Origin of the sequence: Pseudomonas sp. MWU12-3088, assembly GCF_023242405.1 — a bacterium.
Classification (GTDB): Bacteria; Pseudomonadota; Gammaproteobacteria; order Pseudomonadales; family Pseudomonadaceae; genus Aquipseudomonas; species Aquipseudomonas kribbensis.
Window position 1 is genome coordinate 57,672 of record NZ_JALJEA010000016.1, and the last position, 44,171, is coordinate 101,842.

A 44,171-nucleotide genomic window follows, 5' to 3' on the forward strand; every position below is an offset into this window, starting at 1 on the left:
TTTGCGCCTGGGCGTTGTTGAGCAGCCAGGTGCCGTTGAGCGGGTTGCCGCCGAACGACGGGTTGACCGGCGTGTAGACCAGTTCAGTGGCCTGGACGGCAGCGGCGCTGGCAAGCCCGATCAACAACCCCGGAATCCAGAATCCGCGGCGCCGTGAGAACGTTGTCGTGTTCATAGTTCGTCCTTCTCAAGGTCGGTGGTGTCCTGCAACAAGGCTTCCAGCTTGCGCCGGACGACCTCCAGTCGAACCGAGTCGGCGGCCTCGTAGGCCTCGTCCTTCAGTTCTACGGTGTTCGGCGGCAGGAAGCGCCGATACACCAGGCGTTGCTGATATTCCACGGTCACCAGGCTGCCCCAGCGCGCGTCGGGGCGCTCGCGCACCACCAGGTTGAAATCCATCGGGCTGGTGTCGCGCAGGCGTTCACTGAACGAGTAGTAAAAGTCGTGGCCGATGTGCGAGATCGTGTCGTCGACGATGAAGCCCATCATTTCGTCTTCCTCGGCGGCGCTGGCGAAAGACGCCACGGCTGCGAGGATCAATGCGCACCACCATTGCCGGCTCATGGCTGCAATGCCTGCGGCAGGGCCGACTGGCCTTTGACCGGGGTTCCATTGCCAGGGCCGGTGCCATCGAGGAAGGCCTTTTCAGCCACGAACTGCCAGTCCGAATAACGCTGCATGCCTTCGAAATCCGACCATTGCGACGGGAAGTCCGCCTGCTTCAACGGCACCTCGGTGGACGGGCTGTTGAGACCAGTGATGCGCCCGTCGAAGCCCCGTTGCAGTGCCCATTCGCCACCGCCAATCGGGTCCGGATAGAGCTGGCGCAGGTGATGCCGGGGTTCCGGAAAACGTTCGTCCTGCAGCAGGTCAGCCAGGTCTTTCGGGTACTGCGCCAACCCCGGCGAACTGCGGTAGTAGCTGCGCAGCGCCTGGGCGTACTGGGTGCCGACCCACAGCAGTTGCTTCTCGCGATCACGGCGCGAAACCGTCGACCACAACTCGCCGGCACTGGCCAGGCCCATGCCCATGATCACGATCAGGAACAGCACGCCCAGGTAGGTGAACCCGCCCTGCTCCGCGCGCTTACCACTCGGAATACTGGCTGCCATCACGCGCCCTCCCGGTAGCACCGCTCTTGATATCGGCCACGCCACCCGCCACACCTTCCGGCGGCGCGACCAGCACCCACTGGTCATTGCGTTCGGTGATCGGGTCCAGTGGCGCGTTGCGCAGGTAACGTTGTTCGACCAGTTGCTCGATGGAATCGGGATAACGCCCGGTGTCGCCGTAGTAGTGATCCAGCGCCTCGCGCATGGCCGACAGGCTCTGGTGCAACGTGGTCTCTTTCGAGGCTTCGAGGCTGTTGAAATAACGCGGCAAGGCGATGGTCATCAGGGTCGCGATGATCGCCATCACCACCATCAGTTCGAGCAAGGTAAAACCCTTTTCCCGGCGCATGAGAGTCACCACTCGCGGTAAGCGATGCCGTTGAGGCCACGGCCCCTGGCGTGGGAGTAGACGTCGAACACGTCTTCGCCATCGCGGGGGTTCTGGGCCGAACTGTCGTAGGCCCGCAGGCCCCAGCCGCCGTTATCGTCACGTTTGGCCGGCACCAGCGGATCACGCGGGATGCGGCGCAGAAAATAGAACTTGGCACCCTTGGCACTGCGCACGTCGCGCACGCCTTCGACCAGCACTTTCAGGTTCGGCGGATAACCACTGCTGTTCAGCGATTTTTCGATGTAGCCGGCATCGAAGGCACGCTTGTAGGCGTCGATGCCATCGCGGATCTGATACAGCGCGGTGCGCAGCTCCTGCTCTTTGCCACGCCGCACCAGGGTCTCGGTCAGCGGCGCGGCCATGCCGGCCAGCAGGCCGATCAGGGCCAGCGTCACCACGACTTCGATCAAGGTAAAACCGCGCTGGGAGGCGTTCATGATCAAGGCTTCTCGACGGTGACGCGGGTGGTTGCCACGGCGGCATCACCGATGGCGCGAGGCTGTGCGGCCGGGGTTGGCATCACGTAGCTCTGCGAACGATCCGGCGCCTGAATGTGCATGCTGGTTTCGGTGCCGGTCGGGAATTCCATGTCCGACGGGCTCTGGTACGGCAGGTTGCGCACGATTCGTGGGGTGATCGACAGCACCAGTTCCGACTTGCCGATGGTGTCCTTGTTGCTGCCGAACAACCGGCCCAGGCCCGGAATATCGCCAAGACCCGGAATCTTGTTGCCGGTGGCGCCATGGTCGTTGCGCACCAGGCCGGCGAGGATCTGGGTTTCACCGTCATGCAGGCGCAGCGCAGTCTGCGCGTTGCGGGTGTCGACCTGAACCGGGATCGTTCCCTGGCGGGTCGGCTCCAGCGGTGTGGCGTTGCTCACTTCCAGCGCAATCTTGATCGCCACTTCGTTGTTCAGATGCACGGTCGGGGTCACCTCAAGCTTCAGACCGACATCCAGATAGGTCACGCTTTCGGTGATCACCGGCCCCTGAGTGGACGGTACCGACGTGGCACTGATGATCGGCACGCGCTGACCGATGTGAATGCGCGCCTGCTCGCGGTTGCTGACGCGGATCACCGGGCTGGCAAGGGTGTTGATGTCGTTGTCCTGCGCGTTGATCTTGGCCTGCGGCGAGGGCGTGATCGAGATCCGGTCGGAGTTGATGCCCTTGAGTTGGCCCAACAAAGTCACTGCCGATCCGTCGCCGTTGACCACGCCGAAAGTGCTCGGCCATTGCAGGCCAAGGTCAAGAATCCGCTGGGTGGCAACCTCCATCACTTCCACTTCCAGCACCACTTCCGGGTTGGACTGGTCTTGCGATTGCAGGAGCTTCTCGGCCATGCGCACAGCGTCTTCGGTGTCGCGCATGGTCAGGGTGTTCAGGCGTTCGTCGACGAACACGTCGCGGGTCTTGAGCATGGTCTTGATCATGTTCAGCGCGGTGTTGGCGTCGATGCTGGTCAGGTAGAAGGTGCGCATCACCAGCTCTTGATAGTCCTTGAGCTTCTGCGGCGAGTCCGGGTAGATCAGCAGGGTGTTTTCGTTCACCACTTTCTGGTGTAACTGGTTCTGTTGCAGCAGCAGTTGCACGGCGTCTTCGATGCGCACGTCACGCACGAAGATCGTGGCTTTCATGTCCGGGCGCAGGTCCTTGTCGAAGATGAAATTCAGCCCGGCGACCTGCGACAGCACTTCGAAAATGGTCTTGAGGTTGGCGTCGCGAAATTCCAGGGTCACCGGGCGGTCGAGCCGGGTGCGCAGTTGCGGGTACTGGATCACGTTGCGGCTCTGCACCAGACGAATGTTGCCTTGCAGCTCCAGTGCACCGTCGTTTTTCGGATCGAGTTCGAGGATCTGCTTGACCTGCCGGTCGGCGCCGTAGATGTCGCCCCGACGCAGGTCGCCACGGGCCAGTTCGAGCTTCTCGTCCATGCTGCGCAGGTAGTCGAGCTGGCGCAGGGCATCCTGGGCGCGACGGTTGTTCGGTTCGATGGTCAGCACCCGGTTGTAAGCCAGGCGTGCGTTGGTGAAGTCACGGCGAGCGCGGTCGGTATCACCGGAAGTCAGCAACGCGGTGATCGCCTTGGCCCGGCCGCTGTTGAGCAGCAAGTGCAGCTCGGTATCCCGTGGATTTTCCCGCAGGCCTTCCTGGATCCGGGCCAGACCCGCCTCGTACTGCCCCTGCTCGATCAGGTCGGCGGCTTCCTTGTTGGCGACCTGCGCGGAACTGCACGCGGCCAGCCCGGCGCACAGGCCGAGGCTCATCAGCAAACGGGATCTGTTCATTGCGTACTCCCCACAGACAAGGTCTGCGACAAATGCAGAGGCAGGTAGACCAGGCTCAGTTCCAGCTCGGAAATGCCGGTGATCTTCCAGGTTTCGTCGATCACATCCCCGTTGCGCACGACGTAGATTTTTTCGCCGTCCTGCAAGAACACCTGCAGGTCGCTGCGGTCATGCAGGCGGCCGACGAACTGGAACGGCACCGGTGGCAGGCTCGGGGCTTGCACCACCGGGGTCAGGTTGACGGGTTGCTCGGTGACCGTGGCCAGAGTCGGCGCGGCCTTCCAGGATTTGGCGGCGAACAGGTCACCGGCAGGGCTCAGGTCCTTGATCGGCGCTGCGCCGGCCTTGGCACTGCTGGCCGGCAAAGCGCCATGGGCGTTGGCTTTGGTCGGGGTAGAGACGGCGATGTCAGTGGCGTCCGCGTCGTCGCTCGGCGAAAAATATTCGGGCAACCAGGCCAGCGCCACCGCCACGCCGAAGAACGCCACCCACCCGGTTACGCGCTTGGTGTTCATCACGACCTCGACAGGTAAAGGGTCATACGGATCCGACCGTTGAGGTCGGTGTCGGCGATCTTCTTGCGTTGAAACTCGACGTCTTCCACCACCACCGCCGGCAGCTGGCCGAGCAAGGCGTGAAGGAACCGGCGCAGTTGCGGATAGCTGCCGCGCACCGGCAACAGGATCTGGTAGCGCGCCAGATGAGTCTTGGGATCGACGCCGAGGGAATATTCGCCGCGCGCCAGGGTGATGTGCTCCTGCGCGGCCAGGGCGTAAATGCGGTCAATGGCGACGGTGGCTTGCGGCTGGGCCGGCAGCTTGTTGCGAAAGTCATCGAGCTGACGTTGCGGCACCACTGGCGGCGCGATGCTGCCATCCTCGACCTTGGCCAGGTATTCGGTGGCTTCCTGGGTCTGCTGGCTGAGCTGTTGCAGCGATTGCCAGCCCGGCAGCAAACCACCGAGCGCCCAGGCGACGCTGATCAGCAGCAGCGCCAGCCCGGCCAGACCGGGAACGCCGAGGCCTTGCAGGTATTCGTGGACGATCAGTCTAGGGATTCGCATCGCCCATCTCCCAGGTTGCCGACAGGTTGAACTGCACCGGTTGCTCCGGCGATTTGACGACGATTTCGTGGCTCAGCAGCGACACGTCGGACAGCTCGTCGCTGGCCTCCAGGCGCTTGTGGAAATCCAGCATCGCTTGCAGATCCCGCGCTTCGGCGCTGATTCGCACCTGCCCTTTGCGCGCATCCGGGGTCAGGGTCAGCAAGGCGATGTCGTCTCGGGGCATGGCTTCGAGCATGGCGAACAGGCGTTCCCAGGGGCGACGCAGTTGCTGCGAGACCTTGCGCATTTCGGCGAGATTCTGCGCCTGCTCACGGGTTTCCGCCGGGCTCAGGCTGGTTTTGGCACCGCTGTCGCCGGTGAGCTGGCGCTGGGTGTGCTGCAAGTGACCTTGCTGCTGTTCGGCCTGATTGCCGAGGTGCTGCTGCACGCCGAAGCACACCAGCGCGAGAAGCAAGCCGCCGCCGAGCAGGCTCCAGCCCAACGGGCCGGAACGCGGACGGGGCTGGAAATCGAGGTTCAGGGCGCGCATCTCAGGCCACCGCCCGGGACATGACGTACAAGGCGTCACGCACGGTCATCGAGTCGTCTTCGAGGGTGCGCAGATGCACCCCCGCTACATCCGGTTGCGCATCGAGACGCGCCGGAGCGTGCAGATAAACGTTGAACGCGCGTTCGCTGGTCGAGGCTTGCAGTTGCCGTTCGCGACCGATCAGCGCGGTCAATGCCGCGTCACTGTCACTGCCGCCCACCGAGCGCACCGACGCCCAGCGCCCTTCCCTGGCCAGCAGCAACACGCTGCGTTGCGGCTCGGCGACCACGAACAGGAAGTCGCCGGCATCGAGGCTTTTGTCGAAGCGGTTGAAAGCGCTCATCAAGTACGGCTGCACTGAGCGCAGACGCAGGCCGCGACCAGTGACCTGCGTGCGCAGGCGTTCGAGCAAATCCTGCGGCAAGGCACTGGCGATCCGGTCGTGACCGGCCGGCTCGGCGGACAACACCAGACTCCAGGGTTGAGTCGGTGCGCCGAACAGGTCTTCGAAACACAGCTGGGCGAAGCCGCGCAGTTCTTCAGGGCTGCTGATCTGCTCGCTCCACGGCACCAGGCAGAAACGGCTGAAATGCCCGGAGATCACCACGCTCAACTCCGAACCTGCGCGGGCGTGTTCACCGAGCAGACGGTCGAGGGTGTCCAGCGCCACCGCGTAGCTGTGGAAGCCTTCGTCGATGTAGCCGACGCTGCCCAGCCACAAGGTTTCGCTGCCCCTGCGCTGGCCGAGGCCGACACCGCTGGCGCCGAGCACGGCGACAAATTGATCACGCGATAAAAGTGACACGATTGATCTCCTCCAGCGTGGTCCGACCGTGCTCCACCAGCTCCAGCGCCGATTCGCGCAACAGGCGCAAACCACGGGAACAGGCCAGGGCCTTGATCCGGGTGATGGGTTGCCGCTCGACGATCATCTGCCGCAGTTCGTCGTCCAGGTGCAGCAGTTCGGCAATCGCGGTGCGCCCGCGATAACCGCTGCCCCGACAGTGGCCGCAGCCCTTGCCGTGGACGAAGTGGTAATGGCCGACCTTGAGCGGGTCGAGGCCGGAAGTGCGCAGTTCTTCATCGCTCGGGGTGGCCGGTGCGCTGCAGTGGCTGCACACCAGACGGATCAGGCGTTGGGCAAGAATCGCGTTGAGCGCCGAGACCAGGCTGTAGGGGTCGATTTCCATTTGAGTGAAACGACCGATCACGTCGAACACGTTGTTGGCGTGGATGGTGGTGAAGACGAGGTGCCCGGTGAGTGCCGATTGCACGGCGATCTGCGCGGTGTCCGGGTCGCGGATCTCGCCGACCATGATCTTGTCCGGGTCGTGACGCAGGATCGAACGCAGGCCACGGGCGAAGGTCAGGCCTTTTTTCTCGTTGACCGGGATTTGCAGCACCCCCGGCAACTGATATTCCACCGGGTCTTCGATGGTGATGATCTTGTCCACGCCGTGGTTGATCTCGGTGATCATCGCGTACAGCGTGGTGGTCTTGCCGCTGCCGGTGGGGCCGGTCACCAGCACCATGCCGTAGGGTTCGGCGGCCAGACGCCGCAGCTGGCGCAGGGTTTCGTCTTCAAAGCCCAGCGCCTGCAGCTGCACGCCGCAGACCTTGTCGGCCAGGTCCTGCTTGTCGAGCACCCGCAACACCGCGTCTTCGCCGAAGATGCTCGGCATGATCGACACCCGAAAGTCGATCTGCCGGCCGCTGATGCCGATCTTGAAGCGACCGTCCTGGGGCACGCGCTTTTCGCCGATGTCCAGTTCGGCCATGACCTTGACCCGCGAGATCACCTGCTCGGCGAACTCGCTGCCCTGGATCTTGCTGATGTTGTTGAGCACACCGTCGATCCGGTACTTGATCACCAGACCGTTGCCGGTGGTGCCGAGGTGGATGTCGCTGGCGTGCATTTTCAGTGCGTCGTAGAGGGTCGAGTTGACCAGTTTCACCACCACGCTCGAGTCTTCGCTGATGCTGGTCAGCGACAGGCTTTGCAGGGTGTCGACCTCGCTGCCGGCGTCAGCCTGGGCGTTGAGCGATTCGACGGCGTGGAAGCTTTCTTCGTGGCGGGCCAGGTAGGCCTTGAGGTCGTCGGCGTGCACCAGATAGAGCGGCGCGCCATGCAGGCATTCGTCGATCCAGGCCAGGCGCGCGGTGTCGAAGGGGTCGGCGAACACGCCGATGACTTCGTCGTTGTGCCGCAGCAGGATGAATTCACGTTTGAGGCATTGCGCGAGGGTGACCCGGTCGAACACCGGGGTCGCTTGAAACAGCGTGTCGGTGTCGAGCACCGGGTAATGCAGGGTGGCGCCGAGGCTGGCAATGAACGGCATCGGCGCCAGTTCGCAAAGGACGTTGAGTGCATCGAGCACCCGTTCCCCGCAAGTGCCGGCCCGCGCCCGGGCCTGGGCCAGTTGTTCACTGGAGAAGCGTGTCGGGGCACACGCAGGCTGCAACGCATCGACGACAACGGACAGACGTTCCATGGCTTGCTCTCCAACACCCGGGGCTTGAGGCCCTGACGGCGCGGGAGGCGGGTTCGGCGAGTGCCGGAACGTCTATCGCGCCATTACTCCCCGGTGAGCATTTGATCGTCGTCCGGTGCCATGACCTCCGACCGGTTTCGTCGGCGGTCCGCCAGCACCCAACTGCCATCGTACAACTGCAACGGGAAGCTCTCGGTCCTGCTCTGGCGTCGTTCGACGAAGCCTTCGGATGGGCTCGCACCGGGTTTCGCTTCGCGCTGGATCCCCAGAAGGTCGCAGACAGCTCGGGCCAGTTCCGCCAAAGGAAACGGTTTGAACAGGATGTGACTGACCCCCAGTTGCCGCGCCCGCTCACAGACTTCAGCGGTCGGGTGACCCGTTATCAGCACGAAATGGCACGTCCTGTTCTGGCGGACCGCGTCGAGCACCTCGAACCCTTCCATATCGGGCAAGCGGTAATCGAACACCAGCACGTCGGGAGCGAAGGTCTCGGCCTGGCCGATTCCGTCTGCGCCGTCATGTGCAATCCGGACGTCCAGCCCTTGCGCCGACAGATAATCCTGAAGGTTCTGTGCAAGCAGCAGTTCGTCTTCGACAACCAGTACTTTGTTAACCAAGGTGAACTCCTTGCAGCTACAAATCCGGCCTCTTCACATCAACTGCCCGAACCTGCTGGAGTGCGCCTCACAAGAGGTAACGCACACTTCATGCCAGGCCGAGTGCCGGTCAATTTTGGTCTTCATGTCCTTGAATTTGATGACAATGCCCGCTCGTCCCGGTACCCCGTTCCCCAGAAACGGGGAAGCACCTGAATGGGCATCGAAGCCATTCCCCACTATTGGGGGGGAACCTTCAATCGTCGTCAATTCGTTCGATCCTGTTCTGCGCCCGCAATTGCGCGAGCACCTGGCGACGAGCCAGGGCCTGTTGCTGTCGGGCACGCTGTACCCGGACTGTTGCAAGCCCCTGCACCTCTGGGACATCGGCTGCCTCCAAGTGGTTCGGCAAATAAATCAAATGCCAGCCGAATGGCGAGCGCACGGCATCACTGGCGAACGTTGCGCCCTCGACCACGGAGGCGCGCATCTGCATCAAGCGTAGACGCGCCGCTGCGTCTGTGGCGGCATCGGCACCCGGTGCCACCCGAACCAGCAGATGCCGAGCCTGCAAGGTGTTGGCGCGGATCAATGTGGCGAACATCTGCTGGGCTGCCAGTTCACGGCGGGTGTACTCGGTGAACGAGGCCTCGTCGAACCCCGCCTCCTGCAAGCGCCGCAGGAAGTTGTCGCGACCGCCGATGGCCACGCGAATCTGCTCGACCTGTTGCTGCACCGATTGGTCGTCAACCTTCAGGCCACGTTTTTGCGCCTCCTGCCACAGCAGCTCCTTGTCGATCAGCGTGTCCAGTGCGGCCTGACGCAGTTGTTTATAGGCCTTGGGACTGCGAATGCTCGCGACGGCGCGACCCCGGTCTTCCAGGTATTCGGCGAAAAACCGTTCCAGACGAAACCCGGAAATCACCTCGCCGTTGACCCGCGCCGCCACCGGTTCCGGATTGGCGAACGTCATCGGCAACCAGCACGCCAGCAGCCACAACACGCTTATGAGCTTCATGATCAAGGCCTCCGTTCAGGGGCTCGCGAGAATCGGTTTGTAGGGCGCGACCAGATAGAAACGCTGATCGGGCAAGTCCACGGTGACCACATGCGCCCCGCTCAGGCCCGATCGTCGCCCAGGGCCGAAGCTGAGGCGCGGGGTCAGGCCGGTGTCGAAGTCGTGCAGGCCTTCGAGGGCCGTCACCATTTTTTCGCGGCTGGCATCGCGCCCGGCCTGCTTCATGGCTTCGCTGAACAGCAGCATCGAGGCGTAGGCGCCGACTTGCAGCACCGCATGCTGCGCGCCGAGACCCTGATGTTCGCGCAGCAGGGTCAGGGCCATGCGCCCGGCCTGGGTCCAGTCGCTCGGCACAAAGGGATAGGCCAGAAACACGCGCCGGGAAAAGCCCTCGGGCACTTGCAGCAGGTCGCCCGCGACCTGACCCGAAGTCGCGAACAGATACGGCACCTGCCCCGCATGTTGCAGCCCCGCCGCGAGTTGACTGAAACCGCTGCCGCTGCCCAGGTAGAACACCGAACGCGAACCCAGCGGCAAGCTGTCCGCTGCCGGGTTGTAGGCCTGTAGCCGGACCTTTTGCCAGCCGTGATCCTGCAAGTATTGCCCCAGCGCCTGGGCGGCCTGCACTTGAGTCGGGTCGTCGGGATAGGCGATCAGCGTCGGTCCTTGCAGCACTTTCAGGCTGGCGGTGGCGTAATCGGCCAGGGCAATCAGTTGCTCGCGCAATCCCGGCAGCGGTTCGAAAATCTGCGCACTGGCCTGCACCGAGCCCATCAAGGACAACGGCCCGATCAGGGGCAGACCGGCCTGTTCCAGGCGCGGCGCCAGTTCGTTGTCCAGCGCCGGAGCCAACGGAGCAATCAGCGCAAAGACCTTTTCCTCGTCGATCAGCCGTTGCAGGGCCTGCTCGGCGCTGGCGCGGTCCGGGCCGGGATCGACCACGGTCAGACGCAATTGCCGGCCATGAATGCCCCCGGCCTGATTGATCCGCGCCACGCTGCCGTTGAGCACCGCCGCGACGGTGGCGCCCTCCTCGGCCAGCGGTCCCCGGCTCGGCAGCAAAGTGCCCAGGTGCAAGGTCTGGTCGTCGAGCCCCGGATCGCGATCATCGGCCAGGCGTTTGAGATAAGCGGTGAGGTTGCGCTGATCCTTCATCGACAGCAAAAAGCGCGGCATGCTCGGGTCGAGCCGGTTGTTGCCGGGGTCGCGGCCCTCCTGAATCACCCGCGCCAGACTGCTGTCGGTGTACGCCGGGTAGTTGCGGCCATTGATCTGTTGCTGACCGTGGAGGCTGGTCAGCCGTGACCAGTTCAGCTCCGGCGGCCGCACCCCGCCTTCAGGCCGGCCAAGGCCGTCGGCGCCGTGGCAGTTGGCGCACGGCAGACTCGTGGCCGGCAGCAACACGTCCGCCGCGCCGACCCGCGCCATGATCGCCTCGCCGCTGGCCGACAGGCCTTCGCGGAACAGGCGCTTGCCGGCGCTTTCTTCATCGGTCAGCGGCAATGCGGCCGCGCCAAGGCTGACGCCAGCGAGCAGGATCAGGGCGAGGACGCGGCGCAGGTTCATGGCGCGGACTCAGCGGCCGGCCACGGGCATTGTCAGCAGCTGCAAGCGCTGGGCAATGGCGGCGGCCGGGGCGTCGGGACGGATCTTGCTCCAGCGTTTGTTGGCGACATCGCCGACGATCAGCTGGGTCGAGTGCTGCTCCGGCGTCGGCACGATCTGGCCGATGCGACCGAGCACCAGATCCATCTGCGCCTTGTCGCCAGTCAGGAAAAGCCAGTGAGGGTCATCGGCGCCCTGCTTCAAGGTGTAAGCCTTGAGCACCGCCGGCGTGTCGCGCAGCGGATCACTGGTAAGGGAAATGAAGGTGACGTCATCGGCCTTGTCGCCCAGCAGCTCGCGGACTTCCTTGAGCTTGCGGGTGATCAGCGGACAGGCATCGTTGCAACTGGTGAAAATGACGTTGAGCAGCACCACGCGGTTTTGCAGGGCGTCACTGTAGAAGCGCTGAGTGTTGCCATGCTGATCCAGCAATGGCGTGTCGGTGAACCAGGTCTTTGCGTCGTGGGTGCCTTTGGCCGGCGCGGCGGCAACCGTTGCCGGAGCCTCGGGTGCATGGCCTTCGTGGGCGAATGCCACCGCGCTGAAAATACAGAAGCAGATCATCAGGGTGACCCAGTCGAGCATTCTCATGGCTGTTGCTCCATGGCAATCGCGGTGTGTCTGGCGTGGGTGCGCAGGCCACTGAGTTTTTCCACTTCCTTGGCCAGCAGCGCCGGGTCGGTGAAACCGTAGTAGCGCATCCAGTGGCGGCTGTTGCCGTCACCGACGAGGATCAGCGGCTGGTGATTCTTGAAGTCACCGCTGAAACTGCCGAGGCCCTTGAGGGTGGCGTTGATCGACTGAGGTGAACCGGTCAGCCAGCTCCAGCCCGGCCCGCGCTGGAAAGAGCGGGCGTAATCCTGCAGGCGTTTCGGGTCGTCGCGCTGCGGGTCGATGCTGATCGACACCAGTTGCACTTCGCCGCCGACCCGCGAACCCAGCTGTTTCTGCACCTTGCCCATGATCGACGAGACCACCGGGCAGACCGTGGTGCAACTGGTGTAGATGAAGCTCATGACGACGATTTTGTTGTGCACCAGATCCTGTTCCAGGTGCACGGTCTTGCCGTTCTGGTCGAGCAGCGGCACGTCGACGAATTTGACCTGGGTGTGTTCCTGAGTGCTGGCGGCCGACGCCTTGTGCCCCGCGTGTTCATCCGCCGAGTGCGCCCGGGCCTGATGAATGCCGGCGGCCAACAGGCACAGGGTCAGCAGGCCGGATGATGCGAATCGGTTCATGGCGTTGTCCTCGTCACTGAGTCTGGCCGGGCAGCACCCGGACACTGGCAAAGGTCTTGTCGTCGAAACCGGCGCCCAGCGATGCCGCGCGCACATGCAGGTACCAGGCGCCGCTGCGGTCGAGGGTCAGCGGGGCTTCGTACACACCGTCGGCGACTTCCAGCGCCGCGACTTCACGGGGCCGCGATGTCGGCGCGAGGAAGTAGCGCAACTGCACGTCTTTCACGCCGGTGCGCTGCACTTTCTGTTTGCCTTCGACGATGCGGAACCGCACCACGTACGGGTCGTTGAGCGCCACGGCGGTCTTGCCCGGCAGGAACTCGACTTGCGGCGGGCCGACGTGTTTTTCAGTCGCGCCGTCGGACTCCACCTGGGCGCTGAAGCAATGAATGATGTTCGGTTGATTGAGCAGGAACGCCACGTCGAAACGCCCCGCCGCCGGCAGTTTCACCCGGGCGCTGTACAGCCCCGGCGACACTTCGCGCAGGCTGCGGTCGACCACCATTGCCGCACGCGCCACCTGCCCGCGATTGGGGTAACCGGACATCGGCGCGTTCATGCCTTCGGCGTAGAAATAGGTGGTGTTGTCCACCGGGTTGACCACGAACACCGCGTTGTCGTCTCGCGACACGGCGAGGCTTGACGCCAGCGGCAGATCCCCGGCCAGTCGTGGCGGCTGCGGCCCGGCCTCGAAACCCTGGCTGATCGGCTGCCGTCCTTCGCCGAGTGAGGCGAGGTTGATCATGGTGACCTTCGGCGACGCCAGCCCGCGCACGTAGGCGTAGGCCTTGGTGAACACCACTTGCCAGGGTTCGGCCGAGACGTCCAGATCATGGATCGCTGAATCGTTGGCCGCATCGATGACCGTGGCGCGGTTCTCCAACGTGTTGAGCACCATGCCGAAGCGACCATCAGCGCTGAAGCCCATCGGGCCGAGGCCCTGTTGCAGCCTGATCACCCGTCGCACGGCGCGGCTGCTGGCGTCGATCACCGTGACGGTGCCGTCCTTGCCATCGGCTACATACACCGCACCGGACAGCGGTGAGTACGCCACAGACAACGGGCTGGAGCCGGTTCTCAGCTGTTGCAGCAGGCTCAGGCTGGCAATGTCGATGACGCTCAACGTACCGTCGTCGCGGTTGCTGACGAAGGCGTAGCGGCTGTCCTTGCTGAAGGCGATTTCGTGGTGGCCGCGACCGGTTGCCAAATGTTTGAGCGGTTTCAGGCTTTGGGCGTCGATCACCGTGACCCCTGACTCTTCGGCCTTCGCCGCGTTGTTGCCGACCCACAGCAGGCGCTCGTCCGGTTGCAATACCACCCGCACCGGTTGGCTGCCGGCGGCCACCGAGTCGAGCACCTTGAATTGCTCGCTGTCGATCACCGCGACTTCCCCCGCTGTCGGCATCGACACGAAGACCTTTTTGTTGTCTTTGGGCGTAACCCAGTCCATCGGCGGTTGCTTGAGTTCGATCCGCGCAAGCGTGCTGGTGATGCCGCCGACCGACACCGACGGATCAATCACCGAAACGCTGGCATCGCGGTTCATCACCAGCAGGAAGTAGCTGTTGAGATCGAGTAGCGGCCGCGCGCCGATGTTGGATTTGAGGAACGTCCCGACCCGGGATTTGCAGCTCTTGTCGCGGCCCTGGGCCTGGTCGGCGGCAACGGTTTCCGGATCGATCCATGCCCCCGGCGCCACCCCGGACAGCGGCTGGCCGGAGGCGCCATCGGTGACCCGGAACTGCACGTCGGCGAACTCGCCTTCACGCAGTTTGCCGTCGCGGGCCAGCGGTTGCAGGTTGAACGCGATGGACACGCCATCACGGGTCAGCGTCTGCGCCAGGGCAAGCTCGCCGAGGGTGAGCAGCGCACCTGCGATGGTCAGCAGACACACGCCAATGATGTTGATGATCCTGTTCATGTCGTTCTCCCCTGCCAATACATTCCCGTCCGGCTACTGAGCGGGCGGTGCCGGCTCCGGCTCATTGGTCACCCGCAACAATCCCCACAACCCCGCCGTGTTGCCGAACGAGGCGTTGTCGCGGAACAGGTAGTCCCCCGCTATCGCATTGGCACCGCCGGCGCTCGGCAACATGAAGCTGAAGTGCGCCGCCGGCAGCACGCTCTCGCGGGCGCCGATGTACATCGACATCGGGTTGTAGCCGAACTTCACCGAACCCACGCCGGGGGTGTTCATCGGGTAGCCGCCGACATCGCTCTTCTCCGACTGGAACGGATTGACCGACCACAGATGCCCGTCGAGCTGGAAGGTCGAACCACGGCTGCCACCGGTCGGCATCAACACATGGGTACGGAACGGCTGACCCGGTCTGGCGTAGAACACCGGGGTCTGCGGATCGCCGCCGACCAGCGCGTTGCTGTAGGCCATGTGCGCGTTCGGCACGTCGCCGTAGCCATGGCCGTCGGCGCGGCCGAACGGTGCGTCCGGCGCCAGGCCGAAGCGGTACCACATCGGTTCGGCCTTGTAGTTGATGGCCATGCCGGCGTTGTCCTTCGGATCGTTCGGCACGCCCAAGCCTTCGGAGGCGATGCCTTCCACCGGCCGGCCATTGGCCCAGCGCAGGTTCAGCGCGCGCTGCCAGACCATCGCAAAATCGCGATAGGCCGTCTGCCCCGCCGCCGTCACCGTGGCGCTGACCTTGCGTGCATCGTCGACCCAGGTGGCGCCCGCAGGCAGGATGCTCATTGCCCCGCCCAGGCCTTTTTGCGGTTGCTTGATCACGTCCGCCGGGGTGAAGTTGAGGCCGCCGAACTCCACCGCCGTGGCATTGATGTTGTCGACGCTGCGCCCCAGTTGGGTGATCGGTTTGCCTTCGCGCTCCAGGTGCCCGGCGTAATACTGATAGGTACGGGTCGGGTAGGCACCGGTGCTGCCGATACGCGGTGGCACGGTCTGGATCGGGTTGGCGCCGACGTTCACGCCATCGGATTTGGTGATGTCGTAAGCCAGCAATTGTGCGTGCAGTCCGACATGGCTGGAGGGCCGCAGCAGGTTATTGTTGAAGGTGGTCGAGCCGTCGCCACCGTTGCGGTCACGTTTGACCAGACCTTGCAGAATCGCGGTCTGCGCCAGATCGGGCATCACGCTCGGCAAGCGGTTCTCCAGGCTGATGTTGATGCAGTCCCCGGCAGCGGCGCGCAGCACCAGCGGCTCGACGGGAATGCCGGGTTTGAGCTTGCCGGTGGCCGGATCGAGATCCGCCTTGCGCACGTACAGGATCACAGTCGGGTCATGGATCGGCCCGCTCTGACCGCCAATGGTGAGGGTCTCGCCATCCTCAGGATCGGTCACCGTCACCTGCGGAATGCTCACTGGCCGCGAGTTGAATACCAGCGTACCGCCCGCTGGATTCAACGGCCCGCCGACGTGCTGGCCGAGCCCGGCCGGATCACCGATGGTCAGCCCCAGCGGGTTACGCAGGATGTCGTTGGCCAGCGCCGCGACCACTTCATAATTGCGCTGCACCGTCGGCCGGGTGCCGATGCCGTTGGGGTTGGCGCTGATCCGTGGGCAACTGCCTTCGAATGCCACGGTGTTGCGCATACCGGTGGGTTTCGGGTTGTTCGGCAGCGCGAACAGGTCGGTGCGTTGCGCGGTGTAGTTGCGCATCACGCCCCAGATGCCGTTCCAGTAGCCTTCGATCGAGGCGTCCATCGAGTACAGATAATCCCCGGTGGTCGCCGCCGAACTCGACAGCATCGACACCGGCGCGATGAAACCCATCTGCTCTGAGATCCCGACCATCTGCGAAGCGCGCCAGCCGGAGTTGGAACTGTTGCCGAACCCGGAACCGCTCTGCAGCCACTTCACGCCGTGCAGGGTGACGTTGTGCTCTTCCTCGTGGCCGCCGGCATGCACCCGCAGCCGCACGTTGTCACCGGTGTAGGTGCGCAGCATCGGCGTGAACGGATCACCCGGTTCGGCGCCGCCCTTGTTGATGTGCGGCGGGAACAGTGTGGTGCCGCCGGTAGGCCCGGTGGCGGAACTGATCTGATTCGGCGCCAGGTTCAGCGCCGGGATGGCGCGGTCGGTGCGGCTTTGCATGGCGTACGCCAGGTCACCGCCGAGGCCGTCGGCCTGCATGCCGCGCTTGCCGTCCGGGCCGACCTTGTTCGGGTCGAACACCCGCAGGCCCAGCGGTTCGTTGCGATAGTTGACGACGAACATGCCCGGGTCATCCACGGAAATCGCCTGCGGACATGGCCGGCTCGGGCAGCCCGGTTTGATCCCGCCGCGCGCCTCGACTACCGCTTCGAGCAGGTTGCCGGCGTTGTTGCGCACCGGCGGGTTGATCGCGAAGCGGAAGCTGTCGGCCGTGGCCGGGAACGCTTGGGCATTCGGGATGCCGTTCGGGCCGGCGCCCACATACACACCGGCTTCATAGGCGTGCTGGAAGTCGCTGTATTCGAGGAAGAACTCGCGGAAGCTGTCGTTCAAACCGTCACCGTCGAGGTCGCCGGTGTTGATCACCGCTTGCCATGACGTCGGCCCGCCGTCCTGCCGGGCGCCGCTGTACAGAGGCTCGCCGGTTTCGGCGTGGAACCAGGTGGAACCGGCCGGCTCAGCCAGCACGGTGGCATAGAGGCCAATCTGTTGGTGCGTCGATGGGCCGAGATGGTCGTGGGTAAAGATCGTGCCCAGGCCACGATCCACGCCTTTGCTGTTGATCACCGGGTCGACGAACCAGCGCTGCATCGCCGTGCGCGCGCCCATCCAGTCGCTGCGACCGTACTGGCCGAAAAACGGATGCGCCTTGGCTTTCGGGCAGGCCGGGGTGCCGTCGCGCGGGTCGGTGCCGGCGCACTGGTTGAACTCGCGAATCGCGTGCACGCGTTCCTGTACGGCGCCGGGAGAAAGCACGCCGTCTTCATAGTTCCAACCGTTGGAGGAACCGTCCGCAGCGGTCAGGTCCCACTTCGGCAGGTGAATGTGCTGGCCGATCACGTCGGTCGGGGTGCGCACCTGATAGTCGTCCATCTCGTAGACGGCCGGAACCAGGTTGGTTTGCTGGTATTGCACGCAGTCGAAGGTGTTCATGCGCATCACCAGCGGCTCTGGCGGACGCTGCTTGGTGATCACCGGCCAGGCGTCTTCCCACAGCGCCAGAATCCGGGCTTGCGGGAAGTGATAACCGACCTTGTTGTACACGGCGTCGAACTGGATGTTGGCCGCTTTGTAGACCCGTGGCCGGTCGGCGGTGAACGTCGAGGCGCCGACAAACGACATGCCGTCGATGCGCTCGCCGCTGTTGAATTCACCGCTGCCGGCGCTGCTGGTCAGGCGCTTTTGCCGGTCGTCCATGCACGGTTCGTAGTACGGCGCGCCGGCAATCGGCAGAGCGCCGTTGGTGCGGAAGGCCTTGGCCACAATTTGATTACCGGGCAGCAAGGCGAAGCTTGGGTGATCCTTTTTCGCGTGGAAGGCCATGGCAGCCTGTTCGACTTCGGTGCCTTCTTCCGGCAGGTAAATCGGCTTGGCGCGGGTGACTGCCTTGGAGAAATCCAGCGAAGTGGTCACGGTGTGCGCTTCACCGCCGGCGGATTTGCCGTCCAGGGCATGGCGCGGCAAACCACCGTCCCAGCCGCCGGATTGCGTCGGATCGAGGTTGGCCCACAACGCCTTGCCGCTGGCTTTGAGCGATTGCGCGGTGGCGGCGTCGAGCATGTCCAGCGGTGGCGTCGGCGGACGCTGCCCGACCGAACTTTCCATGCCGCCGATCCAGAACGGATAGCCGGGATTTTTCAGACTGCCATCGGCGTTGCGGTTGGCTTCGCTGCGATCCACCAGCGCCAGCGAACCCACAGCTTGCCCGCCCGCATTACCGCCAGGGTGATCGTCGTCGCCCTCTTCTTCCTCATCGTCGTCATCGTTTCCGGCAACCATTGCTTCGCCGATTTTCGGCACCACTACAACCTTGCCCGGCATCGGCGCCATGGCTTTGCCGGGCAACGGCACGATGGCCGGAATCGGCGTGCCGGCAATGATTTCTCCATCCGGCAAGGCGCGGGCGCCCGCAGCAGGTTTGCCGCTGCGAAGTGCATAAGGTTCGCTGTGGAAACCGTCGGCACCTTGCTCGGAGACCTCAAGTCGGGTGCCCTCTTCAAACACATCGTGCACCCGCCACATGGCCCACATGCCCTGGGCGAAATGCGGATAGAAATGGCAGTGGTAAATCGCGTCGCCGGCCACCCGGTTGCGGTTGCCCGAGCCGCCATTGGCGATTTCATAGGTGTAACCGGCGCCCGGACCGATGCCTTGGGCGTCGACGTAATCGGAGTTGTCGTCGTTGGGGTTGAACAGCCATTGGTGCCCGTGCAAATGAAAGATGTGGTGTTCGTAACCGTTGTGGGTGTTGCGGAATTTGACGAAGTCACCGATGTAGCTGTGGGCGACGTTCGACGGCTCCGACGGATACAGCGCCATCGTCGCTTTGACGCCGACCTGATCGGCGCGCGGGGTCTGGCCGGGGGCGATGTTCTCAAGCCCGGTATTGGCCGGCACGTCCACCAGCATCGCCACGTCACCGACGGTGTGCGAGCTGAGGAAGAATTCTTCGTAGGCGCAGGACAGGCAATCGTGCATCGGCCCCACGCCCAGACGGTTGGCAATCACTTCGGCGCCCATGCCGCCAGCGCCGTAGTTGATCATGAACGAGTCGCGGGTCGGCTCCAGCACATGGCCCATCACCGGGTCGGCGAAGTACGCCGGGAACGCCTGGGTGACGGCGGTTTCGTCCTGGAACTGCGCGGCGAAATCACGAAACGGTTCGAGCCGGTTGGGCAGCGCCGGGTTGCGTTTGCCCACCGATTCCAGCGGATAGGTGATCGGCGGAAAGCTGCCATCCGGATTGCTGCCCATGACAATGGCATCGCTTTCGCTGGAGATGATTTCGCTGCCGTCGACCATGCTGATGATCGGCGAGCCGGCCTTGCCTTCGCGCAGCCACGGCTCGCGCTGCGGATAGCGGGCCTGGTAATCGACGATGGGGTGTCCGGCGGGAGTACGGCCCGTGCTGGCCAGGCGCATTTCTTCTTCGGTGAGGGTGTTGCGGTAAGTGCGGCCGCCCTTGGGCACGACCACCACCTGGGCAAACAGACCGTTGGCATTGTTGCCGGCCGCGCCCTCCCCGCCGAACGTCGCGCCCCGGCTGCTGACATCGAACGCCCCTTCGCGCTCGGCATACAACAGGTAGGAACGGCTGGCACCGGGGGCGACCAGACTGTTGGCGTTGCGCCCGGTGAACGAGGCGATGTCGTCGATGCTGTTCACCGCTTGCAGGCCGTTGACCTGGAAGCCGACATGCCGGTCGGCGACTTGTTCGTCGGCCTTGAAAGCTTCGCCGACATTGGCGTTTTCCGCTTCGCCCTCAGGCTCGGCGTGATGGTTCGGGTTGGCCTGATACGCCAGAAGATTCTGCAAATTGATGGTCAGGCAATCCCCCGCCGCCACGCGCAGCACCAGTGGCCGTGGTCGCTTGTCCGGGCGCAGCGAGACTTTGCCCGGCACCGCCGAACCACCCTGGGCCAGTGACCGGTCATGGTCATCGACCACGTCGCGACGCAAGGCGAACATCATGCCGTTGACGTTCTGTGCACCGAGGCGGTTGAACATCAGCGGCTGATCGAAGGCCACGACGTTGGCCACCAGATTGCGTTCGCAGCGCACAGCGGCGCTGGCCAGTTCGACGCTGAGCATCGAGACCAGCAACAGCAGCCAGTTCAACAGGGACGGTGCGTGGTGAATGCCAACCATGATCGGAAACCTCGTAGTGGGTGCTCACAGGGAATGATTCTCGACAAACCCGCTGGAGCAATCCGCATGCCACAAAAAATTTCATTACTGCTCAGTCGGTTACACAAGCCACTTGAGAATCCGGGGGATATTCCCCACCCGATTCCCCGTTTTTCCGACCCGGCGGATTTACCCCGAAAGTGGGGAAAACCGGGTTGAAGGTTTACAACGGCGCGTCCGCCGCGAGCCCCTGCAAACGCCGGTACTGACGCAGGACGCTGGGCACATAACGCTGGGTTTCGGCGAACGGCGGAATCACCCGGCCACGGCTGAGCACCGCGTCCGGGCCGGCGTTGTAGGCCGCCACGGCGAGGGCGATGTCGTTGTCGAACAGGGTCATCAGATGCTTGAGATACCGGGCCCCGCCCTGGATGTTGGCGCGGGGGTCGTAGACGTCAGTCACCCCCAGTTCCCGGGCGGTGTCGGGCATCAGTTGCATCAGCCCGCCGGCGCCTTTGGGCGATGTCGCGCCGGGGTTGTAGTTCGATTCGGCGTTGATCACCGCGTGCAACAGCGCTTCGGGCAAGTGATTGGCTGCAGCGGCGGCCGACACCAGCTCGGCGTAAGGTTGATTGGCGATCAACTGCGGTTGTTGATCGAGACTGACCACGGGCATTTGCGCCTCGTGAATCACCCGTTCGTAGGTGCGTCCGGGGCGGTGGACGTTGGACAGCACGTAGCTGCCCTTGGCGTCCACGGAGACAAACACATCGGCCTCGGCGATGCCGGTCAACAGCATGCAGCCAAGCAGTCCTGCGCAGATTGGATTGAGCATTGGGCCTCCCCTGACAGGCCCGAAAAATTGGGGGAAATGCCCCACTGACCTGTCGTGAATCAGCCGTACGCAAACACTGTGCCGACTCTTCATAGGCCCGTATTTCAAGGGCTTCAGCCCGGGCGCAGGAATTATCGGGGGCTGAGCATGGCAATTGCATAGGCCCTGGGGCGACTCGGCTGCCACTCACCGGAGGTCATCATGAAGCTGCATGTTCGTCCGCGCGCCCAACGGGGTTTCACCCTGCTCGAATTGCTCGTGGTGCTGGTGGTGCTCGGCCTGTTGGCCGGGATCGTCGCGCCCAAATATTTCGCCCAGCTGGGGCGCTCCGAAGTGAAAGTCGCCAAGGCGCAGATCGAAGGCCTGGGCAAGGCACTGGACTTGTATCGGCTGGAGGTCGGCCACTACCCGTCCACCGAACAGGGCTTGCAGGCACTGGTGACGGCACCGAGCGACGAAGCGAAATGGACCGGCCCGTACTTGCAGAAAAAACTCCCGCAGGACCCGTGGGGCCGTAATTACACCTACCGCTACCCCGGCGAAAACGCCGAGTACGACTTGCTGTCGATGGGCAAGGACGGCCAGCCCGGCGGCGAAGGCGAAAACGCCGAAATCACCAACTGGCAATGAGCGGAGCACACGGCATGCGTTTTCATCTGAAGGCAGTGGGCAAGGCCGGCGTGTTGTCGCTGAGCATCGAGGCACCCGGACACAGCGAAGCGCGGCGCATCGCCGAGGATCAGGGCCTGCGCGTGGTCAGCCTGCACGCCGAGCGGCACTGGAGTTCGTTGCGCCTGAGCCAGCGTGAGACCTTCAACCTGGTGCTGTTCAGCCAGGAATTGACCACGTTGCTCAATGCCGGTCTGCCGTTGATCGATGCACTGGAAAGCCTGGCGGAAAAGGAAACCGCCCCCGCTGCGCGCAAAACCCTGAGCGAGCTGGTGCGGCTGCTGTACGAGGGCAAGTCGTTCTCCCAGGCACTGGCCCAGTTGTCGGCGGTTTTCCCGCCGCTGTACGTGGCGCTGGTACAGTCCAGCGAGAAAACCGGCGCGGTCGGCGATGCGCTGGGACGTTATGTGAGCTATCGCCAGCGCATGGACGAGGTGCGGCAGAAGATCGTCAGCGCCTCGATCTACCCGTTGCTGTTGCTGGTGGTCGGCGGTGGCGTGGTGCTGTTTCTGATGGGTTACGTGGTGCCGCGCTTCAGCCTGGTGTTCGAAGGGCTGGGCTCAAACCTGCCGTGGCTGTCGCAGATTTTGATGAGCAGCGGCATGTTCCTGCACGCCCATCAGGGTGAATTTTTCGGGATTCTGGCGGCGATCATCACCGCCCTCGCCGTGTTGCAGAAACAACCGGCGTTTCGTCGTGGGCTGGATCGGCTGGTGGAAAAACTGCCGGCCGTGCACCAGCGAATCTTCATGTATGAGCTGGCGCGATTTTATCGCTCGCTGGGCATTCTGCTGCAAGGCGGGATTCCGCTGGTGACGGCCATGGGCATGGTGCGCGGGCTGCTCACTGTGGCCTCGCGGGCGCGGCTCGACCAGGCCTGCGAGCGAGTGCGCGAGGGGCAATCGCTGTCCACCGCGCTGGAGCTCAATCGGCTGGTGACGCCCGTATCCCTGCGCCTGCTGCGCGCTGGCGAGCAGTCCGGCAACCTCGGGCAAATGATGGAACGCAGCGCCGATTTCTACGACGAGGAAATCAGCCGCTGGATCGAGTGGTTCGTGCGGTTGTTCGAACCGCTGCTGATGACCTTCATCGGCCTGTTGATCGGGGTGATCGTGATCCTGATGTACATCCCGATCTTCGAACTCGCTTCAAGCATTCACTGACCTCGGGAACGGGTCGGATCACACGCAAACAAGGCACATCCACGTTCCCAATCAAGACAACAAAGACGGAGAACGATATGCACATTCAAAAGCTCATGCTCGCAATGGCCATCGGCGCAGTCCTGTCGGCGTCTACCGTATTGATCCCGGACAACCTGTCCGGGGTGTCCAGCGTTCAGGCCAAGGAAGGTGGAAGTGGGGGTGGAGGAAGCGGTGGTGGGGGCGGCGGCGGAGGTAGTGGCGGTGGTGGAGGCGGAAATGGCGGTGGCGGAAGCGGCAATGGCGGTGGCCATGGCGGCAGTGGTGGCAACAGTGGCAGCGGCGGCGGTGGAAACAGTGGCCACAGCGGCAGCGACCATGGTTCGGGCCATTCCGGCGACAGCGCCTCATCAGGACGCAACGGCACCCACGCCGAAGCGGGTGATGATCATGGGGTTCATCGGGCAGGCGAAGTAGGCGATGACCATGGGGTCCATCGGGCCGGAGAAGTCGGTGATGACCATGGCGTACACCGCGCTGGAGAAATCGGTGATGATCGCGGCGTGCACGTCGGCGGCGAGCCGGGCGATGACAAGCGCGCCAACTGAGCAACGCTGAAAATTGTGTGAGCGGTTGGGGCTACAACACCCCCTGACTTTGATCCAGCCGCTCACGCAAAAACTCGATCAACGCCTGCACCGGCCGCGATGCCTGGCGGTGCTGCGGGTACACCGCCGACAGAATCAACGGCTCCGGGCGCAAATCATCCAGCACCGGCACCAGCCGCCCGTCCTTCAATGCCGCGCCGACAATGAATGTCGGCAGGTAAGTAATCCCCATCCCCGCCACCGCCGCATCCCGCAGCAACTCGCCGTTGTTGACCCGCATCCGCCCGGTGACATTCACCAGTTGCGGCTTGCCCTGCCCTGCATTGAACCTCCACTGCACCGAACGCCCGTGGCCGTAAGGCAGGCAGTCATGGTTGAGCAGATCTTCCGGTTTGACCGGCGTACCACGCTCGGCCAGATACGCCGGACTGGCGCAGTACACCCGCTCGATGGCGGCGATGCGTCGGGCGATCAGGGTCGAGTCTTCCAGCACGCCGATGCGCAACGCCAGGTCGTAACCCTCGCCGAGCAAGTCCACCGGCCGGTCACTCAGATCGACCTCCACCGTCACCTCGCGATAACGCTGCAGGAACAGCGGCAGCAGACAACCCAGATGCGCCACCGCAAACGACAGCGGCGCGCTCACGCGAATCGTCCCGCGCGGCTCGGCGGTCTGCCCAGCGATGCCCTGCTCCACCTGTTCGACTTCGCTTAACAGCCGCAGCGCCGATTCGTAATAGCTCTGGCCCAGCGGGGTCACGTCCAGACGCCGGGTCGAGCGGTTGAGCAATCGCACGCCGAGGCGCTCCTCCAATTGCATCAACCGACGGCTGACGAACTGCTTGGACAAGCCCAACTGATCGGCCGCCGCCGTGAAGCTGCCGGAGTCCATCACCTGGCAAAAAATACGCATGTCTTCGAACGGGTTCATTGTCACTCTCTGGTTGACAGTTAAACGCTTTATAGCCGCTTTTTCACTTTCGGGCACCTCATTAATCTGTGCTCACGGTGTTGCTGAGGCCTGAAGCCCAGCGCCACAGCAGCCCGCTCCCAAGGCATACAAAAACTCAAACGACTTAAAAAGGAATTGCACATGAACATCAAGAAAACCCTCGCCGCTTCCCTCCTCGCCCTGTCCATCGGCAACGCATTCGCCGCCGAAGGCACTGGCGTCGAACACAACACCCAGGCCTTCCTCGATGCCCTCGCCGCCGGCGGTGGCAAACCGCTGGAGCAACTGAGCCCGAAAGACGCCCGTGCGGTGCTGACCGGCGCCCAGGCTTCGGTGAAGGTGGATCTGTCCGGCGTTGACGTCAGCGACAAGGCGATCAAGGTCGATGGCCAGACGATCAACCTGAAAGTGGTGCGCCCGGCCAAGGTCAAGGGCGAGTTGCCGGTGTTCATGTTCTTCCACGGTGGCGGCTGGGTGCTGGGCGATTTCCCGACACACCAACGCCTGATTCGTGATCTGGTGGTGGGTTCTGGCGCGGTCGCGGTGTACGTCGATTACACGCCTTCGCCGGAAGCGCAGTATCCGACCGCGATCAATCAGGCTTACGCTGCGACGAAATGGGTGGCGGAGCACGGCAAGGACATCAGCGTGGACGGCAAGCGCCTGGCGGTGGCCGGCAACAGCGTCGGCGGCAACATGGCGGCGGTCGTGGCACTGATGGCCAAGGAACAGAAAACCCCGGCCCTGCGCTTCCAGTTGCTGATGTGGCCGGTGACCAATGCCGGGTTCGATAACGGCTCGTACCAGCAATTCGCCGAGGGCCACTTCCTGACCAAGGGCATGATGCAGTGGTTCTGGGACAGCTACACCACCAACCCGGCCGAGCGTGCGCAGATCCATGCCTCGCCGCTCAACGCCAGCGCCGAACAGCTCAAGGGCTTGCCCGCCGCGCTGGTGCAGACTGCCGAGTTCGACGTGCTGCGTGACGAAGGCGAAGGCTACGCCCGCCACCTCGACGCCGCCGGTGTACCGGTGACCTCGGTGCGCTACAACGGGATGATTCATGACTTCGGCCTGCTCAATCCGCTGAACGGGATACCTGAGGTGAAGGCCGCCGTGCGCCAGGCCGCAGCCGAACTCAAGACCCATCTGAACTGAGTGCAACCTCTCGCCACACCTTCGGGTGTGGCGTTTTCTTTTGTGCCCGCCGGAGTTCATTCCATGAGCCTTTTTTCTGCCCACCTGCTGTCCTGGAGTGCCCTGCTGCTGGTGCTCGACGCCCTGCTCTGGCATCTCGTCCCGTTCAAGCATCGCGCGCAACGGGTCGGTGTGCGGCTGGTGCTGTTCCTGGCCTTCAGCGCGCTGATCATCAATGCCGGCGTCAGCCCGTTGCAGGCGCCGCTGTTTGTCGATGACCCGGTGGCGCAACTGGGCGCGACGGCGCTGGGGATTTTCTGGTGGCTGTACGCCGCACGGGCGCTGACCGAAGTGATCGGTCTGATCCTGATGCGCCGCATCGGCCACAGCGGCCGTTTGTTGCAGGACGTGATCGGTGCGCTGGTGTTTCTGGCGGCCATCGTCGCGGCGGCCGGTTACGTGCTGGAGCTGCCGATCAAAGGCCTGCTCGCCACCTCCGGGGTATTTGCCATCGTGGTCGGTCTGGCGCTGCAAAGCACCTTGGCCGACGTGTTCTCGGGCATCGTGCTCAACACCACCAAGCCATATCAGGTGGACGATTTTGTGGTGATCGACGGCGTCGAAGGCAAGGTGCTCGACATCGACTGGCGCGCCACGCACCTGCTGACCAGCGCCGGGACCCTGGCCGTAGTGCCGAACTCGGTGGCGGCCAAGGCCAAGATCGTCAACCTCAGTCGCCCGAACAACCTGCACGGCGTGTCGATCAGCATCAAGGTGCCGAACCACATCCGCCCGCGCCGGGTGCTCGACGCCCTCGACCGCACGCTGCAAGGCAGCAGCAGTCTGCTGCTGTCGCCTGCGCCGAAAGCGCTGCTGAAAGAGGCCGGCGAAGAAATGTCGGAATACGTGGCCAGCGGCTTCATCGCTGAACTGGGCAAGAAAGGCGAAGTGCGCAATCAACTGTTCGACCTCGCCCACCGCCATCTCGAAGCCGCCGGCATCTCGCGCCACCCGGATGGCGTGATCGAACCCTCGACCCGCGCCCGTGCCTTGCTCGATGAAGTGAAAATCTTCCGCTCGCTCAGCCATGAAGAACGCGATCGCCTCGCTGAATCGATGGTCGCGCAGCAGTACAGCGCCGGGCAGGTGGTGCTCGGTCTGGAAGAAGTCCCGGACAGCCTGTTCGTGATCGCCACCGGCGTGGTCAGCGCCAGCGTGCCGGACGGCAATGGTTTCACCGAGGCCGGACGCATGGGGCCGAGTGAGGTCATGGGTGAGCAGAGCATTCTGGCGGATACGCCTTCGCAGGCGACGTTTACCGCGCTGACGTCTTCGATCATTTATCGCCTCGACAAGAACCTGACCCGCCAGTGCATGGAACAGCGCAGTGAAGTCGGCCAGGCATTGAACAAATTGCAGGCGGTACGGCAGCAGAACAGTCGGCTGGCGTTGATGGCCAAGCCTGTGCCGATTCGCAAGGGTGGCTTTTTGGGGTGGTTGCAAAAGCGTTGAGCCCTTTTCGGCAGGCAAAAAAATGCCCGCTCTTCAGCGGGCATTTTTCTTCAGCCAATTACTTGGCAGTGAACTTGGTGTAGCTGTTGATCAGGTTGCGATAGTTCGGCAGGCGTTCCGACAGCAGATTCGCCAGGCCTTCCATATCGTTGCGCCAGTCGCCCTGCAGCTCGCACGCCACCGAGAACCAGTTCAGCAGGTGTGCACCGGCGGCCGACATGCGCGCCCAGGCCGCTTGCTGCACGGTGGTGTTGAAGGTGCCGGAAGCATCGGTCACCACGAATACTTCAAAGCCTTCCGCGATCGCCGACAGGGTCGGGAACGCCACGCAAACGTCGGTCACCACACCGGCGATGATCAATTGCTTGCGGCCGGTGGCCTTGATCGCCTTGACGAAGTCTTCGTTGTCCCAGGCATTGATCTGGCCAGGGCGAGCAATGAACGGCGCGTCCGGGAATTGTGCTTTCAGCTCAGGCACGATCGGGCCGTTCGGGCCGCTGTCGAAGCTGGTGGTGAGGATGGTTGGCAGCTTGAAGAACTTGGCGATGTCGCCCAGGGCCAGCACGTTGTTCTTGAACTCGTTCGGCGAGAAATCCTGCACCAGCGAGATCAGACCGGTCTGGTGGTCGACCAGCAGCACCACGGCGTCGTCTTTGTTCAGGCGTTTGTAAGGAACGTTGCTCATGTGAAACTCCTCGGGGATGGGTGATGCGGCAAGCGCCGGCCACGAAGACCGGCGCCGTTTACGGGATCAGAAAGCGAAGCAGGAACAACCGAACGCGCCCCAGAAACCGGCGAAGTCGCTGACCGGGGCATTCGACATCCGGGCTTTTTCATGGCTGTGGGTATGCACCGCGCACGGGCCGCTGCACTGGTGCACCTGGGCCTGCAATGGCGAATTCGGGCGCCAGTGGCCAGGAACCTTGACCACCGGCGACCAGTCCGGCAGTACCGGCAAGGCACGCGGGCCGAGGTCTTCGAAGTCGCCGGCGGAGTAAACGATCTTGCCGCCGACCACGGTCAGTACCGACTCGATCCACTTGATCGCTTCTTCTTCGACATGGAAGAAGTCCGCACTCAGTGCCGCCAGATCCGCCAGTTGCCCGACCTTGATCTGGCCCTTCTTGCCCTGCTCGGACGAGAACCAGGCGCTGCCGTGGGTGAACAGTTCCAGCGCGGTGGTGCGAGGCAAGCCCTCTTCGTACAGCGCCAGACCGCCAACGGTACGACCGCTGACCATCCAGTACAGCGAAGTCCACGGGTTGTAGCTCGATACCCGCGTGGCATCGGTGCCCGCGCCGACCGGCACGCCTTCGGCGAGCATGCGTTTGATCGGTGGTGTGGCTTCGGCGGCTTGCTTGCCATAGCGATCGACGAAGTATTCGCCCTGGAACGCCATGCGATCCTGAATCGCGATGCCGCCGCCCAGCGCCCTCACCCGCTCGATGTTCTGCGGGGTAATGGTTTCGGCGTGGTCGAAGAACCACGGCAAGCCGTTGAACGGGATGTCGCGGTTGACCTTCTCGAACACATCCAGCATGCGGCTGATCGATTCGTTGTAGGTGGCGTGCAGACGGAACGGCCAGCGCTGCTCGACCAGGTGGCGCACCACCGGCTCCAGCTCCTGCTCCATGGTCTGCGGCAGGTCCGGGCGCGGTTCGAGGAAGTCTTCGAAGTCCGCTGCCGAGAACACCAGCATCTCACCCGCGCCGTTGTGGCGCAGGAAGTCATCGCCCTGATGCAACTTGACGCTGCCGGTCCAGTTCTGGAAATCGGTCAGCTCTTCTTTGGGCTTCTGGGTGAACAGGTTGTAGGCGATGCGCACGGTCAACTGGTCGTCTTTGGCCAGTTGTTCGATCACCTGATAATCGTCCGGGTAGTTCTGGAAACCACCGCCGGCATCGATGGCGCTGGTCAGGCCGAGGCGATTGAGTTCGCGCATGAACTGACGGGTCGAGTTGACCTGATATTCCAGCGGCAGCTTCGGCCCCTTGGCCAGGGTCGAGTACAGAATCATCGCGTTCGGTCGTGCCACCAGCATGCCGGTCGGGTTGCCGTTGGCATCGCGCACGATCTCGCCGCCCGGCGGGTTCGGCGTGTCGCGGGTATAGCCGGCGACGCGCAATGCGGCGCGGTTGAGCAAGGCGCGGTCATACAGATGCAGGATGAACACCGGGGTATCCGGCGCTGCCTGGTTGATTTCTTCGAGGGTCGGCATGCGTTTTTCGGCGAACTGGAATTCGTTCCAGCCACCCACCACGCGCACCCATTGCGGGGTTGGCGTACGGTCAGCCTGATCCTTGAGCATGCGCAGCGCATCGGCCAGCGACGGCACGCCTTCCCAGCGCAGTTCGAGGTTGTAGTTCAGGCCGCCACGAATCAAGTGCAAGTGCGAGTCGTTGAGGCCGGGAATCACGCAGCGGCCCTTGAGATCGACCACCTGGGTGCCGGCACCGCGCAGGGCCATGGCCTGCGTATCGTTACCAACGACGACAAAGCGTCCGTCCTTGATCGCTACGGCACTGGCGAGAGGTTTTTCGCGGTCTACCGTATGAAATTGGCCATTGAACAGAATCAGATCGGCGTTCATCGCAGTTCCTTCGAGATAAGTGAAACGAAGCCAGTACCCGCCACTTCAGCGCGGAGGATTGGCGTTGGATTCCAGGTGTTCATGGGACTGACTGGCCGCCAGCCATGGCGCGAACAGACGAGTCGCGGCCGGCATGCACACGTACACCACCGACACCACGATGGTCAGGGTGATCAGGAACGTGGCGACCACATAGTTGGAGAGAAACCCGTTGAGTTTGAGCAACGGCCCCCAGATCAAGGGCACCAGCAAGGTGTGTGGCAGGATCACGAAAAGTGAGACCACTGCCTGCTTCCAGCGTGGTGGCGGCGTGGCTGCATCGATCAGTGGCGTGAACCAGAATTCGTTGGCCGCATTGACCTCGGTCTGGTCGCCGTCGGCGAGCATCGGTGCAGCCTCTTCGATCAATGCCTGACGCTGCGGGGAGTCGAGCCAGCGCTGCATCGCTTCGGTCGAGCAATAACGCAGCACGCAGGTGAACAGTGCGAGGCCACCCTGTTTGCTGCGCATCACGTCCACGCCCAGGTGCCCTTCTTCACGCCCCGCCACGCTGACGATATTGCGCAGCCAGGCCTCGTAAGGCTGTTCGAAACCGGCCTTGACCCGGTGCTTGACGATCAGCGTCACGGTTTCTTCGGTTCCCGGTTTTCTCAGGGACTGGGTATCAGGCATAGCGAAGCACTCCGGGCAAACGGGCATTGAGCGCCAGCCGTCCGGGCCCGGCGATCAGAACAGTGGTGAAGAGGATCAACAGCAACCAGCCGAACTGCCCTTCGGCCACACTCCATTGCGGATGCACGATGAGCAGCGCCACCAGCAGCACAAACAGAATAGGCAAGCACGCCAATCTCACCAGTAACCCGGCGACGATCAGCAGTGGGCAGAGGACTTCGGCGAAGATCGCCAGGATCAACGTGAGGTGGGCACCGAGGTGAAACGGGTCTTCGATCAGCTGCAGCTGCGCAGTGAAGTCCAGCAGCTTGGGCAAGCCGTGGACGAACAGCAGAAACAACCCGCCGGTGACCCGCAGGAACAGCAGGCCGAGGTCTTGCGCCTGGTCATTGCGTTGTACAGCGTTCATGGGCCCATCCTTGATCAATCATTGCAGGCAATGGTGCAACGATTGATCGGGGGGAAATTGGATGGGTGTGCTCTCTTTGCGAGAACACGCAGAACGCGCGAGCGACACAAGTTGTTGTGGGAGCGGGCTTGCTCGCTCCCACAGGGTTATGAGGCGATGAACGAATTGTGTTTCAGGTCTTGTTACGCCGGAATATCCAGCGACGCCGACATGAACTGACTGATCCGCGACCGCAGCCATTTCTCTGCCGGATCGTTGTCATGCACCCCGCTCCACGCCATCGACAATTGCGCCGCATCAATCGGAAACGGCGGATCTTCAGCCCGCAACGCACAACCTTCCACCAACGCACACGCGGCGTAATCCGGCACGGTGGCGATCATCTCGGTGCCCGCGAGCAAGGCGCGCAGGCCGCTGAACTGCGGCACACCGAGCACTACGCGGCGACTGCGGCCGACCTTGGCCAGGTCCACGTCGATGTTGCCGCTCAGATCCCCCGAGAACGACACCATTGCATGAGGCCGCTCGCAGTATTCGTCGAGGGTCAGCGGGCCCGGGCGGTCATCGCCGCGCAGGACTTTGCAGGGAATGTCACGCAGCTTCTTGCGCTTGGCGTTGGCTGGCAGATCGGTGGTGTAACTCACGCCGACGGAGATTTCCCCCGACGCCAGCAATGTCGGCATCAATAGATAGTTGGCTCGGCGCACCACGACCACGATCCCCGGTGCCTCTTCCTGCAACTGGCGCAATAGCGGTGGAAACAGACCGAACTCGGCGTCATCCGACAGGCCGATGCGGAACACGTCGCAACTGGTGGCCGGATCGAATTCCTTGGCCCGGCTGACCGCGCCGGAAATCACGTCCATCGCCGGTTGCAGTTCCTGAAGAATCGCCAGTGCCCGTGCCGTCGGCTCCATGCCGCGACCGTTGCGCAGCAGCAGCGGATCGTCGAACAGATCGCGCAGGCGGCCCAGCGCCGCGCTCACCGCCGGTTGGCCCATGAACAGTTTTTCGGCGACGCGAGTCAGGTTCTTTTCGAACATCAGGGCTTCGAAAATCACCAGCAGGTTCATGTCGACGCGGCGCAGATCGTTTCGGTTCATGGGCGTGTTTTCCTTTTTGGCCAGGCGCAAGTGCTACGCACTTTACTTGATCGGCGGCCATTCGAAATCAGCTTTGGCGGCGGAATTAACAACGTTTAACTCGTCAGCCTTCGCCCCTCGCCAAACAATGAATCCCTCTGCGCAGCGTTGTTTTATTGACCTGAGGGAAAGCGCTGACCGTGCCTTCCCCCCTCGACACGGACATTGGCCATGGCTCACTCACAGCAAACCGTCGCCCTCGCCCCTGCCAGCGAACCCCGCAAAACCAGCACCGGCGGTCTCAGCCCGCAGCGCGAGCGGCTGGTGAAACAACTCATCCTCGAACGCCTCGGTGACAGCCTTGAAGTGACCGAACTGGCGAGCGCCTGCTCACTCTCTCGCAGTCACTTTTCCCGGGCGTTCAAGTGCAGCACCGGGCTCTCGCCACAAGACTGGATCCGTACCCAGAGGATCGCCCGGGCCAAGCTGTTGATCCAGCACACCAACCACAGCCTGACGCAGATCAGCCTGGAATGCGGCTTCTGCGATCAGGCGCACTTCTGCCACATCTTCACCCGCAGCGAAGGGATCAATCCGTTTGCGTGGCGTTGCCAGGTCATGAAAAACCGCTGAGGCGGTTTCACTCCCGAGCCATACGCTTCACTCCCGAGCCATACGCTGAGCCAGTCGTGCTACCCGCTCGCCCAGGTGCGCGGCGGTCAACTGGTCTTCCAGCGGAGGGGCTTGTTCGGGCGGTTGCTCGACCGAGGATTGGGACATGGCGCCAAGGGAGCTGCCGAGGCGATTCAACTGGCCGTCAAAAGCACCTTCGCGTGCACGCGCCGGCAACAGATCGAGCCCGACCCAGATCATCGAATGCTGGGCCGCAAACACCGCCATTTGCAGCAAGGTATTGAGCTTGTCGCCGCACAGGCTGCCGGAATTGGTGAAACCCGCCGCGAGCTTGTCGCGCCACGGGCGGGCGAGGTAGAAGGATGCCGTGGACTCCATGAACTGCTTGAACGCCGCCGAAGCGCTGCCCATGTAGGTCGGCGCACCGAAGATGATGGCGTCCGCGTGGTGCAGGTCATCCCAGTGGGTTTCCACGTCTTCCACTGCCAGCAACAGGCAGGTGCTGCCCACGTGGCGTTCCACACCCTGGGCCACTGCCTGCGCAATGACGCGGGTGTGCCCGTAGCCACTGTGATAGACCACCACTACCTTGCTCATCGCAGCGTCCTCCGGACGTATGCATTCCATTGCCTTGGAGTTTTGGCTCTGGAACGGGCGCGGACGAGTTAATCGTTGTTAATTTTTCCCGGCCGTCGGGTGAACCGACGCAGGTTTCAGCCTTTAAATACAGTGGTAATGGCATTGGATGTCGGCCGATGTCCAAACGGCAGGACTTCACGCCCGTTGCGCTGGCATCAAATCCTGAGGAATATGCTCGGATACCGCGGATTAGACAGCTTGCGTGACCCTCAAGTCTCTATCCGCCCTGCCCGTCACAGGTTCTTCACCACGACAGCGCAGGATTACAAAAACATCGCAGGAGTGAGCGGTTGAGTCTTTCCCCGAATCAGGCCATCGGTTTCGGCCCCTATCGGATCTACCCCGGCCAGCGGCTGGTGCTTGAAGGCGACCAGCCTTTGCGCCTGGGTCGGCGCGCCATGGACATTCTGCTGATCCTGCTGGCCAACGCCGGCGAGGTGGTGAGCAAGCAGCAATTGATCGCCGACGTCTGGCCGGACAGCGTGGTGGAAGACATCAACCTGCGGGTGCACATGGCGGCGCTGCGCAAGGCCCTCGGCGACGGTCAGGCCGGGCAGCGTTACATCATCACGGTGGCGCAACGCGGATACAGCTTCGTCGCGCCGGTCCTGCTGCAATCCATCGAACAACGCCCGGCCGCCGCCAACCCGGGCCGGCATAACCTGCCGCTGCGCCGCACGCGGATGATCGGGCGTCAGTCGGTGGTCGACAGCCTGATGACGCAACTGCCGCGCCAGCGCTGCATCACCCTGGTCGGCCCCGGCGGCATCGGCAAGACCACCGTGGCCCTGCGCGTCGCCGAACAGTTGATCGGCCGTTATCGCGACGGTATTCGTCTGCTGGATCTGGCGCCACTCAACGATCCGGGCTCGATCTGTTCGCACCTCGCCGCCCTGCTGGACCTTTCACTGCACGACAATGAACCGATGGCCTGCCTGATCAACAGCTTGCGCGAGCGGCAGATGCTCTTGGTGATCGATAACTGCGAGCACTTGATCGACGCCGTGGCGCTGCTCAGCGAAAGCATTCTGCGTGGCGCGCCGCAGGTGCACATTCTGGCCACCAGCCGCGAAAGCCTGCGTGCCGAGGGCGAGTACGTACAACGTCTGGAATCCCTCGACTGTCCGCCACCGATTGCGGTGCTCGATCGTGATCAGGCGATGGGGTTTTCCGCACTGCAGCTGTTCGTCGAACGGGCGATGGCCGCCCACGAACACTTCGAGCCGGACAATGCCGACCTGCCCTTGATCATCGAAATCTGTCGGCGGCTGGATGGCATCCCGCTGGCGCTGGAACTGGCGGCCGCGCAGGTGGCGAGCCTTGGGCTGGACGGTTTGCTGAGTGAGCTTCAGGGGCGCTTGCCGACCGGCAATCAGACTCATCTCGGTCGGCATGAAACCCTGCGGGCCACGCTGGACTGGAGCTTCAACCTGCTCAATGGCTGCGAACAGACCGGTCTGCGCCGACTGGGTGTGTTTCGTGGTGCGTTCACGCTGGAGTCTGCGGCGGCGGTCATCGTGGGTCAGCATATCGAGCCGGGCGAAGTGTTCGCCTCGATCACGCAACTGGTCGCAAAGTCGCTGCTTAACGTCGAGGTCGGCGATGAGGAGGTGTTCTATCGCCTGCTCGATACCACTCGCCGCTATGCCCTGGAAAAACTCGAACAGGCCACCGAGCTCGGCGAAACCCGCGAACGTCATGCCGAACGCTGCCTGGCGCTGATGCATCAGGCCCAGGCCGATTGGGAGAACACGCCGACCGCCGTCTGGATCGAGCGCTACACCCGAGGCCTCGAAGACCTGCGGGCGGCGCTGGAGTGGACGCTGAACGATAAAGGCTCTCGTCATCTTGGCGTGCGGCTGACGGCGACGTCGGCGCCATTGTGGCAGGAATTGTCCCTGCTCAAGGAGTACGGCGTGCATGTGCGCCGGGCACTTGAATTGCTGGAGTCCTCCGTAGAATCTTGCCCGCGGCTGGAAATCGCCTTGAAACTGGCTCTCGGCAGTGCCTGCTATCACACCTGGGGCGGTACACCGGAAACCATCGAAGCCTTCGTCAGCGCCCGACGGCTGGCGCAACAGCACGACGACATGGCCGGCCAATTGCGCGCCGTGTCGGGACACATGGCGGTCAACCTCAGTTGCGGCCATTACCGCATGGCGCTGGAGCAAAGCGAACAATTCGAAAGCCTCGGCCTGCATGGCGATGCGCAGTTGTCCTTGAGTACCCATCGTTTGCGGGTGCTCGCGTTGCATTACGCCGGCGATCAGCATCAGGCGCGGATCCACGCCGAACAGGTGATCCAGCGCATGGCCCACAGCGGCCACCTCAACCGTTTCACCCACGGTTTCGGCGTGCAATACGATCAGAGCGTCGCCTCGCTGACCGTTCTCGCCCGGGTGTTATGGCTGCAAGGTTTCCCCGAGCAGGCCTGGCGCACGGCGCGGCAGGCACTGGACATCGCGGTGCAGATCAACCATGGCACGTCGATCTGCTACACCCTGGCCCTCGCCTCGTGCCTGATCGCCCATTACAACGGCGATGTGCAGAACGCCCGCGCACTGCTGCAACTGTTGCTCGAACAGGCGCAGAAGCATTCGGTGCTGCTGTTCTACACGTGGGCGCGGCACTATGCGCAGGTGATCGACGCCGATAGAGCCCCCGCCATCCCGCCTGCGGATAGCGGTCTGGTCAGGGAAATCATGGTCACGCTGGATCCGGGTTTCGTTGATGACGCCTTGCTTGAACGGGCACAGAGCGGTGCGGCTGGCTGGAGCACGGCGGAGATATTGCGGGCACGGGCCGAGCGATTGCTGGCCGCTGAATCGCCCTGTCATCATTCGGCCGAAAGCGCCTTGCAGCAGTCCCTTGCGATTGCGCGGACACAAGGCGCCCTGGCCTGGGAATTGCGCAGCGCGACATCACTGGCCCAGTTGTGGCAACGCCAGTCGCGCTATCGTGAGGCGCTTGAATTGCTCACTCCGATCTACCAGCGCTTCACCGAAGGCTACGCCACCCCGGACTTGCGCAAGGTGCGTTTACTGCTCGACGAATTGCGCGGTCAGTCTGCCGCTTGAGGCTGGCCGGGTGCGGCCCAGGTAGCGCGCGTGCCGACGCTCGACATCACTCAGCTCGCCGCCCTGTTCTAGCCGTTCGCGGGCATAGCGGCGCGTGGTGTTGAGCATTCGATAGCGCAGTGTTCCGCTGGATCGATCCATTGTCAGCAACGACTTGGCCGCCAACTGTTCAACCACTGCCACCAGCATCGAAGGTGGCAGTTGCGTGCAACTGATCACGCCGATGGCGGCATCCAGGGTGAATGCCATCTTGAACACCGACAAGCGTTGCAGCACACGCTGTTCCTGCTTGCTCAAGCGCTGATAGCTCCAGTCCAGTGCGGCGCACATCGACTGATGGCGTGGCACGGCGGTCCGGCGGCCGTGACTCAGGACTTGCAGACTGTGGTCCAGTTGCGCCTGCATGCCGACCAACGCCAGTGCATCGATCTGCGCCGCTGCCAGTTCGATCGCCAGCGGCAGGCCGTCGAGCCGGCGACAGATATCGCGCACGGTTTCCAGATCCTGCTCACGCAGACAGAAACCGTGCTGACGCGCACGGGCACGACTGACAAACAGCTGCACCGCCGAGTAACCCATGACCTCGTCGACACTGTTGAGCGCCGAGGCTTTGGGGACGGTCAGGGGCGGCATTGGTTGCAGGACTTCCAGACCAAGATGCAACGGTCCGCGGCTGGTGGCCAGGATCGACAGACGGGGCGCGGCGTCGAGCAGAGTTTGCAGCAGGCTCCGGCAGGCTTCGTGCAGGTGCTCGCAGTTGTCCAGCACCAGCAAGGCGTGGCGCGCTGCCAGTGTGGGGAAATCGATGTCGAGGGTTTTCAGCAGGTGATCGAGAAGCGGGATGTCTTCGTCGATCAGCGACAGGTCCACCTGCCACACGCCGTCACGAAAATGTTGCAGCAGCAGTTCGGCTGCGCGCAGTGCCACGGTGCTTTTGCCGACGCCGGCAGGCCCCGTCACCGTTATCAGTCGGGACAGCGGAAGTTGCCGCACCAGACCGCCGACCAGTGAATCACGACCCGTAACAGGGGTCAGCCGTGCCGGCAGATTATGCTGTGGCACTTGCAGGCTTTCGAATACCACTTGCGCGACGCTGTCACCCTGCACCGGCGCAACGAAGCTGTACCCGCATTGCGGCACGTTGACGATGTAGCGCTGCCCGGTCTCGCCATCGCCGAGGGCCCGGCGCAACGCCGCGATGTGCACCCGCAGGTTGATCTCTTCGACCACCGAGTTCGGCCAGACCAGCGCGATCAATTGCTCTTTGCTGACCACTCGCCCGGCGCGTTCGACCAGCACTTGCAGAATGTCCAGCGCACGACCGCCCATGCGCAGTTGCCGATCCCCTTCGAGGATCAGCCGTTGGCGCAAGTGGAACGCGTACGGCCCGAAACGCAGGACCGACGCCGAGCTCAATTCGTCGAGGCTGTTCATGTCCGTTATCTTGGCAGGCCTCGATGACGGTACAACCACCACACGGGGCCCGACACGGACATCCGCATGCCCGTAACGGACAAAACCGCTCTAGCTGAACTGTTCGCGGTACTGGGCCGGGGTCAGCCCGAGTTTTTCGCCGAACAGAAAACGCATATGCCGCACGCTGCCGAAACCGCTTTTATAGGCCACGGTCTTCAACGGCAGATCGCTGGTTTCCAGCAGATTGCGCGCGCAATCGATGCGTGCACTCTGCAGGAATTCCATGGGCGTCATGTTGACCTCGCGGGCGAACACCCGGGCGAAATGGCGAGCACTCATATTCGCAAGGCCTGCCATACGTTCGATGGTGAAGCTTTCTTCAAGGTGTTCCAGAACGTGATTCTGTACCCGGGTGATGGGTGTTTCCTGAGGCGAAACCGCCGCCATCAACGGACTGAATTGCGCCTGCCCGCCCTGACGTTTCATCACCACCAGCAGCACTTTGGCCACGTCCTGAGCGAGCTTCTTGCCATGATCGCGAGCCACCAATGCCAACGCCAGATCGATGCCGGCGGTGACGCCGCCAGAGGTGATCAGGTTGCGGTCCTCGACAAAAATCTGGTCGGTGGCGACATCCGCCTTCGGAAAGCCCTTGATCAAGCGTTCGGTGTAATTCCAGTGGGTGGTCACGCGGTAGCCGTCGAGTAATCCGGCGTAACCCAACACAAAGGCTCCCGTGCAAATCGAGCCGTAGCGCTCGGCACGGCCCACCGCGCCTTGCAGCCAGGCCAGCAGCGGCGGACATTTTTCGTTGTAGGCTCCGGGACCGCCCGGCACCAGTAGCAGGTCATAGCGATCATCGGCTTCGTCGATATGCCGGTCGGTATGCACCCGCACACCGTTGGAGGCGCGCAGCGATCCGCGTTCAGTACCCAGGAGCGTCAATTGGTAGTGGTCGTCCGGCTTCAGGTATCGGTTGGCAACCGAAAACACTTCCAGCGGCCCGGCCATATCGAGCAGTAGAAACTCGGGAAACAACACCATTGCCACGGTTTTCATGAGCAGACATCACTGAAATCAATGAACGGTTATAAGTTGCCGCATTATGGCCAAGTACAGCGCCAACGTTGAAAAAGAATGCGCGAACTGACGCACATTACTGTCAACCCTAAGGGGACAGTATTTCAATTTTCACCTACTTATTGCACATCAGAGTAACCAGTAACCTTCTCCTCACTCGGACGAATCAACGTCCTGAAAGGAGATTTCATCATGCTGACCCTTCGCAAAGCTTCCGACCGTGGTCTGGCCAATCATGGCTGGTTGAAGTCGTTCCACACCTTTTCTTTCGCCAGTTATCGCGACCCGCGTGAGCAGGGTTTCTCCGACCTGCTGGTGATCAACGATGACCGTGTCGCAGCCGGCAAAGGCTTCGGCCAGCACCCGCACCGCGACATGGAGATTTTCTCCTATGTGCTCGAAGGCGCGCTGGAACACAAGGACACCCTTGGCACCGGTTCGGTCATCCGCCCCGGTGACGTGCAACTGATGAGCGCCGGCAGTGGAGTGGCTCACAGTGAGTTCAACCACTCGGCGACCAAGCCTGTGCACTTCCTGCAGATCTGGATCGTGCCGGACGTGAGCGGCGCAAAACCGCGTTATCAACAGGAGCACTTCAGCGAACAGAAAAAACGCGGTCGCCTGCAATTGATCATCTCGCCTGAAGGCAGCCACGGCTCACTCAAAGTTCGCCAGGATGCACGGGTGTATGCCGGGCTGTTCGATGGCCAGGAAAGCGCCACACTCGAGCTGCCTGCAAACCGCTATGCCTACGTGCACGTTGCTCGCGGCAGTGTTGAACTGAACGGCGTGCAGTTGAAGGAAGGTGACGGTGTTCGGGTTCGCGAAGAACAGGCGCTGACCCTGAGCAATGGCCAGGATGCCGAAGTACTGGTGTTTGATCTGCGGCCACAGGAGTTACCGGAAATGCCATGAGGCAGTCTGGTTTTCATCGCGCACAAAAAACGGCCTTCGTTGAAGGCCGTTTTTCATTCTGCGGACAAGGTCGTCGAAACTGCCGGTACGGGATTTCCAGCCTCCTTCACCGACTGGACCATTGCCAGGGTGGTCTGCATCGTCACAAGCACATTTGACTGATTCGCGTAGTAGGAGCCTACAAGAATGGCAACCATTCCCAGAAAATGAACGGTCGTCGCCGCCCAGTAGTTCGCCTTGATTGTCGAGACCATTCTCATTGACTCGTCCAATCGCTCCATAGCCCGATCCGAGCGAGCCGCCATGGACGCATAACGCGCATCACGCTCAAGGTGAGCCTTTTCTTGCTCCAGACGGAGTTTCTCCTGTGACTTCTCGCGCTCCTGCCAGGCCTTCCTGGATTCTTCTTCTCTTTCCAGTCGTGCTTTTTCCCTCTCCTGCCGAATCTCCTCCAGATGCCGCTCCCTGGCCAGACGCACTTCTTCCTGAGCCTCCTCTCGCTTCAGCCAATCTTCTTGCCGAGCCGTCTCTTCCTTCAGCCATTCCGCTTGTCGAGCCTTCTCGTCCTTCCGCCAATCCTCTTGCCGAGCCTTTTCTCGCTCCAGCCGCACATTTTCCTGGATGCACTCCTGCTCCAGTCGTGCCCTGTCTCGCTCGGCCTGCTCGATGAGAAACCCATCGATTTTCGCGGACATCGACTCGATCCGTGCATCGATTCTGGTCTCGATGATCTCGATTCTGGCGCTGAATTCGTCTCGCGTTATGTAGTTCATAGATTCCGCACTGTCCGTTTGCCCGACCATGCCACCTGTTTGAAATTGGCTGAATTCCCTTGCAATCAACTCCACACCTCTGACGTTTATCAATACTTCCCTGATTGATGACCCTGGAGTGCTTTGCCTGCTCGCCCAAGGTTTGAGAAACGATAGAACTCGGGCAAAAAACTCACAAGACAGCGAATTCTGGCTCGGATGTAGGCAATGTCGCCGGGTTATGTAGCCGTCCTACACGGCTCGAATGAGCTATTCATTTTCCAGCGCAAACGCCTCGACAATCTGTTCGATCACCGCCCTCACCCGCGCTGTGTGGCGCAAATCTGCATGGGTCACCAGCCACACCTCATAGGGAAGCGGGCGCGTGCGCTCCGGCCAGAGCCTGACGAGGCCGTCGCGCTCCCCCATGCAAACCGGTATTTCTCCTACACCCAGACCGGCCGCAATCGAGCGTCGTATCAACAGGCTGGAGTTCAGACTTGCGACAATACGCCCGCGATTCACCGGGTCGCCTGCCAGGGTGATCTCCTTGTTGCCTTGCAGGTACGGTTGGTACACCACCAGATCGTGGCCCTCGAACGCAGTGCCTGGCGTTGGCACGCCATGGACATCCACATAGGCCCGGGATGCGAACAACCCCACCGGCCAGCGCGCCAGGCGTCGGGCGATCAGGTCAGGGTTTTCCGGTCGGGCGTTGCGTACGGCAATGTCAGCCTCGCGCTTGGCCAGGTTGAGCATCTGCGTGGAGGCGTCCAGTTGCACACGCACGTCAGGGTGTTGCCCATGCAAGCGCGCGATGGCCGGGATCAGGAAGTCGATGGCCAGCGAATCGGTGGTGCTGACCCTCACGTTTCCGGTCAGGCGATCATCCAGGCCCTGGATCTGCCGCTCCAGCTCCAGCGCCGAATGCTCCATTTTCTCGACTGCCTTGAGGGCGGCTTCGCCCATTGCAGTCAGTGCATATCCCTCTGAAGTCCGCAGGAACAACGTGGCGTTCAGCGACTTTTCCAGTGCCGCAATACGCCGTCCGACCGTGGCCTGGTCTACCCTCAATACTCGCGCGGCACCGCGTAATGTCGACTCGCGGCAGACCGCCAGAAACACCCGTGCATCATCCCAGTTCATGCTGCCCTCTCACGATGCAGAATCGCATCACCAGCAAGCAAAATTGCTGCATTTATGCAGCCACGATAGCCGATATGCTGGACGTCATGAACCTTTCACGGGGCCAAACGCCCCAAAGCACGACAGGAACCGACATGACTTTGCCCACCGAAATGACCCGAATCGAAATAACCGAACCTGGTGCTCCCGACGTTCTGAAACCACGTCGTGTACCGCTGCCGGTCGTCGCGCAGGGCGAGCTGCTGATCCGCGTGCACGCTGCCGGCATCAATCGGCCGGACGCCTTGCAACGCGCGGGCAAGTATCCGATGAGACCCGGCATGAACCCGATTCCCGGTCTGGAAGTGGCTGGAGAAGTCGTGGCGCTGGGTGCGGGTGTCAGCACTTTTGCCATAGGCGACAGGGTTTGCGCGCTGACCAATGGTGGTGGTTATGCCGAATACTGCACCGTTCCGGCGGGCCAGACTCTGCCGATCCCCGACGGAATGGATTGGGTCAAGGCCGCGGCGATCCCCGAAACCTTTTTCACGGTATGGGCCAACCTGTTCGGTCTCGGTGGTGCCAGCCGTGGCCAGCGTGTGTTGATTCACGGTGGCACCAGTGGCATCGGCACCACCGCACTGATGCTGTGCCGCGAGTTCGGCATCGAAGCCTTCGCCACCGCCGGCAGCCCCGACAAATGTGAGGCTATCCGTGCTTTGGGCGGTGAGCCGATCAACTATCGCGAGCAGGATTTCGCTGCCGTAATTGCCGAGAAAACCAACGGCCAGGGCGTCAATGTGATCCTCGACATCATGGGCGGCTCGTATCTGAACGCCAACCTCGGCGCCCTGGCAATGGATGGCCGTGTGGTGATGTTGGGTTTCCTCGGCGGTGCCCGTGCCAACGATGTCGACCTTCTGACCATTCTCGGCAAACGGGCCGTGGTCACCGGTTCCTTGTTGCGCGCTCGCACTTCCGCGGAAAAAGCTGCCATCGCCGATCAATTACGCGAGCACGTCTGGCCGATATTGGCTGCCGGACGTTGCCTGCCGATCATCGACAAGATTTACCCGCTCACCGACGCGGCCCGGGCCCACGCGCACATGGAGGCAGGCGAACACATCGGCAAGATTGTGCTCAACGTGGCATGAGTCACAGCATCGTTTTGTAAAGATTGCTGGCGGGCGACGGTCGAAATTGTCACGCGGGAATCAAGGCATCTGGTAAAAAGCCTTCTTTGTCCGTGCTGTGGTGAAACCGTCCATGTTCCTTGCCTTCATGACCCGACTCCGACGCCGTCGACTGGCGTTCGCTTGCATGGCCGCGCTGATCATCGGCCTGCCGGCGAGTTGCGCCGTACTGGAGCACACCGAACGCAAGCTGCTGTTTCGCATCGAACCGGGCACAGCCGGTTGGTATCACGGTTTGCCCGGCAGCGTTCAGGAGCTGGATCTAAAGCCCAAAAGCTTCAAGGCCGGGCAGAACATTCATGCCTGGTGGTGGCCGGCGGAACGGGCCAATGCTCCCGCCATTCTTTATCTGCATGGCGTGCGCTGGAACCTGACCGGGCAATTGTTCCGCATCGAACAGCTGCGCGCAGCGGGATATTCGGTGCTGGCCATCGACTATCGTGGTTTTGGCCAGAGTCATGGTGACTTGCCGTCAGAAAGCACCGTTTATGAGGATGCGCGGGTAGCCTGGGAACGCTTCCAGCAACTACAACCCGACCCGGGTAAACGCCTGATCTATGGACATTCCCTCGGGGGTGCTGTCGCCATCGACCTCGCCGCCGAACTGGGCCGGGACGCCGCCAGAAACCATACGCCGCTGCCGGTCCGGGGCCTGGTGATCGAGTCCACCTTCACGTCACTGGCCGACGTCGCTGCGTCGGTGGCCAACACGTCGCTGCCCGTTCGCTGGTTGCTGTCGCAGAAGTTCGACTCCATCGACAAGATTGCCGACATCCATATGCCGTTGCTGGTGGTGCACGGTCTGGCAGACGCGTTTGTACCATCACGCTTCAGCGAGCAACTGTTCGCGGCCGCCAGCCAACCCAAGCGATTGCTATTGGTGCCCGGCGGGACGCACAACAACAGCATGGCATTGGGCGGACAAAACTATCGCAAGGCGATAGATGCCTTGATGCAAACCAAACCTGCCGCACGCGTCGCAGGCGCAACGTTGTTGCAAGGCGCGCGCGACTCCTGAAGACAGAGACCATCGGTCATCCCGGCGTAAATAATTGCCGCACTGACTGGCAATCCGTCGATCTAACGCTTTGCTGGATGGAGTCAATCCATGACGCAGCCTCGGCACACCCGGCCGCGTTGCGTTTCACTGCCTGTTCGGGAGCACCACCATGAAAATCAACCCGTACCTGATCTTCAACGGCGACTGCCGTGCCGCCTTCACGTTTTACGAACAATGCCTGCAAGGCAAGCTCGAGGCGATGATGACGTTCGGCGAAACGCCTGCCGCTGAGCACGTGCCGAAAGAGCACCACAACCTGATCATTCATACCTGCCTGAAGGTGGGTGATCAGATGCTGATGGCATCGGACACCACGCCCGACCGTCCGACCCAGGGCATGAGCGGTTGCTCGGTGTCCTTGAACGTCGACACCGTCGCCGAGGCTGAAAGAGTCTTCAATGCCTTGGCCAGAGACGGTCGAGTGGACATGCCACTGGAAGCGACCTTCTGGGCCGCGCGTTTCGGCATGCTCGTGGATCGTTTTGGCGTGTCGTGGATGGTCAATTGCGAAAGCGACAAATGATGCAGCCATTGCACCAGACATGAAAAAGCCCGACCTCTTCAGGTCGGGCTTTTTGTTTATCGC

General features: G+C 62.6%; 41 protein-coding genes (1 of these 41 only partly in view). 11 read left to right on the forward strand and 30 right to left on the reverse strand.

Going from position 1 to position 44,171, the window contains the following annotated elements; genetic code table 11:
• The 19 genes from M5B98_RS27115 to M5B98_RS27205 form a co-directional block, all read right to left on the reverse strand.
• Positions 1–175, reverse strand: partial view of a curli assembly protein CsgF gene (locus M5B98_RS27115; RefSeq protein WP_248744526.1) — the 5' end (the start) only. Its footprint begins 257 nt before the window's first position; 175 of the gene's 432 nt are visible here — the first part of the coding sequence; it begins with the start codon at positions 173–175; the stop codon falls past the left edge of the window.
• Positions 172–564, reverse strand: coding sequence for a curli production assembly/transport protein CsgE (gene csgE, locus M5B98_RS27120; RefSeq protein ID WP_248744527.1), 393 nt, complete (start codon positions 562–564; stop codon positions 172–174). Before csgE ends, M5B98_RS27115 begins: the two co-directional genes overlap by 4 nt.
• Positions 561–1,112 (reverse strand): type II secretion system protein, encoded by a 552-nt coding sequence (locus M5B98_RS27125; RefSeq protein ID WP_248744528.1) that lies wholly within the window; start codon positions 1,110–1,112, stop codon positions 561–563. The genes csgE and M5B98_RS27125 overlap by 4 nt, the downstream gene beginning before the upstream one ends.
• Positions 1,087–1,461 (reverse strand): type II secretion system protein, encoded by a 375-nt coding sequence (locus tag M5B98_RS27130; RefSeq protein ID WP_096821322.1) that lies wholly within the window; start codon positions 1,459–1,461, stop codon positions 1,087–1,089. Before M5B98_RS27130 ends, M5B98_RS27125 begins: the two co-directional genes overlap by 26 nt.
• A 5-nt stretch (positions 1,462–1,466) precedes the next feature.
• Entirely contained in the window at positions 1,467–1,940 is a 474-nt protein-coding gene (locus tag M5B98_RS27135; protein ID WP_085712076.1) for a type II secretion system protein, read from the reverse strand.
• A gap of 2 nt (positions 1,941–1,942) precedes the next feature.
• Positions 1,943–3,790, reverse strand: a complete 1,848-nt coding sequence (locus M5B98_RS27140; RefSeq protein WP_248744529.1) for a secretin N-terminal domain-containing protein — start codon at positions 3,788–3,790, stop codon at positions 1,943–1,945.
• Positions 3,787–4,305, reverse strand: a complete 519-nt coding sequence (locus M5B98_RS27145) for a hypothetical protein (RefSeq protein WP_248744530.1) — start codon at positions 4,303–4,305, stop codon at positions 3,787–3,789. The genes M5B98_RS27140 and M5B98_RS27145 overlap by 4 nt, the downstream gene beginning before the upstream one ends.
• Positions 4,305–4,853: a GspMb/PilO family protein gene (locus M5B98_RS27150; RefSeq protein WP_248744531.1), complete on the reverse strand. Its 549-nt coding sequence runs from the start codon at positions 4,851–4,853 to the stop codon at positions 4,305–4,307. Before M5B98_RS27150 ends, M5B98_RS27145 begins: the two co-directional genes overlap by 1 nt.
• Positions 4,840–5,385, reverse strand: coding sequence for a PilN domain-containing protein (locus M5B98_RS27155; RefSeq protein ID WP_248744532.1), 546 nt, complete (start codon positions 5,383–5,385; stop codon positions 4,840–4,842). Before M5B98_RS27155 ends, M5B98_RS27150 begins: the two co-directional genes overlap by 14 nt.
• A 1-nt stretch (position 5,386) precedes the next feature.
• Positions 5,387–6,190, reverse strand: a complete 804-nt coding sequence (locus tag M5B98_RS27160; protein ID WP_248744533.1) for a hypothetical protein — start codon at positions 6,188–6,190, stop codon at positions 5,387–5,389.
• A complete protein-coding gene (locus tag M5B98_RS27165; protein ID WP_134826171.1) occupies positions 6,171–7,877 on the reverse strand; it encodes a GspE/PulE family protein in 1,707 nt (568 codons plus the stop codon). Before M5B98_RS27165 ends, M5B98_RS27160 begins: the two co-directional genes overlap by 20 nt.
• An 83-nt stretch (positions 7,878–7,960) precedes the next feature.
• On the reverse strand, positions 7,961–8,494 hold the full coding sequence (locus M5B98_RS27170) for a response regulator (protein ID WP_248744534.1): 534 nt from the start codon (positions 8,492–8,494) through the stop codon (positions 7,961–7,963).
• Positions 8,495–8,729: 235 nt separating this feature from the next.
• Entirely contained in the window at positions 8,730–9,491 is a 762-nt protein-coding gene (locus M5B98_RS27175) for a SurA N-terminal domain-containing protein (protein ID WP_248744535.1), read from the reverse strand.
• A gap of 15 nt (positions 9,492–9,506) precedes the next feature.
• Positions 9,507–11,057, reverse strand: coding sequence for an ABC transporter substrate-binding protein (locus M5B98_RS27180; RefSeq protein WP_248744536.1), 1,551 nt, complete (start codon positions 11,055–11,057; stop codon positions 9,507–9,509).
• Between the two features lie 9 nt (positions 11,058–11,066).
• Positions 11,067–11,687 (reverse strand): SCO family protein, encoded by a 621-nt coding sequence (locus M5B98_RS27185; protein WP_248744537.1) that lies wholly within the window; start codon positions 11,685–11,687, stop codon positions 11,067–11,069.
• A complete protein-coding gene (locus M5B98_RS27190) occupies positions 11,684–12,334 on the reverse strand; it encodes an SCO family protein (protein ID WP_248744538.1) in 651 nt (216 codons plus the stop codon). The genes M5B98_RS27185 and M5B98_RS27190 overlap by 4 nt, the downstream gene beginning before the upstream one ends.
• Positions 12,335–12,347: 13 nt before the next feature.
• Positions 12,348–14,255: a YncE family protein gene (locus M5B98_RS27195; protein WP_248744539.1), complete on the reverse strand. Its 1,908-nt coding sequence runs from the start codon at positions 14,253–14,255 to the stop codon at positions 12,348–12,350.
• A gap of 33 nt (positions 14,256–14,288) precedes the next feature.
• Positions 14,289–20,108 carry a manganese-oxidizing multicopper oxidase MnxG gene (gene mnxG / locus M5B98_RS27200; protein WP_318654183.1) on the reverse strand — a complete coding sequence of 1,940 codons (5,820 nt, stop codon included), beginning with the start codon at positions 20,106–20,108 and terminating at the stop codon, positions 14,289–14,291.
• A 202-nt stretch (positions 20,109–20,310) separates the two neighbouring features.
• Positions 20,311–20,922, reverse strand: coding sequence for a lytic transglycosylase domain-containing protein (locus M5B98_RS27205; RefSeq protein ID WP_248744540.1), 612 nt, complete (start codon positions 20,920–20,922; stop codon positions 20,311–20,313).
• 201 nt (positions 20,923–21,123) lie between these two features.
• Here M5B98_RS27205 and gspG point away from each other — a divergent pair, with 201 nt between their 5' ends.
• The 3 genes from gspG to M5B98_RS27220 all read left to right on the forward strand — a co-directional run bounded on the left by gspG (position 21,124) and on the right by M5B98_RS27220 (position 23,341).
• Positions 21,124–21,552 carry a type II secretion system major pseudopilin GspG gene (gene gspG / locus M5B98_RS27210; protein WP_248744541.1) on the forward strand — a complete coding sequence of 143 codons (429 nt, stop codon included), beginning with the start codon at positions 21,124–21,126 and terminating at the stop codon, positions 21,550–21,552.
• A 14-nt stretch (positions 21,553–21,566) separates the two neighbouring features.
• Positions 21,567–22,754 carry a type II secretion system F family protein gene (locus M5B98_RS27215; protein ID WP_248744542.1) on the forward strand — a complete coding sequence of 396 codons (1,188 nt, stop codon included), beginning with the start codon at positions 21,567–21,569 and terminating at the stop codon, positions 22,752–22,754.
• A 77-nt stretch (positions 22,755–22,831) separates the two neighbouring features.
• Positions 22,832–23,341, forward strand: a complete 510-nt coding sequence (locus M5B98_RS27220) for a hypothetical protein (protein WP_248744543.1) — start codon at positions 22,832–22,834, stop codon at positions 23,339–23,341.
• Between the two features lie 31 nt (positions 23,342–23,372).
• Here the strand turns inward: M5B98_RS27220 and M5B98_RS27225 are convergent, their stop codons facing one another.
• Positions 23,373–24,272 carry a LysR family transcriptional regulator gene (locus M5B98_RS27225; RefSeq protein ID WP_248744544.1) on the reverse strand — a complete coding sequence of 300 codons (900 nt, stop codon included), beginning with the start codon at positions 24,270–24,272 and terminating at the stop codon, positions 23,373–23,375.
• Between the two features lie 162 nt (positions 24,273–24,434).
• Here M5B98_RS27225 and M5B98_RS27230 point away from each other — a divergent pair, with 162 nt between their 5' ends.
• On the forward strand, positions 24,435–25,451 hold the full coding sequence (locus tag M5B98_RS27230; protein ID WP_248744545.1) for an alpha/beta hydrolase: 1,017 nt from the start codon (positions 24,435–24,437) through the stop codon (positions 25,449–25,451).
• 63 nt (positions 25,452–25,514) lie between these two features.
• Positions 25,515–26,942: a mechanosensitive ion channel family protein gene (locus M5B98_RS27235; protein WP_248744546.1), complete on the forward strand. Its 1,428-nt coding sequence runs from the start codon at positions 25,515–25,517 to the stop codon at positions 26,940–26,942.
• A gap of 58 nt (positions 26,943–27,000) precedes the next feature.
• Here the strand turns inward: M5B98_RS27235 and ycaC are convergent, their stop codons facing one another.
• From ycaC to M5B98_RS27260, 5 genes are all read right to left on the reverse strand, one after another.
• A complete protein-coding gene (gene ycaC / locus M5B98_RS27240) occupies positions 27,001–27,627 on the reverse strand; it encodes an isochorismate family cysteine hydrolase YcaC (protein WP_095942850.1) in 627 nt (208 codons plus the stop codon).
• Positions 27,628–27,693: 66 nt separating this feature from the next.
• Complete coding sequence (locus M5B98_RS27245; protein WP_085712054.1) at positions 27,694–29,532, reverse strand: amidohydrolase; 1,839 nt, start codon at positions 29,530–29,532, stop codon at positions 27,694–27,696.
• Between the two features lie 45 nt (positions 29,533–29,577).
• Positions 29,578–30,204 (reverse strand): antibiotic biosynthesis monooxygenase, encoded by a 627-nt coding sequence (locus M5B98_RS27250; RefSeq protein WP_248744547.1) that lies wholly within the window; start codon positions 30,202–30,204, stop codon positions 29,578–29,580.
• Positions 30,197–30,613: a DoxX family protein gene (locus tag M5B98_RS27255; RefSeq protein ID WP_248744548.1), complete on the reverse strand. Its 417-nt coding sequence runs from the start codon at positions 30,611–30,613 to the stop codon at positions 30,197–30,199. The genes M5B98_RS27250 and M5B98_RS27255 overlap by 8 nt, the downstream gene beginning before the upstream one ends.
• Positions 30,614–30,795: 182 nt before the next feature.
• Entirely contained in the window at positions 30,796–31,716 is a 921-nt protein-coding gene (locus M5B98_RS27260) for a LysR family transcriptional regulator (protein WP_248744549.1), read from the reverse strand.
• Positions 31,717–31,926: 210 nt separating this feature from the next.
• Between M5B98_RS27260 and M5B98_RS27265 the strand changes: the two genes are divergently transcribed.
• Complete coding sequence (locus M5B98_RS27265) at positions 31,927–32,328, forward strand: helix-turn-helix domain-containing protein (RefSeq protein ID WP_085712050.1); 402 nt, start codon at positions 31,927–31,929, stop codon at positions 32,326–32,328.
• A gap of 27 nt (positions 32,329–32,355) precedes the next feature.
• Here M5B98_RS27265 and M5B98_RS27270 read toward each other — a convergent pair whose 3' ends face one another.
• Complete coding sequence (locus M5B98_RS27270; protein ID WP_248744550.1) at positions 32,356–32,925, reverse strand: flavodoxin family protein; 570 nt, start codon at positions 32,923–32,925, stop codon at positions 32,356–32,358.
• A 332-nt stretch (positions 32,926–33,257) separates the two neighbouring features.
• On the opposite strand from M5B98_RS27270, the gene M5B98_RS27275 reads away from it, so the two are divergent.
• Complete coding sequence (locus M5B98_RS27275) at positions 33,258–36,044, forward strand: ATP-binding protein (protein ID WP_248744551.1); 2,787 nt, start codon at positions 33,258–33,260, stop codon at positions 36,042–36,044.
• On the opposite strand, the gene M5B98_RS27280 is transcribed toward M5B98_RS27275, so the two are convergent.
• Both M5B98_RS27280 and M5B98_RS27285 read right to left on the reverse strand, forming a co-directional pair.
• Positions 36,006–37,478: an ATP-binding protein gene (locus M5B98_RS27280; RefSeq protein ID WP_248744552.1), complete on the reverse strand. Its 1,473-nt coding sequence runs from the start codon at positions 37,476–37,478 to the stop codon at positions 36,006–36,008. The genes M5B98_RS27275 and M5B98_RS27280 overlap by 39 nt on opposite strands.
• 90 nt (positions 37,479–37,568) lie before the next feature.
• Complete coding sequence (locus tag M5B98_RS27285) at positions 37,569–38,519, reverse strand: GlxA family transcriptional regulator (RefSeq protein ID WP_248744553.1); 951 nt, start codon at positions 38,517–38,519, stop codon at positions 37,569–37,571.
• Between the two features lie 213 nt (positions 38,520–38,732).
• Here M5B98_RS27285 and M5B98_RS27290 point away from each other — a divergent pair, with 213 nt between their 5' ends.
• Positions 38,733–39,455: a pirin family protein gene (locus M5B98_RS27290; protein WP_085712045.1), complete on the forward strand. Its 723-nt coding sequence runs from the start codon at positions 38,733–38,735 to the stop codon at positions 39,453–39,455.
• Positions 39,456–39,508: 53 nt separating this feature from the next.
• Here the strand turns inward: M5B98_RS27290 and M5B98_RS27295 are convergent, their stop codons facing one another.
• Positions 39,509–40,303: a hypothetical protein gene (locus tag M5B98_RS27295; protein ID WP_248744554.1), complete on the reverse strand. Its 795-nt coding sequence runs from the start codon at positions 40,301–40,303 to the stop codon at positions 39,509–39,511.
• Positions 40,304–40,477: 174 nt separating this feature from the next.
• Positions 40,478–41,353: a LysR family transcriptional regulator gene (locus tag M5B98_RS27300; RefSeq protein WP_248744555.1), complete on the reverse strand. Its 876-nt coding sequence runs from the start codon at positions 41,351–41,353 to the stop codon at positions 40,478–40,480.
• Positions 41,354–41,487: 134 nt separating this feature from the next.
• On the opposite strand from M5B98_RS27300, the gene M5B98_RS27305 reads away from it, so the two are divergent.
• From M5B98_RS27305 to M5B98_RS27315, 3 genes are all read left to right on the forward strand, one after another.
• Positions 41,488–42,486, forward strand: coding sequence for an NAD(P)H-quinone oxidoreductase (locus tag M5B98_RS27305; protein ID WP_248744556.1), 999 nt, complete (start codon positions 41,488–41,490; stop codon positions 42,484–42,486).
• A 112-nt stretch (positions 42,487–42,598) separates the two neighbouring features.
• Positions 42,599–43,543, forward strand: a complete 945-nt coding sequence (locus tag M5B98_RS27310) for an alpha/beta hydrolase (protein ID WP_248744557.1) — start codon at positions 42,599–42,601, stop codon at positions 43,541–43,543.
• Between the two features lie 151 nt (positions 43,544–43,694).
• On the forward strand, positions 43,695–44,108 hold the full coding sequence (locus M5B98_RS27315; RefSeq protein WP_096821287.1) for a VOC family protein: 414 nt from the start codon (positions 43,695–43,697) through the stop codon (positions 44,106–44,108).
• The last annotated feature ends 63 nt before the right edge of the window (positions 44,109–44,171 follow it).

Coding starts and splice junctions, on each gene's coding strand:
- M5B98_RS27245 (WP_085712054.1), bottom strand. CDS start 29,532: ATGAACGCCGATCTGATTCTGTTCAATGGCCAATTTCATACGGTAGAC.
- M5B98_RS27280 (WP_248744552.1), bottom strand. CDS start 37,478: ATGAACAGCCTCGACGAATTGAGCTCGGCGTCGGTCCTGCGTTTCGGG.
- ycaC (WP_095942850.1), bottom strand. CDS start 27,627: ATGAGCAACGTTCCTTACAAACGCCTGAACAAAGACGACGCCGTGGTG.
- M5B98_RS27195 (WP_248744539.1), bottom strand. CDS start 14,255: ATGAACAGGATCATCAACATCATTGGCGTGTGTCTGCTGACCATCGCA.
- M5B98_RS27130 (WP_096821322.1), bottom strand. CDS start 1,461: ATGCGCCGGGAAAAGGGTTTTACCTTGCTCGAACTGATGGTGGTGATG.
- M5B98_RS27310 (WP_248744557.1), top strand. CDS start 42,599: ATGTTCCTTGCCTTCATGACCCGACTCCGACGCCGTCGACTGGCGTTC.
- M5B98_RS27235 (WP_248744546.1), top strand. CDS start 25,515: ATGAGCCTTTTTTCTGCCCACCTGCTGTCCTGGAGTGCCCTGCTGCTG.
- M5B98_RS27180 (WP_248744536.1), bottom strand. CDS start 11,057: ATGAACCTGCGCCGCGTCCTCGCCCTGATCCTGCTCGCTGGCGTCAGC.
- M5B98_RS27190 (WP_248744538.1), bottom strand. CDS start 12,334: ATGAACCGATTCGCATCATCCGGCCTGCTGACCCTGTGCCTGTTGGCC.
- M5B98_RS27125 (WP_248744528.1), bottom strand. CDS start 1,112: ATGGCAGCCAGTATTCCGAGTGGTAAGCGCGCGGAGCAGGGCGGGTTC.
- M5B98_RS27250 (WP_248744547.1), bottom strand. CDS start 30,204: ATGCCTGATACCCAGTCCCTGAGAAAACCGGGAACCGAAGAAACCGTG.
- M5B98_RS27220 (WP_248744543.1), top strand. CDS start 22,832: ATGCACATTCAAAAGCTCATGCTCGCAATGGCCATCGGCGCAGTCCTG.
- M5B98_RS27145 (WP_248744530.1), bottom strand. CDS start 4,305: ATGAACACCAAGCGCGTAACCGGGTGGGTGGCGTTCTTCGGCGTGGCG.
- M5B98_RS27155 (WP_248744532.1), bottom strand. CDS start 5,385: ATGCGCGCCCTGAACCTCGATTTCCAGCCCCGTCCGCGTTCCGGCCCG.
- M5B98_RS27290 (WP_085712045.1), top strand. CDS start 38,733: ATGCTGACCCTTCGCAAAGCTTCCGACCGTGGTCTGGCCAATCATGGC.
- M5B98_RS27315 (WP_096821287.1), top strand. CDS start 43,695: ATGAAAATCAACCCGTACCTGATCTTCAACGGCGACTGCCGTGCCGCC.
- M5B98_RS27165 (WP_134826171.1), bottom strand. CDS start 7,877: ATGGAACGTCTGTCCGTTGTCGTCGATGCGTTGCAGCCTGCGTGTGCC.
- M5B98_RS27265 (WP_085712050.1), top strand. CDS start 31,927: ATGGCTCACTCACAGCAAACCGTCGCCCTCGCCCCTGCCAGCGAACCC.
- mnxG (WP_318654183.1), bottom strand. CDS start 20,108: ATGGTTGGCATTCACCACGCACCGTCCCTGTTGAACTGGCTGCTGTTG.
- M5B98_RS27215 (WP_248744542.1), top strand. CDS start 21,567: ATGCGTTTTCATCTGAAGGCAGTGGGCAAGGCCGGCGTGTTGTCGCTG.
- M5B98_RS27135 (WP_085712076.1), bottom strand. CDS start 1,940: ATGAACGCCTCCCAGCGCGGTTTTACCTTGATCGAAGTCGTGGTGACG.
- M5B98_RS27185 (WP_248744537.1), bottom strand. CDS start 11,687: ATGAGAATGCTCGACTGGGTCACCCTGATGATCTGCTTCTGTATTTTC.
- M5B98_RS27230 (WP_248744545.1), top strand. CDS start 24,435: ATGAACATCAAGAAAACCCTCGCCGCTTCCCTCCTCGCCCTGTCCATC.
- M5B98_RS27285 (WP_248744553.1), bottom strand. CDS start 38,519: ATGAAAACCGTGGCAATGGTGTTGTTTCCCGAGTTTCTACTGCTCGAT.
- M5B98_RS27260 (WP_248744549.1), bottom strand. CDS start 31,716: ATGAACCGAAACGATCTGCGCCGCGTCGACATGAACCTGCTGGTGATT.
- M5B98_RS27225 (WP_248744544.1), bottom strand. CDS start 24,272: ATGAACCCGTTCGAAGACATGCGTATTTTTTGCCAGGTGATGGACTCC.
- M5B98_RS27300 (WP_248744555.1), bottom strand. CDS start 41,353: ATGAACTGGGATGATGCACGGGTGTTTCTGGCGGTCTGCCGCGAGTCG.
- M5B98_RS27150 (WP_248744531.1), bottom strand. CDS start 4,853: ATGCGAATCCCTAGACTGATCGTCCACGAATACCTGCAAGGCCTCGGC.
- gspG (WP_248744541.1), top strand. CDS start 21,124: ATGAAGCTGCATGTTCGTCCGCGCGCCCAACGGGGTTTCACCCTGCTC.
- M5B98_RS27175 (WP_248744535.1), bottom strand. CDS start 9,491: ATGAAGCTCATAAGCGTGTTGTGGCTGCTGGCGTGCTGGTTGCCGATG.
- M5B98_RS27140 (WP_248744529.1), bottom strand. CDS start 3,790: ATGAACAGATCCCGTTTGCTGATGAGCCTCGGCCTGTGCGCCGGGCTG.
- M5B98_RS27305 (WP_248744556.1), top strand. CDS start 41,488: ATGACTTTGCCCACCGAAATGACCCGAATCGAAATAACCGAACCTGGT.
- M5B98_RS27255 (WP_248744548.1), bottom strand. CDS start 30,613: ATGAACGCTGTACAACGCAATGACCAGGCGCAAGACCTCGGCCTGCTG.
- csgE (WP_248744527.1), bottom strand. CDS start 564: ATGAGCCGGCAATGGTGGTGCGCATTGATCCTCGCAGCCGTGGCGTCT.
- M5B98_RS27205 (WP_248744540.1), bottom strand. CDS start 20,922: ATGCTCAATCCAATCTGCGCAGGACTGCTTGGCTGCATGCTGTTGACC.
- M5B98_RS27270 (WP_248744550.1), bottom strand. CDS start 32,925: ATGAGCAAGGTAGTGGTGGTCTATCACAGTGGCTACGGGCACACCCGC.